General features: G+C 42.2%; 44 protein-coding genes, 10 tRNA genes, 2 rRNA genes and 1 other annotated feature (2 of these 57 running past the window's edge). Of the genes, 45 read left to right on the top strand and 11 right to left on the bottom strand.

Annotation, left to right across the window (positions count from 1 at the left end):
* The 12 genes from ACN6MY_RS02890 to ACN6MY_RS02945 form a co-directional block, all read left to right on the top strand.
* A 23S ribosomal RNA gene (locus ACN6MY_RS02890) occupies positions 1–1,623 on the top strand; it begins 1,309 nt to the left of the window's first position.
* 114 nt (positions 1,624–1,737) lie between these two features.
* Positions 1,738–1,854 (top strand): 5S ribosomal RNA (gene rrf, locus ACN6MY_RS02895).
* Between the two features lie 48 nt (positions 1,855–1,902).
* Positions 1,903–1,977: transfer RNA gene (locus ACN6MY_RS02900), tRNA-Asn, on the top strand.
* Position 1,978: 1 nt separating this feature from the next.
* A tRNA-Thr gene (locus ACN6MY_RS02905) sits at positions 1,979–2,051 on the top strand.
* 21 nt (positions 2,052–2,072) lie between these two features.
* A tRNA-Glu gene (locus ACN6MY_RS02910) sits at positions 2,073–2,147 on the top strand.
* A 7-nt stretch (positions 2,148–2,154) separates the two neighbouring features.
* Positions 2,155–2,230 (top strand) — tRNA-Val (locus ACN6MY_RS02915).
* A 39-nt stretch (positions 2,231–2,269) separates the two neighbouring features.
* Positions 2,270–2,345, top strand: a tRNA-Thr gene (locus tag ACN6MY_RS02920).
* 6 nt (positions 2,346–2,351) lie between these two features.
* Positions 2,352–2,435: transfer RNA gene (locus tag ACN6MY_RS02925), tRNA-Tyr, on the top strand.
* Positions 2,436–2,524: 89 nt separating this feature from the next.
* Positions 2,525–2,599: transfer RNA gene (locus ACN6MY_RS02930), tRNA-Gln, on the top strand.
* Positions 2,600–2,604: 5 nt separating this feature from the next.
* A tRNA-Lys gene (locus tag ACN6MY_RS02935) sits at positions 2,605–2,677 on the top strand.
* Positions 2,678–2,684: 7 nt separating this feature from the next.
* Positions 2,685–2,759, top strand: a tRNA-Gly gene (locus tag ACN6MY_RS02940).
* A gap of 27 nt (positions 2,760–2,786) precedes the next feature.
* A tRNA-Ala gene (locus tag ACN6MY_RS02945) sits at positions 2,787–2,862 on the top strand.
* 232 nt (positions 2,863–3,094) lie between these two features.
* On the opposite strand, the gene ACN6MY_RS02950 is transcribed toward ACN6MY_RS02945, so the two are convergent.
* Positions 3,095–3,253, bottom strand: a complete 159-nt coding sequence (locus ACN6MY_RS02950) for an aspartyl-phosphate phosphatase Spo0E family protein (RefSeq protein WP_083392198.1) — start codon at positions 3,251–3,253, stop codon at positions 3,095–3,097.
* Positions 3,254–3,424: 171 nt separating this feature from the next.
* On the opposite strand from ACN6MY_RS02950, the gene sigW reads away from it, so the two are divergent.
* The 6 genes from sigW to glmS all read left to right on the top strand — a co-directional run bounded on the left by sigW (position 3,425) and on the right by glmS (position 10,638).
* Positions 3,425–3,988 (top strand): RNA polymerase sigma factor SigW, encoded by a 564-nt coding sequence (gene sigW, locus ACN6MY_RS02955; protein ID WP_419882675.1) that lies wholly within the window; start codon positions 3,425–3,427, stop codon positions 3,986–3,988.
* 13 nt (positions 3,989–4,001) lie between these two features.
* Entirely contained in the window at positions 4,002–4,619 is a 618-nt protein-coding gene (locus ACN6MY_RS02960) for a zf-HC2 domain-containing protein (protein WP_419882676.1), read from the top strand.
* 213 nt (positions 4,620–4,832) lie between these two features.
* Positions 4,833–5,654: a diadenylate cyclase CdaA gene (gene cdaA / locus ACN6MY_RS02965; protein WP_071352232.1), complete on the top strand. Its 822-nt coding sequence runs from the start codon at positions 4,833–4,835 to the stop codon at positions 5,652–5,654.
* On the top strand, positions 5,647–6,984 hold the full coding sequence (locus ACN6MY_RS02970) for a YbbR-like domain-containing protein (protein ID WP_419882677.1): 1,338 nt from the start codon (positions 5,647–5,649) through the stop codon (positions 6,982–6,984). Before cdaA ends, ACN6MY_RS02970 begins: the two co-directional genes overlap by 8 nt.
* Before the next feature lie 49 nt (positions 6,985–7,033).
* Positions 7,034–8,383 (top strand): phosphoglucosamine mutase, encoded by a 1,350-nt coding sequence (gene glmM, locus ACN6MY_RS02975; protein WP_419882678.1) that lies wholly within the window; start codon positions 7,034–7,036, stop codon positions 8,381–8,383.
* A 452-nt stretch (positions 8,384–8,835) separates the two neighbouring features.
* Positions 8,836–10,638, top strand: a complete 1,803-nt coding sequence (gene glmS, locus ACN6MY_RS02980) for a glutamine--fructose-6-phosphate transaminase (isomerizing) (protein WP_419882679.1) — start codon at positions 8,836–8,838, stop codon at positions 10,636–10,638.
* Positions 10,639–10,777: 139 nt separating this feature from the next.
* Here glmS and ACN6MY_RS02985 read toward each other — a convergent pair whose 3' ends face one another.
* Positions 10,778–10,996 carry a TM2 domain-containing protein gene (locus ACN6MY_RS02985; RefSeq protein ID WP_419882680.1) on the bottom strand — a complete coding sequence of 73 codons (219 nt, stop codon included), beginning with the start codon at positions 10,994–10,996 and terminating at the stop codon, positions 10,778–10,780.
* Positions 10,997–11,240: 244 nt separating this feature from the next.
* On the opposite strand from ACN6MY_RS02985, the gene ACN6MY_RS02990 reads away from it, so the two are divergent.
* The 4 genes from ACN6MY_RS02990 to ACN6MY_RS03005 all read left to right on the top strand — a co-directional run bounded on the left by ACN6MY_RS02990 (position 11,241) and on the right by ACN6MY_RS03005 (position 15,782).
* Positions 11,241–11,537 (top strand): HesB/IscA family protein, encoded by a 297-nt coding sequence (locus ACN6MY_RS02990; RefSeq protein ID WP_419882681.1) that lies wholly within the window; start codon positions 11,241–11,243, stop codon positions 11,535–11,537.
* A 423-nt stretch (positions 11,538–11,960) separates the two neighbouring features.
* Positions 11,961–13,478: a spore germination protein gene (locus ACN6MY_RS02995; protein WP_419882682.1), complete on the top strand. Its 1,518-nt coding sequence runs from the start codon at positions 11,961–11,963 to the stop codon at positions 13,476–13,478.
* Positions 13,475–14,653, top strand: coding sequence for a Ger(x)C family spore germination protein (locus ACN6MY_RS03000; RefSeq protein WP_419882683.1), 1,179 nt, complete (start codon positions 13,475–13,477; stop codon positions 14,651–14,653). The genes ACN6MY_RS02995 and ACN6MY_RS03000 overlap by 4 nt, the downstream gene beginning before the upstream one ends.
* 19 nt (positions 14,654–14,672) lie before the next feature.
* Positions 14,673–15,782, top strand: coding sequence for a GerAB/ArcD/ProY family transporter (locus tag ACN6MY_RS03005; RefSeq protein ID WP_419882684.1), 1,110 nt, complete (start codon positions 14,673–14,675; stop codon positions 15,780–15,782).
* Positions 15,783–15,784: 2 nt separating this feature from the next.
* Here the strand turns inward: ACN6MY_RS03005 and ACN6MY_RS03010 are convergent, their stop codons facing one another.
* On the bottom strand, positions 15,785–16,003 hold the full coding sequence (locus ACN6MY_RS03010; protein WP_419882685.1) for a hypothetical protein: 219 nt from the start codon (positions 16,001–16,003) through the stop codon (positions 15,785–15,787).
* A gap of 202 nt (positions 16,004–16,205) precedes the next feature.
* The gene (gene yhfH, locus ACN6MY_RS03015) at positions 16,206–16,343 is read right to left on the bottom strand and encodes a protein YhfH (protein ID WP_419882686.1); all 138 of its coding nucleotides are present in this window, start codon (positions 16,341–16,343) and stop codon (positions 16,206–16,208) included.
* 235 nt (positions 16,344–16,578) lie between these two features.
* Here yhfH and ACN6MY_RS03020 point away from each other — a divergent pair, with 235 nt between their 5' ends.
* The 3 genes from ACN6MY_RS03020 to ACN6MY_RS03030 all read left to right on the top strand — a co-directional run bounded on the left by ACN6MY_RS03020 (position 16,579) and on the right by ACN6MY_RS03030 (position 19,631).
* Positions 16,579–17,493: a diacylglycerol/lipid kinase family protein gene (locus ACN6MY_RS03020; protein ID WP_419882687.1), complete on the top strand. Its 915-nt coding sequence runs from the start codon at positions 16,579–16,581 to the stop codon at positions 17,491–17,493.
* 261 nt (positions 17,494–17,754) lie between these two features.
* Positions 17,755–18,714 carry a rhodanese-related sulfurtransferase gene (locus ACN6MY_RS03025; protein ID WP_419882688.1) on the top strand — a complete coding sequence of 320 codons (960 nt, stop codon included), beginning with the start codon at positions 17,755–17,757 and terminating at the stop codon, positions 18,712–18,714.
* A 149-nt stretch (positions 18,715–18,863) separates the two neighbouring features.
* Entirely contained in the window at positions 18,864–19,631 is a 768-nt protein-coding gene (locus ACN6MY_RS03030; RefSeq protein WP_419884054.1) for a DODA-type extradiol aromatic ring-opening family dioxygenase, read from the top strand.
* Between the two features lie 358 nt (positions 19,632–19,989).
* On the opposite strand, the gene ACN6MY_RS03035 is transcribed toward ACN6MY_RS03030, so the two are convergent.
* Entirely contained in the window at positions 19,990–21,015 is a 1,026-nt protein-coding gene (locus tag ACN6MY_RS03035) for an STAS domain-containing protein (RefSeq protein ID WP_419882689.1), read from the bottom strand.
* A 226-nt stretch (positions 21,016–21,241) separates the two neighbouring features.
* Here ACN6MY_RS03035 and ACN6MY_RS03040 point away from each other — a divergent pair, with 226 nt between their 5' ends.
* Together ACN6MY_RS03040 and ACN6MY_RS03045 are read left to right on the top strand one after the other, a co-directional pair.
* Positions 21,242–23,266, top strand: a complete 2,025-nt coding sequence (locus ACN6MY_RS03040) for a Na+/H+ antiporter (RefSeq protein WP_419882690.1) — start codon at positions 21,242–21,244, stop codon at positions 23,264–23,266.
* Between the two features lie 186 nt (positions 23,267–23,452).
* A complete protein-coding gene (locus tag ACN6MY_RS03045) occupies positions 23,453–24,862 on the top strand; it encodes an NAD(P)H-hydrate dehydratase (protein WP_419882691.1) in 1,410 nt (469 codons plus the stop codon).
* 173 nt (positions 24,863–25,035) lie between these two features.
* On the opposite strand, the gene brnQ is transcribed toward ACN6MY_RS03045, so the two are convergent.
* A complete protein-coding gene (brnQ, locus tag ACN6MY_RS03050; RefSeq protein WP_419882692.1) occupies positions 25,036–26,385 on the bottom strand; it encodes a branched-chain amino acid transport system II carrier protein in 1,350 nt (449 codons plus the stop codon).
* A 43-nt stretch (positions 26,386–26,428) separates the two neighbouring features.
* Positions 26,429–26,671: a binding site (T-box leader), on the bottom strand.
* A 575-nt stretch (positions 26,672–27,246) separates the two neighbouring features.
* Here brnQ and dacB point away from each other — a divergent pair.
* The 7 genes from dacB to ACN6MY_RS03085 all read left to right on the top strand — a co-directional run bounded on the left by dacB (position 27,247) and on the right by ACN6MY_RS03085 (position 34,354).
* Positions 27,247–28,731 carry a D-alanyl-D-alanine carboxypeptidase/D-alanyl-D-alanine-endopeptidase gene (dacB, locus tag ACN6MY_RS03055; protein ID WP_419884055.1) on the top strand — a complete coding sequence of 495 codons (1,485 nt, stop codon included), beginning with the start codon at positions 27,247–27,249 and terminating at the stop codon, positions 28,729–28,731.
* A 215-nt stretch (positions 28,732–28,946) separates the two neighbouring features.
* A complete protein-coding gene (locus tag ACN6MY_RS03060; RefSeq protein ID WP_419884056.1) occupies positions 28,947–29,762 on the top strand; it encodes a CPBP family intramembrane glutamic endopeptidase in 816 nt (271 codons plus the stop codon).
* 238 nt (positions 29,763–30,000) lie between these two features.
* A complete protein-coding gene (locus ACN6MY_RS03065; protein WP_419882693.1) occupies positions 30,001–30,543 on the top strand; it encodes a helix-turn-helix domain-containing protein in 543 nt (180 codons plus the stop codon).
* 33 nt (positions 30,544–30,576) lie between these two features.
* The gene (locus tag ACN6MY_RS03070) at positions 30,577–31,686 is read left to right on the top strand and encodes an ABC transporter ATP-binding protein (protein ID WP_419882694.1); all 1,110 of its coding nucleotides are present in this window, start codon (positions 30,577–30,579) and stop codon (positions 31,684–31,686) included.
* The gene (locus tag ACN6MY_RS03075; protein WP_419882695.1) at positions 31,676–32,479 is read left to right on the top strand and encodes an ABC transporter permease; all 804 of its coding nucleotides are present in this window, start codon (positions 31,676–31,678) and stop codon (positions 32,477–32,479) included. The genes ACN6MY_RS03070 and ACN6MY_RS03075 overlap by 11 nt, the downstream gene beginning before the upstream one ends.
* Before the next feature lies 1 nt (position 32,480).
* Positions 32,481–33,284: an ABC transporter permease gene (locus ACN6MY_RS03080; RefSeq protein ID WP_419882696.1), complete on the top strand. Its 804-nt coding sequence runs from the start codon at positions 32,481–32,483 to the stop codon at positions 33,282–33,284.
* Entirely contained in the window at positions 33,281–34,354 is a 1,074-nt protein-coding gene (locus ACN6MY_RS03085; protein ID WP_419882697.1) for an ABC transporter substrate-binding protein, read from the top strand. The genes ACN6MY_RS03080 and ACN6MY_RS03085 overlap by 4 nt, the downstream gene beginning before the upstream one ends.
* A 107-nt stretch (positions 34,355–34,461) precedes the next feature.
* On the opposite strand, the gene ACN6MY_RS03090 is transcribed toward ACN6MY_RS03085, so the two are convergent.
* On the bottom strand, positions 34,462–34,950 hold the full coding sequence (locus ACN6MY_RS03090) for a YtxH domain-containing protein (protein WP_419882698.1): 489 nt from the start codon (positions 34,948–34,950) through the stop codon (positions 34,462–34,464).
* Between the two features lie 286 nt (positions 34,951–35,236).
* Between ACN6MY_RS03090 and ACN6MY_RS03095 the strand changes: the two genes are divergently transcribed.
* Complete coding sequence (locus tag ACN6MY_RS03095; protein ID WP_419882699.1) at positions 35,237–35,704, top strand: MarR family winged helix-turn-helix transcriptional regulator; 468 nt, start codon at positions 35,237–35,239, stop codon at positions 35,702–35,704.
* The gene (locus ACN6MY_RS03100; RefSeq protein ID WP_419882700.1) at positions 35,701–38,808 is read left to right on the top strand and encodes an MMPL family transporter; all 3,108 of its coding nucleotides are present in this window, start codon (positions 35,701–35,703) and stop codon (positions 38,806–38,808) included. The genes ACN6MY_RS03095 and ACN6MY_RS03100 overlap by 4 nt, the downstream gene beginning before the upstream one ends.
* 112 nt (positions 38,809–38,920) lie before the next feature.
* Here the strand turns inward: ACN6MY_RS03100 and ACN6MY_RS03105 are convergent, their stop codons facing one another.
* Positions 38,921–40,651: an AAA family ATPase gene (locus ACN6MY_RS03105; RefSeq protein ID WP_419882701.1), complete on the bottom strand. Its 1,731-nt coding sequence runs from the start codon at positions 40,649–40,651 to the stop codon at positions 38,921–38,923.
* A gap of 284 nt (positions 40,652–40,935) precedes the next feature.
* Here ACN6MY_RS03105 and def point away from each other — a divergent pair, with 284 nt between their 5' ends.
* A complete protein-coding gene (gene def, locus ACN6MY_RS03110) occupies positions 40,936–41,514 on the top strand; it encodes a peptide deformylase (RefSeq protein WP_419884057.1) in 579 nt (192 codons plus the stop codon).
* A gap of 59 nt (positions 41,515–41,573) precedes the next feature.
* Here the strand turns inward: def and ACN6MY_RS03115 are convergent, their stop codons facing one another.
* Positions 41,574–42,266: an SGNH/GDSL hydrolase family protein gene (locus ACN6MY_RS03115; RefSeq protein WP_419882702.1), complete on the bottom strand. Its 693-nt coding sequence runs from the start codon at positions 42,264–42,266 to the stop codon at positions 41,574–41,576.
* Positions 42,267–42,377: 111 nt separating this feature from the next.
* On the bottom strand, positions 42,378–43,910 hold the full coding sequence (locus ACN6MY_RS03120; RefSeq protein WP_419882703.1) for an MDR family MFS transporter: 1,533 nt from the start codon (positions 43,908–43,910) through the stop codon (positions 42,378–42,380).
* A 134-nt stretch (positions 43,911–44,044) separates the two neighbouring features.
* Between ACN6MY_RS03120 and ACN6MY_RS03125 the strand changes: the two genes are divergently transcribed.
* From ACN6MY_RS03125 to ACN6MY_RS03140, 4 genes are all read left to right on the top strand, one after another.
* Positions 44,045–44,533 carry a MarR family transcriptional regulator gene (locus tag ACN6MY_RS03125; RefSeq protein WP_419882704.1) on the top strand — a complete coding sequence of 163 codons (489 nt, stop codon included), beginning with the start codon at positions 44,045–44,047 and terminating at the stop codon, positions 44,531–44,533.
* Positions 44,534–44,682: 149 nt separating this feature from the next.
* Positions 44,683–45,537, top strand: coding sequence for an iron uptake system protein EfeO (gene efeO, locus ACN6MY_RS03130; protein WP_419882705.1), 855 nt, complete (start codon positions 44,683–44,685; stop codon positions 45,535–45,537).
* Positions 45,538–46,839, top strand: a complete 1,302-nt coding sequence (gene efeB / locus ACN6MY_RS03135; protein ID WP_419882706.1) for an iron uptake transporter deferrochelatase/peroxidase subunit — start codon at positions 45,538–45,540, stop codon at positions 46,837–46,839.
* A gap of 32 nt (positions 46,840–46,871) precedes the next feature.
* The gene (locus tag ACN6MY_RS03140; protein WP_419882707.1) at positions 46,872–48,614 is read left to right on the top strand and encodes an FTR1 family iron permease; all 1,743 of its coding nucleotides are present in this window, start codon (positions 46,872–46,874) and stop codon (positions 48,612–48,614) included.
* A gap of 78 nt (positions 48,615–48,692) precedes the next feature.
* Here ACN6MY_RS03140 and ACN6MY_RS03145 read toward each other — a convergent pair whose 3' ends face one another.
* Positions 48,693–49,124 carry a DUF4395 domain-containing protein gene (locus ACN6MY_RS03145; RefSeq protein ID WP_419882708.1) on the bottom strand — a complete coding sequence of 144 codons (432 nt, stop codon included), beginning with the start codon at positions 49,122–49,124 and terminating at the stop codon, positions 48,693–48,695.
* 195 nt (positions 49,125–49,319) lie between these two features.
* Between ACN6MY_RS03145 and ACN6MY_RS03150 the strand changes: the two genes are divergently transcribed.
* The 4 genes from ACN6MY_RS03150 to ACN6MY_RS03165 form a co-directional block, all read left to right on the top strand.
* Positions 49,320–50,819, top strand: a complete 1,500-nt coding sequence (locus ACN6MY_RS03150) for a UDP-N-acetylmuramoyl-L-alanyl-D-glutamate--2,6-diaminopimelate ligase (RefSeq protein ID WP_419884058.1) — start codon at positions 49,320–49,322, stop codon at positions 50,817–50,819.
* Between the two features lie 630 nt (positions 50,820–51,449).
* Positions 51,450–52,745: a hemolysin family protein gene (locus ACN6MY_RS03155; protein WP_419882709.1), complete on the top strand. Its 1,296-nt coding sequence runs from the start codon at positions 51,450–51,452 to the stop codon at positions 52,743–52,745.
* 325 nt (positions 52,746–53,070) lie between these two features.
* Complete coding sequence (gene mprF, locus ACN6MY_RS03160) at positions 53,071–55,599, top strand: bifunctional lysylphosphatidylglycerol flippase/synthetase MprF (RefSeq protein ID WP_419882710.1); 2,529 nt, start codon at positions 53,071–53,073, stop codon at positions 55,597–55,599.
* Positions 55,600–55,805: 206 nt separating this feature from the next.
* On the top strand, positions 55,806–57,671 hold the 5' portion of the coding sequence (locus tag ACN6MY_RS03165) for a response regulator (protein ID WP_419882711.1). The gene runs 939 nt beyond the window's last position; 1,866 of the gene's 2,805 nt are visible here — the first part of the coding sequence; the start codon lies at positions 55,806–55,808; the stop codon falls past the right edge of the window.

Raw genomic sequence — 57,671 nt, forward strand, 5'->3', positions numbered from 1 at the left:
TAGCGAAAGAAGGGTGAGAATCCCTTCCACCGAATGCCTAAGGTTTCCTGAGGAAGGCTCGTCCGCTCAGGGTTAGTCAGGACCTAAGCTGAGGCCGAAAGGCGTAGGCGATGGACAACAGGTTGATATTCCTGTACCACCTATTCATCGTTTGAACGATGGGGGGACGCAGGAGGATAGGGTAAGCGCGCTGTTGGATATGCGCGTCCAAGCAGTTAGGCCGGAAACGAGGCAAATCCCGTTTCCATGAAGGCGGAGCTGTGATGGCGAGGGAAATATAGTACCGAAGTTCCTGATTCCACACTGCCAAGAAAAGCCTCTAGTGAGATGAAGGGTGCCTGTACCGCAAACCGACACAGGTAGGCGAGGAGAGAATCCTAAGGTGTTCGAGAGAACTCTCGTTAAGGAACTCGGCAAAATGACCCCGTAACTTCGGGAGAAGGGGTGCTTTTTAGGGTGAATAGCCCGGAAAAGCCGCAGTGAATAGGCCCAGGCGACTGTTTAGCAAAAACACAGGTCTCTGCGAAGCCGCAAGGCGAAGTATAGGGGCTGACACCTGCCCGGTGCTGGAAGGTTAAGGGGAGAGGTTAGCGCAAGCGAAGCTTTGAACCGAAGCCCCAGTAAACGGCGGCCGTAACTATAACGGTCCTAAGGTAGCGAAATTCCTTGTCGGGTAAGTTCCGACCCGCACGAAAGGTGTAACGATCTGGGCACTGTCTCAACGAGAGACTCGGTGAAATTATAGTACCTGTGAAGATGCAGGTTACCCGCGACAGGACGGAAAGACCCCGTGGAGCTTTACTGCAGCCTGATATTGAATTTTGGTACAGCTTGTACAGGATAGGTAGGAGCCTGAGAAGCCGGAGCGCCAGCTTCGGTGGAGGCGTCGGTGGGATACTACCCTGGCTGTATTGAAATTCTAACCCGCGCCCCTGATCGGGGCGGGAGACAGTGTCAGGTGGGCAGTTTGACTGGGGCGGTCGCCTCCTAAAGAGTAACGGAGGCGCCCAAAGGTTCCCTCAGAATGGTTGGAAATCATTCGCAGAGTGTAAAGGCACAAGGGAGCTTGACTGCGAGACCTACAAGTCGAGCAGGGACGAAAGTCGGGCTTAGTGATCCGGTGGTTCCGCATGGAAGGGCCATCGCTCAACGGATAAAAGCTACCCCGGGGATAACAGGCTTATCTCCCCCAAGAGTCCACATCGACGGGGAGGTTTGGCACCTCGATGTCGGCTCATCGCATCCTGGGGCTGTAGTCGGTCCCAAGGGTTGGGCTGTTCGCCCATTAAAGCGGTACGCGAGCTGGGTTCAGAACGTCGTGAGACAGTTCGGTCCCTATCCGTCGTGGGCGCAGGAAATTTGAGAGGAGCTGTCCTTAGTACGAGAGGACCGGGATGGACGCACCGCTGGTGTACCAGTTGTCTTGCCAAAGGCATAGCTGGGTAGCTACGTGCGGACGGGATAAGTGCTGAAAGCATCTAAGCATGAAGCCCCCCTCAAGATGAGATTTCCCATAGCGCAAGCTAGTAAGATCCCTGAAAGATGATCAGGTTGATAGGTCTGAGGTGGAAGCGTGGTGACACGTGCAGCTGACAGATACTAATCGTTCGAGGACTTAACCAAAATGACGCCTGATATGTGCTTCTTCTATTATCTAGTTTTGAAAGAACAAAAAAGTTCTTGTAATTTGCTTAAAAAGATATTATAATAGATAATGTCCTTACAAGTGAATTGATGTCTGGCAATGATGGCGAAGAGGTCACACCCGTTCCCATTCCGAACACGGAAGTTAAGCTCTTCAGCGCCGATGGTAGTTGGGGGTTCTCCTCCTGTGAGAGTAGGACGTTGCCAGGCTAAATCTTCTAAGATGTACATCAGGGGTTTCAGGAAACATTATACTATTCCGCAGTAGCTCAGTGGTAGAGCATTCGGCTGTTAACCGAACGGTCGTAGGTTCGAGTCCTACCTGCGGAGCCATGCTTCCATAGCTCAGCAGGTAGAGCACTTCCATGGTAAGGAAGAGGTCAGCGGTTCGAGCCCGCTTGGGAGCTTCCTAGTACACATCATGCATCGGCCCGTTGGTCAAGCGGTTAAGACACCGCCCTTTCACGGCGGTAACACGGGTTCGAATCCCGTACGGGTCACCATTATATCGGAGGATTAGCTCAGCTGGGAGAGCATCTGCCTTACAAGCAGAGGGTCGGCGGTTCGATCCCGTCATCCTCCACCATTTTTTAAAAACTTAATAGATTTATACCATCTTAAAAATGCCGGTGTAGCTCAATTGGTAGAGCAACTGACTTGTAATCAGTAGGTTGGGGGTTCAAGTCCTCTTGCCGGCACCACTTTACGGAGGGGTAGCGAAGTGGCTAAACGCGGCGGACTGTAAATCCGCTCCTTTGGGTTCGGCAGTTCGAATCTGCCCCCCTCCACCATTCTAATAAAAAACATTGTGGATGAGTTATATTTTCCTTCGAGTCGGGGATTATATGATTACCACCTATTTTTTTGTAAAATACTTTATTGGGCTATAGCCAAGCGGTAAGGCAACGGACTTTGACTCCGTCATGCGTTGGTTCGAATCCAGCTAGCCCAGCCATTCATGAGCCATTAGCTCAGTCGGTAGAGCATCTGACTTTTAATCAGAGGGTCGAAGGTTCGAATCCTTCATGGCTCACTCTTTTGCGGAAGTAGTTCAGTGGTAGAATACAACCTTGCCAAGGTTGGGGTCGCGGGTTCGAATCCCGTCTTCCGCTCCAGAGAACTGCATGCATACATAAAAATATGGGGCCTTAGCTCAGCTGGGAGAGCGCCTGCCTTGCACGCAGGAGGTCAGCGGTTCGATCCCGCTAGGCTCCACCATCTAACTACATACATAATTATTCGTCTTTGATTGTATAATCAAAGGCTTTTTTTATGTTCTTTTCCTATGACTTTACAAGCCGGTTTTATATCGCTTCAATCGGAATGAACCTTGTAAATAGGGGTTAGTTTTTAAGGGGATTAGCGGACTTTGGGTGTGAGGTGTCATTGCAGGAGATTTTATACTCGGTTAATGGAGACCTTCTATATAAAATGAAACAGTAACCGGGGGTTACTGTTTTTTAGTTATGCGATAATATTGATTTATGAGCTGATCTAGTTCTGTGCTTGCCTTAACCACTTGGGTGTCGATTCTGGAGGAAGATAAAGCCAAATGAATCATACGCTGTCTGCATTCTTCTATATGGTGTAAAAGCTGTTTTGCAGTCATTTCAGCTGTTCCCCGCTTTCACATTCAATTTTTCTCTATATATCCCTTTTTGGCAGAATTTAAACAGGTTTCTTCTATTTTTGTTAAAATTATTTATATCCTTTTTTGAAACCTATATATGGCTGAATTCGTAAGTATCTTATAGCCGCATGAGCGGGGGTAAAAAACCAAATGGAAGCAATCATAAAAAAAAGAATTAAACAGGTTCTAAAAGGTGATCAAAATGCATTCAGTGAAATCGTAGAGCTGTATAAAGACCGCGTCTATCAGCTTTGCTACAGAATGCTTGGCAATAGCCATGAAGCGGAAGATATGGCACAAGAGGCATTTTTGAGAGCCTATATCAATATTCGGAGCTTTCATATTCAAATGAAATTTTCGACCTGGCTATACAGGATTGCTACCAATCTGTGCATCGACCGGATTCGCAAAAAAAAGCCGGATTATTTTTTGGACGCGGAAGTTGCAGGCACAGAAGGGCTGGATTTATACTCGCAGATTGCTTCAGAAAGCAGCAATCCTGAAGAAGAACTCGAATCTATGGAATTGCGGAAAACGATTCAGGAAGAGATTTTAAAACTTCCGGAGAAATATCGGTCTGCCATTGTTCTGAAGTATATTGAAGAATTATCACTTAAGGAAATCAGCGAGATTCTGGATCTGCCGGTTGGAACTGTAAAAACCAGGATTCACCGGGGCCGTGAAGCTTTGAGAAAACAGCTGGGCCATTTATAAAAAGAAGGTGAAAATGATGAGTTGCCACAATGAGTTCTTAGAATACATGCATGAATATCTTGATGAGGAAATCTCTGATGAAAGAGAGGGGCAGCTAAGGGAGCATTTGCAAACCTGTTCTGAATGCCGTTTGCATTTTCATGAATTAAAAAAGGCTGAAGCTTTGGTTCAGGGGCTGCCAAGCAGGAGGGCTCCGGCTCATTTTACTGATAGGGTTATGGCAAACCTTCCTAAAGAGAAGAAAAATGCAGGTGCAAGGCGCTGGCTGAAAAATCATCCTTTTATCACAGCGGCTTCCCTCTTTATTCTATTAATGGCTGGATCTGTTATCTCCATCTGGAATCAGGATCCACATTTTTCGGTATCCAAAAAGTCTAATATAGTAGTGGAGAGAAACACGGTAATTGTTCCTAAAGGGAAAACGGTGAATGGAGATATCGTGGTGCAGAATGGCGATATTCGGATCGAAGGGAAAGTAAAAGGGAATGTGACAGTAATCAATGGCCATGAATACCTGGCTTCGGCAGGAAGCGTCACAGGAGAAATTGAGATGGTCAATAAGATATTCGATTGGCTATGGTTTAAAATGAAAAACGCTGGAAAAGCGGTTTTCCAGGTAGGTGGGCCGTAAATGGTATCATTCAGGTCTCCAGGTCAGGTAGGACAGACAGGCTATGCCATAAGGCGGCCTGCCCGGTTTTGTCCCTTTCTGACGGGAGGCTTTTTTGAATTAATCAAAAAAGAGGTCTACAATATTTAGAAGTGCGGACAGAAAAATGGTATACTGTTTAGGTTATATTAAAAATCTATGGCTATGGAGTATTTACCGACTGGAGGAAGTAACATGTCATTATCCAACTTTTCCTTCTTGGATTATGTAGTGAATTTAATTGATATTCTCCTTGTTTGGTTTGTGATATATAAACTGCTTGTCGTTATTCGGGGAACAAAGGCTGTTCAGCTCTTAAAAGGGATATTCGTCATCGTAATTGTCCGTGCCTTGAGCAGCCTGATCGGCCTGAATACACTAGGGTGGTTAATGGAACAAGTTATGACTTGGGGAGTCCTTGCTATTATCATCATTTTTCAGCCTGAGCTGCGGAGGGCGCTTGAGCAGCTTGGAAGAGGAAAGCTGTTTGTAAGAAGCACCGGCCAGGAAGAAGATGAGCAAGACCGGCTAGTGGAAGCAATCGTTAAGGCAACTGCCTATATGGCAAAACGGAGAATCGGTGCATTGATTTCCATCGAGAAGGAAACTGGACTGAGTGATTACATAGAAACCGGAATCCCGCTTGGATCACAAATTTCTTCTGAACTCTTAATCAATATATTCATTCCCAATACACCGCTTCATGATGGTGCCGTTATCCTGCAGAATAACCAGGTGGCTGCAGCAGCCTGTTATCTGCCTTTATCCGAAAGCCCGTTCATATCAAAGGAGCTTGGGACGAGGCATCGTGCGGCAATGGGCATCAGTGAGGTGACCGATTGTATCACGGTTGTTGTATCAGAAGAAACGGGCGGCGTTTCTTTAACGAAAAATGGCGAACTGTATCGCGAATTAGACCAGAATACCTTCAGGAACATGCTGCAAAAAGAATTGGTCCTGGATAATAAATTGGCTTCCTCAACGTTATGGAACTGGAGGGGGAAGAAAAATGGATAAATTCATGAACAGCAGCTGGTTCACAAAAATTGTGGCGCTCGCTTTAACTGTCCTGTTATTTACTTCCGTTAACTTTACACCTGGAACCGGAAAAAAATCCCTCGGTTTTAACACACCGGGAGAGACTGGCACGGAAACAATTAAAAATGTGCCCGTGGAAGTGTATTACGATCGCGATAACCTTGTCGTGACGGGTGCACCGAAGTCAGTGGGTGTTACCTTAAAAGGGGTAAAAAGCTTATTAATTTCGGCGAAAAACCAAAGGGAATTCAAGGTATACATCGATTTGTCGGATCCTGAGATCGCTATGGGCGAAAAAAAGGTGCCATTAAAAATCAGGGATATAAATGAAAAGCTGACAGCATCAGTAAATCCTGAATATACTACGGTGAAAATTCAAGAAAAGGTGACAAAAGAGTTTTCAGTCGATCCGGAGTATAATAGGTCGCTTATTGAGGATGGATATACAGCAGATAAGCCAGCTGTCAGTCCGCAAACCGTTAAAATAACCGGCGCAAAAGATATTATCGACCAAATTGCCTATGTGAAAGCCACAATGGCACTTTCGGGCAGGGTCAATGAGACGGTTCACCGCCAGGCTATGGTGCGGGCGCTTGACAGGGATTTGAACAAGCTCAATGTATCGATAGAGCCATCCGTTGTGGATGTTTCCCTGAACGTGAATATCCCTTCTAAAACAGTAAAGCTCGTACCTGTTCAAACCGGCACACCTAAAGACACTGTCAGCATTAAAAGCATGGCCGTTTTCCCTAAGAATGTTACTTTGTACGGAAAGCAATCGGTTTTAGATTCCATACATGGAGTAAGCGTTCCGGTAGATGTGTCCAACATAGATAACAGTAAAGAGGTGGAATTGCCTATTACTGTTCCAGATGGTGTGAAAAAAATGTCACTGGGTACAGCGACGGTGAAAATCCAGACAGAGAAGGTACAGCCGGCTGACAAAAAAACAGCTGAAACGGAGAAAAAACCGCCTGAAAAGCAAGATGAACAAACAAAAAGTCCAGATACTTCGGCGCAGACAAAAGTTTTCAAAAATCTCGACATTGCTTCATCTGGACTTGCTGATGATGAGGACTTGACTTTCAAATCTCCGAAAGGCGGCAAGATTGATCTGACTTTATCAGGAACCGCCGATGATCTGCAAAAGGTAGAGCCTGATGATATTCAAATCACGGTAGATGCCACAGGCCTTGAAGAAGGAGAGCATGACACAGTCATTCAGGTCAAGGTTCCTGCGAATATTAAATGGGAGCTTCCGGTTAAAACGGCTACGGTCTCCATTACAAAAAAAGATAAAGAAACATAATAATTGCAGCGTAATATATAGGATTATTAGAAAGAAGGAGCGATATTCTATGGGTAAATATTTTGGGACAGACGGAGTAAGAGGGGTTGCAAACAGTGAATTAACCCCAGAGCTTGCCTTTAAGCTTGGCAGATTCGGAGGGTATGTTTTAACGAGAGATATGGAACGCCCTAAGGTCTTGATTGGCCGTGATACCAGGATTTCCGGGTATATGCTTGAGGGAGCTCTTGTAGCAGGACTGCTGTCCATCGGAGCAGAGGTAATGCGTCTTGGTGTTATTTCGACGCCAGGTGTCGCCTATTTGACAAAAGCTTTGAGTGCAGAAGCAGGTGTCATGATTTCTGCTTCTCATAATCCCGTGGCTGACAATGGAATAAAATTCTTCGGACCTGATGGTTTTAAGCTTTCAGATGAACAGGAAAACGAGATCGAACGATTAATGGATATGGAAAAGGATGAACTTCCTCGCCCCGTCGGCGGAGACCTTGGCCATATGAATGATTATTTCGAAGGAGGCCAAAAGTACCTTCAGTATCTTAAGCAGACGGTTGATGAAGATTTCACCGGCATTCATATAGCTTTAGACTGTGCGCATGGTGCGACTTCTTCACTGGCGACACATTTGTTTGCCGACCTTGATGCAGATATTTCTACAATGGGAGCATCACCAAATGGGTTGAATATAAATGAAGGCGTTGGTTCAACTCATCCTGAAGCTTTGGCTGCCTTCTTAAAAGAAAAAGGAGCAAGCGTAGGCCTTGCTTTTGACGGTGACGGAGACCGCATGATTGCCATCGATGAAAATGGAGACATTGTGGATGGCGACCAGATCATGTACATTTGCGCCCGTTACATGAAAGAAAATAACCGCCTGAAACAAGGAACTGTCGTTTCAACAGTCATGAGCAACCTGGGATTCTATAAAGGGCTCGACCAGCATGGGATCCAAAGTGTGCAAACAGCTGTAGGAGACAGATATGTTGTGGAAGAGATGAAAAAAGGCGGCTATAACTTGGGCGGAGAACAGTCCGGGCACATTATTTTCCTTGATTATAATACAACGGGTGATGGCCTCCTGTCCGGCCTGCAGCTGGTGAATATTATGAATCAAACAAAAAAGCCGCTGTCAGAATTGGCGGCTGAGATGAAGAAATATCCTCAGACACTTGTAAACATCAGAGTGACAGACAAACATGCTGTCACACAAAATGAAAAGGTCCATCAGGTCATCACAGAGGTAGAAGCTGAAATGAACGGAAACGGAAGAATTCTGGTCCGCCCTTCAGGTACAGAACCTCTAGTGCGTGTTATGGCAGAAGCGCCTGACGCCGGGCAATGCCGCCACTATGTGGACAGAATAGCAGCAGTCGTAAAAGAAGAAATGGGTTTAAACGAATAAACTGATAGGTATGCATAAGGGGAACGCTTTTTCTTCTTATGCATATTTTTATATCAGGAGTCTTTATCCTTATCCTAAAGCCTGGTCCGTTTAGATTTAATCATAGTTGACGAAGCGGCCTGTTATAGGGTATGATTATTCTGTTTTTCGGATCTTCCGATAAACAGCAGACATTAAAATGAAGGGCGGGCAGTGATGGCAGTGTAATACTAAAAGCGCCAGGACTAAGCCGGAACGGAAGCGGTTTAGTTGACGAGGTGGAGGTTTATCGAAAGTTCGGCGGATGCCTCCCGGCTGAACGTGCACAGCCGCAGGAATTTTTATCTTAAAACAGCGGGGCAACCTGCTGCACAAAGGATAAGAAATGCACATCTAAAAAAATATGAGATAAGGGGGCAAGGCTGCCCCTGGGCATTCTTGTTCCCCGATCATCGGCTGGAGGAGCAATTACTATGTGCGGTATCGTTGGATATATTGGTAATAATGACGCGAAGGAAATTTTATTAAAAGGTCTTGAAAAGCTTGAATACAGAGGCTATGATTCTGCAGGAATCGCCGTTATAGATAATACAGGAGTACAGGTTTATAAAGAAAAAGGACGGATTGCGGACCTTCGTGCGGTAGTTAATGAAAATGTTACGACACATACAGGCATTGGCCATACTCGCTGGGCAACTCACGGTGTGCCAAGCGTTTCAAATGCACACCCGCACCAAAGCACTTCTGGACGCTTAACACTTGTTCATAATGGTGTAATCGAAAACTACAATCAGCTGAAGCGTGAGTATCTTGGAGATGTCACTTTTAAAAGCGAAACAGATACAGAAGTTGTGGTTCAGCTGATCGAAAAGTTTGTAAATGACGGTTTGGATGTGGAAGAAGCATTCCGCAAAACGCTAAAGCTTGTTAAAGGATCCTATGCATTGGCTTTATTGGATAACCAAAACAATGAAACCATTTTTGTAGCTAAAAATAAAAGCCCGCTGCTTGTAGGTGTCGGTGAAGACTTTAATGTCGTAGCATCTGATGCAATGGCTATGATACACGTAACTAATCAATTCCTGGAGCTAATGGATAAGGAAATGGTTATCGTAACAAAAGAACATGTATCCATACAGACACTGGATGGCCAGGCAGTTATCCGTGAGCCGTATACAGCTGAACTGGATGCAAGTGATATTGAAAAAGGCACGTACCCTCACTATATGCTCAAGGAAATCGATGAGCAGCCATTAGTGACTCGAAAAATCATTCAGGCGTACCAAAATGAACAGGGCAAGCTTGCAATCGATTATAACATTGCTGAAGCAGTGAGCGAAGCAGACCGGATTTATATCGTGGCATGCGGAACAAGCTACCATGCAGGGCTGATCGGCAAACAGTTGTTTGAAAACATGGCTAAAATTCCGGTTGAAGTACATGTTGCTTCGGAATTCACATACAATATGCCGCTGCTTTCAGAAAAACCGCTGTTCATTTTTATTTCACAAAGCGGAGAAACAGCAGACAGCCGCGCCGTGCTTGTAGCTGTTAAGGAGCTTGGCCACAAGGCGCTGACAATCACCAATGTACCTGGGTCAACATTGTCCCGTGAAGCTGATTTCACTTTGCTTTTGCATGCAGGTCCAGAAATTGCAGTTGCCTCTACAAAGGCTTATACAGCTCAAATTGCAGTTCTAGCCATCCTGGCTGATGTAACGGCTCAGTTCCGCGGCATGACTGTAGATTTTGATTTGGTTAAAGAACTTGGTATTGCAGCTACTGTCATGGAAGCTCTTTGTGATTCAAAAGAAGAAATGGAACAAATCGCACGCGAATATCTGTCTGTAACTCGCAATTGCTTCTTTATCGGTCGTTCTGTTGACCATTATGTGGGCCTTGAAGGTGCTCTTAAGCTTAAGGAAATCTCATATATCCAGGCAGAAGGATTTGCAGGAGGAGAACTGAAACATGGTACGATCGCTTTAATTGAGGATGGTACACCAGTTATTGCTCTTGCTACACAAGAAGCTGTCAATCTAAGCATCCGCGGCAATGTGAAAGAAGTCGCAGCCCGCGGTGCTAATACGTGCATTATTTCCATGAAGGGCCTTGAAGAAGAAGATGACCGCTTTGTCATCCCTCAAATACATGCCCTGTTAACACCTCTTATCTCTGTAGTGCCAATGCAGCTGATTGCTTACTATGCAGCTCTTCACCGCGGATGTGACGTGGATAAACCGCGTAATCTTGCGAAAAGTGTTACTGTGGAGTAAGAATTCATAAATGAAAAAAAGGGGGCTTCCAATGTGGAAGCTCCCTTTTTTTCTGGTAATTGGCTATTTATAAGTCGTGTTATTGTCCTATGTAAACTGGCCGGCAGCCAAATATCTATTCATGGACAAATTACATATATTAAAGAGAAAGCTGTTTTTGATTATATTTTGCGTTAAATTCTTCATCTGATTTGCATAGATAAATAATGCCTTCGATGAGTCCTATGATTCCGGGAATTCCTGTCCAGCAGAACACTAAATATAAAATCCCCATCCCGATTTTTCCTAAGTAAAATTTGTGTACCCCGAAATTACCCAGTAAAATTCCTAATACGCCTGCAGCTACTTTGCTTTTCATTGTCATCCTCCATTAAATTAAGAAATTAAAATTGCTATATACCCTATCTACCACTATAATGAATTTTTTCAAACATTTGTATATATTTATAATTTGTTTATTTTCCTGTTAATATAGTCTTCCGCTTATGAAATTGTTTCATGTGAAACATCCAAGATGCTTAACTGTATATTAAGAGCGCTGTAAGGTACAATTTTAAATTATTAGTATGTTCATCTGCTGCAATAAAAGAAAGGATGAGAATATGATTGTTATCTCTAGTATCGCTCAGGATAAAATCAGAGAAATGAAAGAAGAAATGGATGAAGATATTATCTTAAAGTATGGGGTGAAGTCTGCATGCTGCAATGAATTAAATTATGCTTTAAGTTTATCCAAAAAAAATAAGGATGATAGGATTTTCGAATTTCCGGGATTTAAAGTGGCGGTTCACCCTGCGGATATTCGCTATATAACGGATACGAAAATAGAATACAGCGAAGAGGGTGATGGAGGTTTTTATATAAGCAGCCGCCATCCTCTGGTATCTCAATTGATTTAAATGTGGGTTTAATCCGAATGCCGCAGTCCGAGAAATATGCGGCAGGGCAATTTCAATCTCTATATGAAATATAATAAAGAAGCAGGTCCCATGTGATTATGCTAAGAGTGCCAGTAATTCATTTACTGGTCTTTTTTTGTTCAAGCCTTATTCTCTTTGTTGCAGCAGCTTTGGCAATAATTATCCCTGCAGAGTATCTTTTGATGTTCCATTTTTACCCTGAAAAATTCTTAAGGGTTTTGGTTTTTGTGATGATTACTGTAAAGGCGAATTCTAACTATTAAAAGAGACACCTGCTGTCTCTTTTTTTTGGATTCTATACCCGAAAATCGGGGCAGCATACATCCTTTTTTTTCTACATAACTTTTCCTCAGGCTGTAAACAATAATGTAATGTATAAATACTGCGGGGAGGAAGCTGAACATGGTGAGAAAAGTAGCAAAGAGGTCCAATAACAGCATCCCCGTCCAGAAAAGAGATAGTTCAAGTCTTTCGATAAAGCTTGGGACTGATATAGAAAAAAATATTGAATTGATAAAAGCTGAACTGGGACACAGTTCGGATTTGGCTGTCAGAATCATGAAAAACAGGGATACAGCATTGACTCATTTTGCTGTTTTTCATATTGAGGGGATTTCAAGCGCAAAGAATATCTCTGAACAGATTATGGAACCCTTAATAAAATTATCGCAAACACATGAATTGCCTTCTTTACTTGATGTGGCTGACATGCTAAGCGTACCGAATCTCACAGAAACGGAAGATATCAAGGATTTGATTCCCTCTCTGGTGAGCGGCAATACGGTCATTTTTTTAAAAGATTCTTCTTCAGCCTTAGTTGCATCGACAGCAGAGGTGAAAAAACGGGCAATAGAAGAATCTACTACACAAACCGTGATCCGAGGGCCAAAGGATAGTTTTACAGAAGACAACAGGGTCAATACTTCCCTTGTGCGCATGCGGGTCAAAAACCCAAGTTTGCGGCTGAAAGCCTTGGTAATTGGCACGCTGACTCAAACGAAGGTGGAGTACATGTACCTAGATGGAATTATTGAGCCTTCTATTATAAAAGAACTTGAAAAAAGGCTGAAACAAATCCAGGCAGATCAGATTTTGGATTCCAGCTACATCGAAAAATTTTTGCAGGATCATCCAGAGTCAATTTTTCCAACATTGTTAAGCACAGAGAGGCCGGATTCTGTCGCTGCCAACCTTTTAGAAGGAAAATTTGCCATATTCGTTGAAGGCTCGCCGTTTATTCTGATTGGGCCGGTTACATTTTTTCAATATTTCCAGTCACCTGAGGATTATTACTTAAGTAAATATATCAGTTCCTTTATAAGGATTTTAAGATTTATTTCATTTTTTCTTACCTTGTATACACCTGCCCTTTATATTGCACTTGTTTCCCACCATTTGGGGCTTATTCCGACAGTTCTTGTTATCAGTCTGGCAGCTCAAAGGGAGGGTGTCCCATTTCCGCTCATTATTGAAGCTATCATCATGGAATTTGCCTTTGAAATCATGCGTGAGGCAGGTGTACGGATGCCCCGTGCTGTAGGAAATACTATTTCCATTGTGGGGGCAATTATTATTGGCCAGGCAGCCGTGGAGGCGGGATTTGTGTCTGCTGCAACGGTTATTATTGTATCAATTACGGCTATCGCCAGTTTCACGCTGCCTTATTACAATATATCCAATACGGGCCGGATTTTAAGATTTTCGCTGCTCTTAGCAGGAGCTTATATTGGTTTGTACGGACTATTGCTCGTAACCCTTGCAATTGCCGCTCACCTTTGCAGTTTAAGAAGCTTTGGTATGCCATATTTTTCCCCTTTTGCACCAGTAAGGCTCAATAAACAAAAAGATACGCTTATTAATCTTACGGTCACTCAGTCTCCAATCCGAAAAGAGGAAAATACAGGGGGGGATTCCCAGTGAGAAGGACAATTATTATTGTGTCCATGTTTGCCCTCCTGCTCGGCGGCTGCTCCAGCTACAGTGAGCTTAATAAAACAGCGGTCATTGTAGGCTTGGGAATCGATTATGATTCTAAAGAAAAGCTGTATGATGTAACATTCCAGGCAATCAATCCTACTGAAAAATCAACCTCGGCCTCTGCGGGAAGAGCATTGCCGGTAGTTGTTTTCAGTTCAAAGGGTAAAACAATCAGCGAAGCGGCTAGGAACTCCACTGAGCGATTTTCAAGGAAAAATGATTATTCCCATATTGCGATCATTATGATAGGGGAAGAACTGGCCCGAAAAGCAGGCATAAATTATCTATTCGATGTTTTTGAACGTGACGGCAGGATTAGAGTGAATGTCCCGCTAATGATTGCAAAAAAGGAAAAAGCAAAAAAAGTGATGAATATTCTTCCAAGCATTGAAGACCCGGCGGCATCATTAGAAAGTAAGCTGAAAAACAGCGCACAGCTTCTGGGTGAAACCTCATATACCAAAATTTATCAGGTTATCGAAGCGCTAGGTTCAAATGGAGAGGATCCGGTAATCTCGGGGATCGGCATATCAGGAAATGTGGAGCAGGGATTAACCAAGAAAAACTATGAAAAGCTGTTTTATACCCATACCCAATTAAATGGATTAGGAATGTTTAAAAAAGGAAAATTAATTGGATGGATAGAAGGAAATAAAGCAAAATCCGTCCAAATCATCAAAAATACGATAAAAGGCAGCAATTTAAGCTTGCATTGCAGTAAAAATCAATATACCTCTCTTCAGCTGAAAAACTCAAAAAGCAAGGCAAAAGTGGTCATGAGAAATAATAAACCGGTTATCACTGTTGATGTAAGGGCAAGCGGAATCATAGACGAAAGCCTCTGCAACAGGAACATATCCAGTCTGTCAGGGATACAAAGTTTTGAAAAAGAAGCCAGCTCAGATTACGGGAAGCTGATCCGAGACGGAATTGCCTATGCCCAGGATTATCAGTGTGATGTATTTGGCTTTGGAGAAATGCTGAGAAAATCAAATTTAAAAGAGTGGCAGAAAGTCCAGGGTAATTGGGAAAAGATATTTCCAAAAGCAGAGGTTCAGGTAACCGTAAACTTTAAAATCGAGGGAACCAGCATGAGAGTGCAGCCATACCCATTTTAATGAGAGGAAGGTAAGCATTGTGGGAAAAATAAAAATAAGCTACTTTCAGCTATTTTGTTTAATGTTTCTGTTTGAAATGGGAAGTTCCGTGCTTTTCAGCATCGCTGGAGCAGCAAAACAGGATGCGTGGCTTGTTGTTCTCATATCAATGGTTCCGGGGTGTGTGCTGATTGGTTTATACCTGAAAATGCATCAGATGTTTCCTGGTCTTTCTCTAACAGGATATGTGCAAAAAATATTTGGCACCAGCATTGGCCGCATCATTGGTTTTTTATATGTCATTTACTTTATTTATATAGCTTCGAGACTGCTGCGAGATTTTAGTGAATTACTAGTGATTTCAGCATATCAGGAAACCACATTGATAGTTATTGGAACAACCATGCTGCTGTGTCTGATTTATACATTGTTTAAAGGGCTGGAGGTGTTTTCGAGATTAACTGAACTATGCTTATATGTTATAATACCTACCTTTTTATTCATTGTTTTGCTTCAGGCTGCCAGCGGGCTGATTGTATGGAAGAACCTCACACCGATATTGGAATATGGCTGGAAACCCGTATTGAAAGAGGCATTTCCGAAAACTATTACCGTTCCTTTTGGAGAGCTAATAGTTTTTACAATGGTGTTTCCTCTTCTTGAGAATGTAAAGAAAACCATAAAAACTGCTTTTATTTCAGTTATATTCAGCGGCCTGTTTTTGTCCCTGATAACGGCATTAACGATTGCTGTTATCGGTCCGAGTGTGCGGTATCGATCTGCCTTTCCCATTTTGACTGCGGTCAGCTATATTGATATTGGAGGCTTTATTCAGCGTCTTGATGCGCTGGTTATTGTCAGCATTATCATTGTCGGCTTTATAAAAATATTTCTATTTTTTTATTGCGCGGTGAAAGGAAGCATGGAAATTTTTCAGGTGAAAGAGCCTCGAACCCTGATATTTCCAATCAGCTTTATTATTTTGATGGGCTCGATATTTATAGCTCCCAATTATATCGAGCATATAAAAGAGGGTCTCACATATGTGCCGTTTTATCTTCATATTCCGTTTCAGATTGTTCTTCCGGCTTTTATTTTACTCATAGCATGGCTAAAACAATTATTTGCAAAAAAGCCGCAAAAGACATAAGTCTACTGCGGCTTTTTTGTTTTTTTGGCCATCGTTCTCGAGGAATGGAACCAAAGAAGAAGGAAGATGATTAGTAAAACTATTTCTTCTTTGGAAAATTTTATTGACATAACGTGAACATAATCAAGCATGTAGCCCAGATTGCCCTGCAGAATATCAAGCAGGAAAATCAGGGAAAAAGTAAAGGTGAATAACAGAATAAAAATGATGAGGCTTTTCATTTACATGCTCCTTATTAATGTCCTTGGATTTATTTTACGCAAAGGAAGGTAATATTAACAAAAAAACAGACCCGCATTAACGGCCTGTTTTTTTATTAATATTCTTTTCTTTTAGATAAACAGCGATGTCACTCCAAGATGTATGATCGAGTCTGCGCCGCTATTTACTCCCCTCATTCGGAGCATTATTCTTCATTTAAACTCATTTATCATGATTGGCAAGGCAGCTGTCACACTCGACCCGGTAAGATTCGGCTTGTTCGGTCATGTGCTCTCCACATTCCGGACAGGTTTTCGGCGGCAGGTTCCTGAAAAATTCCATTGGATTTTTAGTTTGCATTTTAACTCCTCCTTTTTATAGTACAGATTATTGAATTTGTTTTATTGTTATAATACAGTATATACCCCAACAAACAAAAAGTATAGCCATTTGTCTAAAAATTTAAAAAATAATAATCAGGGTCTGTCCCCATGAATAAATGCGGCTTTCTATCGCATTATTGTTTGAATAACAATTCATTAAGGGTATTGGCTAAGTATGAGCAATGTGAAGTTAAAAAAATGGAGGTTTCCCTGTGACAAAAGCGATGATTATCATAAATCCTTCATCAGGAAAAGAAAAAGCAAAATCACTTCTTCCGCAGGCAGAAGACCTGCTTGGGAGTTTATATGATGAAATAGTTGTTAGTGAAACAAAAGGCGAGGGTGATGCCACCCGTTTTGCGGAGGATGCATGCAGGAATCATTTTGATGCCGTGGTTTCAATGGGCGGAGACGGAACGGTAAATGAAACGGTAAATGGACTTGCAGAAAAGGAGCACCAGCCGGATTTTGGCATTATCCCACTCGGGACGGTAAATGATTTTGCAAGGGCCATCGGTATACCTTTGGATCCTGAAGAGGCCCTGCAGCTGATTTCTCTCAAAAAAACCGTGCCGGCGGATATAGGTAAGGTGAATGAGCGCCACTTTATGAATGTCCTTGCAGTAGGGGCGATAGCTGAAGCCACAAGCAATGTAAGTGCGGTCCAAAAAACAAAAATGGGTTCACTGGCTTATTTTGTTGAAGGTGTGAAGACACTGATTAATAAAACGCCTTTTACGCTTACTATCGAGCATGACCATGGAAGCTGGACAGGGAAAACCTATTTGATGCTCGCTGCCATGACAAATTCCGTTGGCGGATTTGAAAAGCTGGCACCCCATGCAGAAGTGGATGATGGAAAAATGCATATCTTCATTATAAAAGATATATCACTGCCGAGTATCCTGAAAATCCTGCCTAAGCTAATGCGCGGCGAACTGAAGGAGCATAAGCAAGTGGAATATATCCGTTCTTCATCTATTGCTGTAACGGCATCAGAGGAGCTTATTGTCAATGTTGATGGAGATGAGGGAGAGCCCTTGCCGTTTCAAGCCAAGGTTTTGAGGAAGCATCTGAATTTTTTTGTACCGGATTTTAAGGAGATTTCCTCCAAAGGAGAAAAGTAAAGAGGCAGCGTGGTTCTGCCAGGCAGCGAAAAAGGGACATGAAAATGTGTCTCTTTTTTTGCGTGTGATATCCATAAAATGCAATAAAATGGATCCATCTGTAAAATTCCGCAAGAAAAATATGATTTGGCAGAAGTTCTTTATCCATTTTTTTAAAATAATTTGTTATAATATTTGTTTGTAAGACAATCATGTATGTATATAACAAAAGCCTTGTACGTTATATCTTGCAAATATAAATGAATAGGTGGTAACAAAAAAATGGAAAAGTATAAAGTATTGCTATATTACTATTATACGCCAATTGAAGATCCTGAGGTATTTGCAGCAGAGCATCTTGCTTACTGTAAAGAATTAGGCTTGAAAGGACGTATCCTAGTAGCTGCTGAAGGAATTAATGGAACTGTATCTGGAACAATTGAACAAACAGAACAGTACATGGAAATGATGAAAAACAAACCTGGTTTTTCAGATATCATATTTAAAATAGATGAAGCAGATATGCACGCATTTAAAAAAATGCATGTGCGCCCAAGAAAAGAGCTGGTAACACTTCGACTGGAAGATGACATCAATCCGAATGAAGTGACAGGAAAATATCTAAGCCCAAAAGAATTTTTCGACAGCATGCAGGATGAAGATACCATTGTCCTAGATGCCAGAAATGATTATGAATATGACCTGGGCCATTTCAGGGGTGCTGTTAAACCCGATATTAAAACATTCCGGGAGCTTCCGCAGTGGGTCCGTGAAAATAAAGAAATGCTTGAAGGTAAAAAGATTTTAACGTACTGCACAGGAGGCATCCGCTGTGAAAAATTCTCCGGATGGCTCGTAAAAGAAGGCTTCGAGGATGTAGGACAGCTGCATGGCGGAATTGTGACATACGGAAAAGATCCGGAAGTCCAAGGAGAGCTTTGGGATGGACAATGCTACGTATTTGATGAAAGAATTTCCGTTCCTGTTAATCAAAAGGAGCATGTAGTGGTCGGCCGTGACTATTTCACAGGCGAGCCTTCTGAGCGCTATGTTAATTGTGCAAACCCTTCATGCAATAGACAAATTATTTGTACTGAAGAAAATGAGCATAAGCACCTGCGTGGATGCTCTCATGAATGCCGCACAACACCACGCAACCTATATGTTAAAGAGCATAATTTAACAGAAGAAGAAGTAGAAGAAAGACTTCGCAAGTTAGGCGAGGAAACTGTTTCTGCATAATAAAAAAACACTTTTAGATTCTGGAAGAGAGTCTAAAAGTGTTTTTTTATGGAGATTTAATAATAGTAATAACAAAAAAATCATTACTTGACGTAATTAACATATAATTATATACTTAGTTACAAAAAGTAAGTTACTTGGAGGTATTTATATTGAATTCTTTATTTTTAGCTCATGGTTCACCAATGCTGGCGCTAGAGGATAATGAATATACAAAAACCCTTAATGCGATTGGAAAAAGACTGAATCCTAAGGCTGTAGTCATTTTTACCGCACATTGGGAAAGCGAGATTCCGGAAATCACATTTACGGATGGTGAATATGAAACCATTTATGATTTTTATGGATTTCCTGAAGAATTGTATGCTGTTTCTTATCCCGCAAAAGGATCTAAGGAAATTGCTTTAAAGGTAAGGGATAGCCTCAGCTCTAACGGCATAGCCTCCAAGCTGGATAGTACGAGGGGATTGGACCATGGATCATGGACACTTCTTTCGCACCTATTTCCTCAGGCAGATGTGCCTGTTGTCCAGATCTCTATTAACCCCGCACTTGATGCTAAAGGCCAGTTTAAGATCGGTGAAGCCCTCAGAATGTTAGGTGAGGAGGAAATATTAGTAATCGGAAGCGGAGTAACCGTCCATAACCTGAGGATTGTGAAATGGGGGCAAAAACATCCGGAAGAATGGGCAGTGGAATTTGATAATTGGCTGATTGAAAAAATACATGATAAAGATTATTCCGCTCTATTCAATTGGGAAACTCAGGCTCCCCATGCAAGGCTGGCGGTGCCTAGAGAAGAACACTTTGTTCCGCTATTTATTGCAATGGGCAGCGGAAGTGAAAAGAAAACAGGAAAAGTGGTTTATCGGGATTACGAATTTGGGAATTTAAGCTATCTATGCCTGGAATTTTAAAAAGAAGGATATGGCCCAAGTGAATGGAAGCGAGTGCCTATATTTATTACAGTATTCGCAATCTTATTCCATGAGATTATTATATTATATGTCAACGAGGGTTTCTAACAGTGCAGGATAGTTTAACCGCATTGGACTGGCATGTTTCTTGGCTTGTTTGCAGTTTTCTCTTTGTAAAACTATCAGCTTACTTTAGAGGGAACGGCCATATGGCTGGATGGTAAATGGATCTGGCGCTGCTGGGTATGAGTCTATCGCATTGTATTAAAACCAATGACTAAGAAAAGAAGCTGAACAGCAGCATAGATTAAAATGTGCCATCAGCTTCTAATTTAAGATATGGTATTACTAATGCGTCTTAAATAATCTGTTTTCCTGTCTGCGAAAGCGCAAAGTATATGCCGTGCTGCAAAGTCTGGAAGCAATTGAATTGAGCCAGGTTATAATCTGTCTGGGCTATGGTCATTCCTAGCTCAGCTGAGATGCCGACAAGAATGGTTTCCGTACCTATTAAAGCTGCCGCGGAAGCCAGTTTGTTAATAAAGCCGACAGTGTATCCATCAATGTGCTTGTCCAGTCCGGTTAAATCAAGAACAAGATAATTAGCTTTGTAAGCAGGAAGATTGTACAGCGTCTTCACAGTCAATTCCTCAGAACGAAATTCGTCGTATTTTCCAAGAAGCGGAACAACTACAATGCCGTCAAGCACCGGAATGATTGGAGATGATATCTCCTTGACTAGTTCTGACAGCTCTCTGGTTCTTTCATTCACCGTTTGTTCCAAGCTTCTGATACGCTCTGCTTCTGCTTTTCTTGCCAAATCATGTATGTTTTGCTGTACGGTTCTTTCAGATGGAAAGAATTCATAAATGAACTGTTTATTATTATTTTCAAAGGAGGTCCTTACCTCCTTGTACCATATGCCTGTTTCTAATAAGCCGGTCAATAGGCCTGAAAAATGTCCTGGAATAAACGTTCCATGCTGGGCTTTGCCCTGTGCTTTATTAATTTTGGACTCCCAGCTGTTTTCAATCGTAATCGTTGCCGTTTTCTTCTCCTGATTCATTTCAATGATATTAATTTTTCCCCAGCCTGCCGAAGCATAGGTATTGGGTACCATTGAAGCCACTTCCTCTATAGTTAATTTTTGGCTTTTGTAATATTCGCCTACTGTGATTCCCTGACGGTAGCCTGTAGTTTCTAAAACCACGCTTGCGGCATCATTTCCGGAAATTTCTTCAATGGTATCAAAAAATGATTTCATGGCAGATGAAATCCAGAACAAAACAGCATCATCATTTTCATATTGAAAGACGCCCTTTTCCAAATCCCACCCGAATTTCAGACCGCCAACGTTCACATTCAGATTGCTTTCAGTGCTCATAATAATCTCCTTTACCACCAAGTGAAAATGTTCTTTTTCTCTTTTATTAACAAAGCAAAAGTGAAAAGGCAATGATCTTAAATTTTATATAATGCTGACTATTTCTTTATCTTATACTTAAAAGGGTATAATAAACTAAGGATATCACATTTGTTTTTAAATACGGACAATCCTGCTTTCTATATAGAAAAAGGGCTCCCGATTAAAAGAAAGGAGGCAGCTGCCCTTGGAAACCTTTTTAGCAGTACTTATTCTTCTTGCTCTTATAGGGTTATCGAACTTTATCAACCACTTTATTCCCATAATTCCTGTCCCTCTCATCCAAATAGCGCTGGGAGGCATGCTGGCAGTTTTGCCTGCAGGCATCCACCTGCCGCTTAATCCCGAATTGTTTTTTGTTTTGTTTATTGCTCCTTTGCTCTTTTATGATGGGAAAAATGTTCCGAGAGCTGACTTATGGAAGCTTCGGTCGCCCATTTTGCTTCTAGCTTTAGGGCTGGTTTTTCTAACAGTTATTGTTATGGGCTATATCATCTACTGGCTGATTCCGTCCATCCCGCTGCCGGCAGCTTTTGCTCTTGCCGCCATTCTTTCCCCGACAGATGCAGTTGCCGTGAGTGCAATTTCCGAAAGAGTCAAGATGCCAAAAATCATCATGAGGATATTAGAGGGCGAGGCTTTAATGAACGATGCTTCCGGTCTTGTGGCGTTTAAATTTGCAGTGGCAGCGACCGTCACTGGTGTCTTTTCCATTGCAGAAGCCACCTTTAGCTTCTTTATTATTGCAATAGGCGGACTCGTTATTGGTGCCGTTCTTGCTTTTTTAATTTTAAGGCTCCGGACATTCATAAGACGGTTAGGCATGGAGGATGTTACCATACACATGCTGATCCATATCCTGACTCCTTTTATAATTTATCTGGTTACAGAGGAAATTGGAGTTTCCGGAATTCTTGGTGTGGTTGCAGCTGGCATCGTTCACGCCATTGAGCGTGACCGGGATGAATCTCCCACGGTTAAGCTGCAGGTCGTTTCTGTCAGCACATGGACTGTTTTATCGTTTATATTGAATGGTCTTGTATTTATGCTTCTTGGGGTGCAGGTTCCCCATGTTTTGAAGGTTATTATTTCAGATCCTGCTTTTAATAATATGAAGGTTTTCAGTTATGTCGCTATCATTACCTTGCTTTTGATTGCTTTGCGCTTTATCTGGGTGACTGTGATTATTCTCATATCGCCTAAATTAAACATACACATGCCAGGTATGGGAATGAAATCAGCCTTAACCCTGTCGTTTGCCGGTGTCCGCGGAGCTGTTACGCTTGCAGGTGCTTTTTCCATTCCTTTCGTTCTTGAAAATGGCAGCAAGTTTCCGCAAAGAGAGCTATTCATCTTTATTTCCGCGGGAGTCATTCTCTTAACACTTATTCTTTCTAGCATTGCTCTTCCGATTCTCGGCAAACAGAAGGAAGACCCATCTTCCAGTGATGCAAGTAAAAAAGAAAATCAGGCTAAAGTTAACATTTATAAGGAAGTTATTCAGTTTATTAAGTTTTTCGAAAACGAAGAAAATCGTGTCGCTGTTTCATCTGTAGTTTCAAAATATACAAGAGCCGTAGAGGAAATTAACTATAGCGGCGTACCGAAAAATCCATTCCATTCCCGTGAGATGGAAGCGGACATCCGTCTTTCGGGACTTCATGCAGAAGAGGAGCTAGTGCGCAAACTAGCAAAAACTGAGGAAATTAAAAAAGAATTGGCTTATCAGTTCCTTCAGAATATCCATTATAAGGAATCAGCAGTCACCAGCAGGCTGAAATACAGGCTCCTCATTACGGTGGTCTTGTCGAAGCGTCTGCTCCATAAACTGTTTTCAAGAAATAGATCTTTCACGGATTGGGGACAAGAGTACCTGGGAAATGCAAGAAAGCTGAAGGTCAGAACTTCGAGAGCTGCCATTGGAGCTATAAAAAAAGGAATTACAGAGGAAAATAAAGAATTTTCTTTATTAGTGATAGCCGAATACAGAACGCTGATTGCAAGACTGAACCATGCTTATTTAAATCAAAAGACAAATGAAGACCTATCGAATATAGAAAGAGAGCTTCATTATAAAGCGATTCAGGCAGAAAGAGATCAGGTTCAATCTTTATTTGAGCATGGTGAAATCACTCGTGAGCTTTCCCATAAAATCCGGCAGCAAATCAACATCAGGGAAGCAGCTCTGATAGATGAAAATAGCTATGAGTAAAATCAGGGTTTCGCAGGCGCGAAACCCTTTGTTTTTATAAATAGGCAAGATTAACATAGCCTTTAAAAAAGCAAACATTCTCGGCTAATCTGGCATGCTTCATCATAAAACAATAAGTAGGGGCTGGTTAGTTGTAGAGGATTAGGGGAAAAAAGAAACGAATGTAAATAAAAGGCGGGTGATGGTTTGTTCATATATAGTGCAGAAGACATCAGAAAAGCAGATGCTTTTACATTGATGGAAATTGCAGGCCGGGAGATTTATCTGGCACTCTCTAAAAAAATCGCAAAAAATCAGGAAATCGCTGTTCTTGCCGGAAAAGGAAACAATGGCGGAGATGGAATTGTACTTGCTCGTTATCTAAAGGAGAATGGGTATTCATGCCGGCTGATGTTTCCTGCCGGGGAGCCGGTATCAGGATATGCCAAAAAGCATTTGAATTACTTTAGAAACAGAGGGTTTGAGATTTCTGAGTTTGAAGGCCATGCCGACGTAATTGTGGATAGCCTCCTTGGAACAGGGACAAAGCTGCCGTTGAGCGGAGATCTGGAAAAGATCATAAACTGGGCAAATGAAGCAAATGCCTGCCGGGTTGCCGTAGACATTCCTTCTGGTACAGAAGCTGACAATGGCAAGACGGGCACGGCGTTCAGGGCAGACATCACATTTACGCTGCACGGGTACAAGCCATCAGCATTTTTGGAGGGCAGCACCGAATACTACGGGGAAGTAAAGGTTCTTGATATTGGTCTTCCCCACGATTCCAAATGGCAGGTATGGACAAAGGAAAAGGCAGCCCAGACATTCAGACAAAGAATGCCGGGGGCACATAAAGGTTCATCTGGCACTGGGTTCCTGATTGCTGGCTCTGATGAAATGCCGGGAAGCGCCATGCTTGCAAGTCTTGGAGCAATGAGGAGTGGAATTGGGAAGCTTGTAGTAGGAACAACACGCTTTGCTTCAGGAATTATTTCTGCAAGAGTCCCAGAGTGCACCTTTGTTCATGATGGCCTGGAAAAGGCTGCGGCAGGGGAACTGCCAAAAGGCATGAAGGCTGCAGCCATCGGACCGGGACTGGATGACCAAGAGAAAATTGAAGATGCGCTGAAGTATTTGCTTGCTGGCAATTTACCGCTGATCCTTGATGCAGGAGCACTGAGAGAACGCAGGTATCCAAGCAGAGAGGCCGAAGTTATTGTGACGCCCCATCCTGGAGAATTCAGCAAAATGACTGGACTCCCTATTGCGGAAATTGGGGCACAACGGCTGGCCTATGCCAGTGATTATGCGAAGAAACATGAAATCATTGTTGTGTTAAAAGGGAGAAATACGGTTATTGCTTATCCGGACGGCTCCCTGATTGTTAATAGAAGCGGAAACGCTGGACTTGCCAAGGGAGGCACGGGCGATACATTGACTGGCATTATCCTTGCCATGATTTCTTCACAGCCTGAAATCAAGACAGCGATTGCAAATGCCGTATACTTCCATGGAGCAAGTGCTGACTTCTGGAGTGAAAATAAAGCGCCTGAAAGCATGCTCGCAACAGATGTTAGCGAGAATATTGCATGTGTGATCAAAAACATTACTACGTAGCAGAGCTGTTTCTGTTTGGAAGCTTTGAGCTTTAGTCTTTAACAATCTTAGGATTAAATCTCAGAAGCTGAACCTAACAAGCAATGACGCATTACTTTTTACAGCAAAACAGCCATTAGAAAAGAAAAATACCCGGATGACATCCCTATGGGAACAGTTATCCGGGTATTTTTTCAGCTTGATTTTTTCTCAGCCATGGTCGAATCTTTTTCATCCTCCGAGGCATCCTTTTTGTCATATGCGCTTATGAGGATGCCGAACAAAGTTCCTGCAATTGCCGGAATGATCCATTCAAGGCCGTATTTGGAGAGGGGAAGGGATTTCCATGCTTCCTGCAAAGGTCCAAGTGTAAGCCCAAATGCAAAGATACCGTCAATCAGTGCAAAGATTCCAGTGAATAAAATGGCACTTCCGTAGACTTTCCTCTTGTTCCGGAAGTATTTGCTGAAAAAGGTTAATGCCACAAGAACGATGGTTAACGGATAGGCGGTGACAAGAAAAGGTACGGAAACCTTCAAAATTTGATCCAGTCCTAAGTTGGATAAGAAAAATCCAACAAGCGTCACCGCTGAAATAATCTGCTTATAGCTGGCCTTGGGAATAAGCTTAGAGAAATACTGCCCGCAGGCCGTTGTTAAGCCGACGACTGTTGTAAAGCAGGCGAGGGTGAAAATAAAACCAAGAAGAGCTTTGCCGCCTTGTCCCAGTAAGAGAACAGAGGCATCGGAAAGCAGCTCGGTGCCATTGTGATAAGAGTGTCCGGCAGCCATTTTAGCGCCGATTTTACCAAGGCTAATATAAACAAATGAAAGCAGGATGCCTGCAATAATGGCAGCTTTTAAGGTATATCTTGATAATTGTTTTCTGTCATCTATTCCTTTTTGGCTGATGGATGTCAGGATAACAATCCCAAATGCGAGGGAAGCAAGTGCATCCATTGTTGAATAGCCTTGAATAAATCCTTTGAATAGCGCCCCGGATTGATAGGCTTCTGCCGGCTGCTGTATTGGTGCATGCAGCTTGAAGAATCCTGCGGCACACAAAACAACCATGGCGATAAGCAAAACCGGAGTGATCCAGCGCCCCATATACTTTTCCATTTTGGAAGGGTTTAAGCTCACCAGATAAACGAGCAAGAAAAAAACAACTGTGAATATAAATAAAAACAGGGAGGAATGCGATTGTCCAGGGAGATAAGATTTCACTCCCATTTCATAGGCAACATTCGCATTTCTTGGAATGGCAAGAAATGGGCCAATACATAAATAAATGACGACCATGAATATGGTGGAGAAGAGCGGGTGTACCCTGTTTCCAATTGTTTGGACGCCGCCCTTTACAAGTGAAACTGCCAGTAATACTGCAAACGGAAGGCCAACTCCTGTCAAAATGAATCCTGTCATTGCCAGCCAAAATGAAGTACCTGACTGTGCACCAAGAAAAGGAGGGAAAATGAGGTTTCCTGCTCCAAAGAACATGGAAAATAGCATAAAACCAATAAATAAGATGTCTAATTTTTTCAACGTACTCTCTCCTTTTAGTCAAAATAAAAAACTCGCCCCCAATAACAGGGACGAGTTTAGCTCGCGTTACCACCCTAATTCCGGAATTCCGATTAAATCCGGCTCTCAACTAGCGTACAATACATACGCGTTCCGTATAACGGCGGAAGTCCCGTCAATGCCTACTAACATTCGGCATTGCATCTCGGAGATGATTTTCAGAAACATCCTGAACGCCTGCTTTCATCAGATGCCGGCTTTCTGTGGAACAGGAATAAATCGTACTCTTTCTCGTCATCGACTTTCTTGATATTGATAATTTATCAAATGGATAATATTATGTCAATATATTTAGAAATTTTTAATTATTCTGCATTAACCATTTGGAATAGCTACTTCATTATTTTACATAATAGCTTTGTTAAAGCTCAATGTTAATTTTTACATTTTATCAATTGAAGCGGACGGTACGGGACTCCTGGGGAAAAGGCGGGTTATGGGAGACTCCGCAGCCGAAAAACGGAGAGGGGCCTCAAAGAACGCCCGCGGAAGGCGAGCGCCAAAACCGGAAATCAACAAGCTGGATAACAGAGCCTGCTTAATAAAAATTGATATAGCGCTATTCTATTTTTGGAAGCACTCATAATGGGAATACTTTGTGTGAGTGAAGAGGAAAATAAATCTTCTTATATAGATTGAAGACTAAATGTGGTGGAAAGTGCAGTACCCCTGCGGGAAAAGCAGGTTAAGTTAGACCCAGCAGGCACAAAGCGGAGGAGGCTCCCGGCCGCCGCGGAAAGCGAGCGCCTAAGAGCAGGAATCAACAGGCAAGATTAACGGAGCCTAAGAAAGACAAAGGTAATTCGGAGGTGGAAGCTGTTGCTGAAGAAAAAAGTGAAGAGTGTTCCAATTGTCTTGCTGGTGTTTATGCTGACAATTATTCCTTCGGTCAAAGATAAACGTGAACTGGCGCATGCCACCCAGGGTCAAGCAGAGCTGGGGCGGAAAATAACGGCTATCCTTCAAGACCCCCATTTAAACGGAGCGCTGGCAGGAGTCAGCATCCGTTCCGCTTCAACAGGAAAAATACTGTATGACAGGGACGGGAATACACGATTAAGGCCGGCTTCAAACATGAAGCTATTGACTGCAGCGGCAGCCCTTGAAATTCTTGGAGAACAATATGTTTTCCAAACAGAGGTGCTGGCAGAAGGGCCAGTGATGAACCACTTATTACATGGTGATCTTTATTTAAAAGGAAAAGGCGATCCTTCTCTTTTACAGAAGGATTTTGATGAGCTTGCTTTAAAGTTGAAGAAGGGCGGCATAAAAACTGTTTCCGGAAACCTGATTGGAGATGATTCCTGGTTTGACCAAGAAAGGTATTCCTTTGATCTTGCCTGGACCGATGAACAGGAATATTACGGAGCCCAGATTTCGGCTCTAACGGTATCTCCTGATGAAGATTATGATGCGGGTTCGGTCATTTTAAAAGTGAGTCCGGCCAATCGGGCTGGAAAGCCTGCCGCAATAACTGTTTCTCCTCAAACGGATTATGTGGAAATCATCAATCATGTTCAAACATCAGGACCGGATGCAGAAAAAGAATTGAAAATGGTCCGCAAGCATGGAACGAACATAATTACAATGGAGGGGACAATTCCGCTTGGTTCATCCCCTGATAAACAATGGAGCGCTGTATGGGAGCCAACCGGGTATGCATTGGATTTATTTGATCAAGCACTTAAAAGGCAGGGGATCAAGCTTCTTGGAAGGATTAGGACAGGAAAGGTTCCAGAAACTGCAGCAGTTAAAGCTGTTCATTCATCAATGCCGCTATCTGAGCTTATGGTGCCATTTATGAAACTAAGCAATAACAGCCATGCAGAGGTGCTTGTGAAAGAATTAGGCAGAGTGAAAAAAGGAGAAGGAAGCTGGAAGAAGGGCCTTGAAACTGTAAGAGAAACAGCAGAAAGCTGGGGGCTGGATACTCATGCAATGCAGATCAGAGATGGCTCCGGAATTTCCCAGGCTGATTTGTTTCCAGCCAATGAAATTTCTAAACTATTGTATAAAATACAGAAAAAGCCATGGTTTCTAGCATATCTGCATGCATTGCCAACAGCAGGCGCAAGCGGCAGAATGGAAGGAGGGACCCTTAGAAAAAGAATGAAAAACACAGCTGCAGCGGGGAAGGTATTTGCGAAAACAGGAACAATTTCATCATGCAGTACTCTATCCGGTTACGCAACTGCAAAAAATGGGGAAAAATTTATTTTCTCTATTCTAATAAACAATTTCACAGAAGAAGAGGGAATCCAAAAGATACAGGATGATATAGCTGTTGTACTGGCAAGCGAAAAATGACCTCAGGCAACGGAATTTTTATCCTGTATTTTAGGACTAAAACTTGAAATCAAATTTACCCGGAAATAATAGAGGCTGAGATGGTAGAATAAATATATAAAATGCTGAGCCGCCAATAAGTAGTAAAGCAGGCAAGGGGGGGTATTATTAAAAGCTATCTATATAATCCGCCGGGGAAAAATAGCTGGAAAAGGTATACGCTTTCTCTCGTGACAATGGGGGCAATTCTCATTGCAGCATCCTTTTTTTATGGCGTTGCAATGGCCGCATATTTGTGGGCATCAGGGGAAGACCTGTCATTAATCGAATCTTTTGGAGTTCATCATCCCATGCTGGATTTTGCCTTAACCATGCTGGCAGATGTTTTTTGGATCTTGGGACTTTGGTTTTGCATAAGGGTGATCCATAAAAGAAAGCTTAGAACACTGATTACCTCAGGAGAACGGATAAATTGGAGGCGGATCTTCTGGGCGTATGGGATGTTTTTTTTCTTCATGATGGTTTTTCAGCTAATTGATTATGCCATTTTCCCATCTGATATTTCTTTAAATAATGTGAAGTGGAAGGATTTTTTCATTCTGCTTGTCTTGATTTTGGTGCTTGTGCCAATCCAAACTACAGTGGAGGAACTATTCTTCAGAGGGTTTTTATTGCAATGGTTTGGCAAAAAGATCCGTAATCCTTATATCCTCGCCGGCATTATTGCGATTATCTTTGGCTCCATGCATTTTTCAAATCCCGAAATGGAGCGTTCAGCCATTTTTGTAGGACTCGACTATTTATTTGTCGGGTTTATTCTTACATTCATTGCAGTTAAAATGGGGGGGCTTGAGCTGTCCATTGGAGTCCATGCTGCGAATAATATGTTTTTGTTTATCTTTTTTGCAGACGATCAATCTGTAGGCGGCGCTATTCCTTCGTTGTTTAAGGTGAAAAATAATGATCCGGTATACTCCCTGCTGTTTGATCTTTGTCTATTTGGCTTTTTTTATTTTTTAGTCTGGAGAAAATACCGCAGGCAGGAGCAATAAGGTGCAGAGAGTCCGTCGAATTGACGGATTTTTTTTATGCTTTCCCGGAAGGATACAGGTATCAGGCAGTGGCGGAAATCGGCATCACCGGATAATTGTTAAATCCATGGGAAATATATTGCGGTTTACGAAATGTCATGTATAATGGATAAGGTTAAAAGTAAACTTGAGGTTTAGTATATGAAAACAATTGTGCCTTAATGTTTACTATTACTAAACAATAAATCGAGGCTATATTATGCAAATCGGCAAAAAAATAAAAAATCTGCGCTTGAAAAAAGGATTAACGCAAGAAGAGCTTGGAGAAAGAACAGATTTAAGCAAAGGTTATATTTCACAGCTTGAGCGTGATTTGAGCTCCCCATCTATAGAAACCTTTTTTACTATTTTAGAGGTGCTTGGCTGCAGCCCTAGTCAATTTTTTGATGAAGAAGAACGCAAGCAAAAGGTCGTGTACACCCAGGAAGATCAGACTTTTTATGATGACCAGGAGAGAGGCTATCAAATTCAATGGCTTGTACCGGAATCCAATGAAAAAGAAATGGAACCGATTCGGCTGACTTTTAAGGAAAACGGTGAATTTAAGACATTCGAGCCCTCTCTTTCAGAGACATTTGGCTATGTACTCAAAGGTCAGGTACAGGTCAGGCTGGGCAGGCATACATATATTGCAAAAACTGGTGAATCAATATATTTTCATGCTTCAGAAGAACATAAAATCATTAACGACCATAAAGGGATGTCCGAGCTGCTGCTGGTGGCTACAGATTCCTATCTGTAAGAAAAATATGTATCCGAGAAGGAGGAGGCTGCAATGGCAGACCAGACAATTATCCGCTTTGAGCAGGTAACAAAGCAGTATGACCAAGACCCTGCAATACTGGATAACGTAAGTTTTGAGATTGAGAGAGGAAAGTTTTATACGCTGCTTGGCCCTTCAGGCTGCGGAAAAACCACTATTCTCCGCCTGATTGCCGGTTTTACGGACGCAACGAAAGGCAGCATATATTTTAACGGGAAATTAATTAATGATGTACCGGCTAATAAACGCCAGGTTAATACCGTGTTTCAGGATTACGCATTATTTCCCCATCTAAACGTGTTTGAAAACGTAGCATTTGGCCTTCGGATTAAAAAAATGAAAAATGCTGATGTTGAAGCAAAGGTGCTTGAGGCCCTATCCTTTGTTAACCTGGATGGATATGAGACAAGGGAAATCAGTGAGATGTCCGGCGGCCAGCGCCAGCGTGTGGCGATTGCACGGGCAATTGTGAATGAACCGGAAGTCATCCTCCTTGATGAGCCATTATCTGCCCTCGATCTTAAGCTTCGGACGGAAATGCAGTATGAATTGCGCGAGCTTCAAAGGCGCCTTGGAATTACCTTCATTTTCGTTACACATGACCAGGAAGAGGCTTTGGCCATGTCGGATGAAATATTCGTGCTGAATAAAGGAATTATCCAGCAAAGCGGAACTCCTACGGATATTTACGACGAGCCGATTAACCGGTTTGTTGCCGATTTCATCGGGGAGTCGAACATTGTTAAAGGAATGATGATCCAAGACAATCTGGCTGCATTTGGCGGGAAGCAATTTGATTGCGTGGATCAGGGCTTCAATCCGAATGAGCCTGTTGAAATCATCATCCGCCCTGAAGATCTGGAGATAACCACAGTAGATAGGGGCAAGCTGCAGGTGCGTGTAGATTCGCAGCTCTTCCGCGGTGTTCATTACGAAATCAGCAGCTATGATAAAGAGGGTAACGAGTGGCTTGTCCATTCAACGAAAAAGGCTACGGTAGGCGATGAAATTGGTCTTTATTTCGATCCGGAAGCCATTCATGTCATGCGTTTCGGGGAAACGGAAGAAGAATTCGATAAGCGTCTGGAAGCTTATAATGGCGGGGCGAGCCATGCAGAATAAGGCGTCGCGTAACATATATCTGATTCCATATGCATTATGGATCCTGCTTTTTGTTATTGCTCCTATTCTTCTTGTCCTTTATTATTCTTTCTTTGATATTGAAGGGAATTTTTCAATTTCCAATTATCAAAAGTTTTTTACACCCGTTTATTTGAAAATGACACTGAGTTCTTTTTGGTATTCATTTTTAATAACAGCTTTTTCACTGCTCATCGCCTATCCGGCAGCATATTTGTTAACTAAAACGAAACATAAGCAGCTGTGGCTTCTTTTAATCATTCTGCCGTCCTGGATTAATTTACTGTTAAAGGCCTATGCGTTCCTTGGCATTTTCGGGACATACGGAGCAGCTAACAGCTTCCTAAAAATAATCGGAATCGGAAGCAAACAAATCCTTTTTACAGATTTCAGCTTTATTTTCGTTTCGGTATATATTTTCATACCATTCATGATTTTGCCGATCTTTAATACATTGGATAAATTGAATCCCACCTTGCTTGATGCGGCTAATGATTTGGGGGCATCTTCCTGGACTACTTTCCGCCGGGTCATTTTCCCTCTCACCATTGAAGGTGTTAAGTCGGGATGCCAGGCAGTATTCATTCCATCATTATCACTATTCATGCTGACAAGATTGATTGCAGGAAACCGTGTTATTACGCTTGGCACAGCAATTGAACAGCATTTCCTTGTTACCCAGGACTGGGGCATGGGGTCAACGATTGCAGTCTTCCTGATCATTATTATGTTTGCGATTATGGCCCTAACAGGCAACAGAAAGCGGGGTGTCTAGAATGAGAAGAAAAAATTCAGCATTATCGTCCGTCTATCTTGTTGCGGTGTTTCTGGTGCTATATGCTCCTATTTTCTTTTTAGTGTACTATTCATTTAACAGCGGAGGTGACATGCATCAATTCGATAAGTTTACCCTTCAGTGGTATAAAGAATTGTTTCATGATACCCGCCTGCTGATTATTGTGTTGAATACCCTGGTCATTGCGCTGCTTTCCGCTGCAATTTCAACGATTCTGGGCGTGCTTGGGGCACTTGCTATCCGCAGTGTAAGGAAGAGAAAGACAAAAAATGCACTGCTTTCACTGAATAATGTCCTGATTGTAAGTCCTGATGTCATTATTGGTGCTTCATTCCTTATTCTTTTTACCATGATTGGGCTTAAGCTCGGGTTCTTCTCGGTCCTGCTGTCGCATATTGCCTTTAGTGTGCCGATTGTTGTCATTATGGTTCTGCCTAAACTCCAGGAAATGAGCCCGAGTCTGCTTGATGCAGCCAGGGATTTAGGGGCAAGCCGCTGGGATGTACTGTCAAAGGTAGTCATTCCTTATATTACTCCGGGCATTTTTGCTGGCTTTTTCCTTGCATTAACCTATTCCCTCGACGATTTTGCAGTTACATTTTTCGTGACGGGAAATGGATTTTCAACACTTTCCGTAGAAATTTACTCACTGGCCAGAAGGGGGATTTCCCTTAATATCAACGCGCTATCTACACTGCTATTCTTATTTACCATGGTGCTTGTTGTGGGATATTATTTCATCACCCAGCGCAATGCCAGGAATGGAATGGGGGCAGGAAAATGAAACAGCTGAGCCAAGTTTTCCTTGCGATCGCTATTATTTCAGCGGTGCTCCTGTACGCAGTATCGGGCTTGAACTCCTCTCAGGGATATTCAGGAGCAAAGACTTTAACGGTTTATAACTGGGGAGATTATATCGATTCTTCTCTAATCAAGAAGTTTGAAAAACAAACGGGCATTAAAGTGATTTATGAAACCTTTGATTCCAATGAAGCTATGATGACAAAAATTCAGCAGGGCGGGACTGCCTATGATATTGCGGTTCCTTCAGAATATATGATTGATAAAATGAGGAAGGAAAACCTTCTTCTGCCGCTCGATCACAGCAAGCTTCCGAACCTTAAGAATATTGACAAGCGATTTATGGATCTGCCGTTTGATCCGAAAAACAAGTATTCCATTCCTTATTTTTGGGGAACAGTCGGGATTGTGTATAATCCTAAATTACTCGGCAATAAAAAAATCACCAGCTGGGATGATCTGTGGGATAAAGATTTACGTAATCAGATTCTGCTGGCAGACAGTGCAAGAGAAGTAATCGGAATGGGGCTGAACAGTCTGAATTACTCGCTGAATGATACGAATAAAAAGCATCTTCAGGAGGCAAAGAGGAGACTGGACAGTCTGACACCGAATATTAAAGCGATTGTCGGTGATGAGAGCAGGATGCTGCTTGAAAACCAGGAAGCCTCCATTGGGGTTGTATGGTCTGGGGTTGCCTCAGAAATTATGGCAGAAAATGAAGATCTGCAATACGTGCTCCCAAAAGAAGGAACAAACTTATGGTTTGATAACATGGTTATCCCTAAAACAGCTAAGCATATTTCGGCAGCACATAAGTTTATTAACTTTATGCTGGATGCAAAGGTAGCTGCTAAAAATGCAGAGTATGTTAATTATTCTTCTCCAAATAAAGCGGCATTGAAATACATGCCAAAAGCGACTGTAAATGATAAACGTTTTTATCCATCACCTGAAATGACCGATAAGCTTGAGGTATATAAAAATCTCGGGCAAAAAAATCTTGCCTACTATAACGAACTGTTCTTAGAGTTCAAGATGCACAGAAAGTAAATAAAAGTCGGCGCCAGGCATTGGCGCCGACTTTTATTTTTGGCATACTCAAAAGATTCTTTACAGGAATTAAGTAAGAAAAGCCTGTTTCTGTTTTTATCAGTAATTTAAATATTGCGGTTTTGGTTTATGTCAGCGGATGTACTGGAAGTGTTGCTATTGTGTTTTTTACTGTTTGTTTCCTTAAGCTGTGAACCGGCATCAGCCACTTTGGATCCGATATCCTTCAGTTCACCAGTGGCTTGTTTTGCTGTTGAAAGAGCATCAGTTGAAATGTCCTTCACTTCTCCTACGCGCCCCAGAACCTCTTCATTCACCATTTCATAAAGGCTTTGTGCATCACTGATTGCTTCCTTTAAAGTTGTTGAAGCATCTTTGAAACGGCTAATCATCTGGTCCTTCAACTCGCCTGGGTTTTCCTTTACCTGTGCAATCATGCCCATTGATGAGTCCTTTAGATCGACTGCTGTTTCTTTCACTTTAGTACGAGTGCGTGAATCCAATAAGGTTAAAGCCCCTCCAATGATTCCCCCAATAATTATACCTTTTAACATTTTACTGTTTTTCTCATTATCGCTGGTCATTTGCTGAGTCATATTTACTTCCTCCTTATTTTGTAAGTATCGATGCTTGTTGGTTTTTTCCCGATATATGCAAAAATCAAACAAAAAATTTAAAAAAATTAACAACAAACAATTTTGCTTTCTAAACTTTCCGGCTGTGCACCTTGGTCTTTAGCCGCAAGCCAGGCAGGAACTAAATCTTGAAATCTTCTGGACAAGGGGCAGTCTCTTTTAGTTATTGACAGTAAAAAAAAACCATATTATAGTTAAATACATTAATAGTTAAAGAGTTGAACTAATATAGGGATGTTGATTATTTATGCATAATGACGAGGTTCAAGGGTTAATTGACCGCTATTTAAGAGTTTCCTTTTATGTTTCAAAAATAGGCGAATCACTGATAAAGGAACAAATTTGCAGTGATCTGACAAATGAGCAGTATTATACGCTGCGATTCATCCAGCAGGCGCCGCAGTGCAAGTCCACTGACCTAGCTGAGGCCTTTTATGTTAATAAAAGCGCAATCTCAGCCATTATCACCCGTTTAACCGATAAAGGGCTTATTCAGCGTAAACGGGATGAAAATGACCGCAGGGTGGTATATCTCACCCTGACAAAAGAAGGAGAAGCATTATTCGCCTCAAAAGAACAGAAAATCCATAAGCTCGTAGAATCATTTATCACAAAGTTTAATAATGAGGAAATAGAAGCTTTCATTCATACATACGAAAAGCTTTCGCGAATATTAATCGAAATGACAAAAGAAAAACAGGAGGAACCTTCATGAGCGTAATATTAAAAGGAAAATGGCTGATCCTTGCTGCCTGGATTGCAGCAGCTGCCGTATTAATGGGGCTGGCTCCCAATATGGCTGACCTTGTCAGTGAAAAAGGGCAGCTTTCCATACCTGACACCTATTCTTCTGCCATGGCTAATAAAATTATGAAGGATATCAGCGATGATGATGAATCGCAGGTGGCGCTTGTATTTCACAGCAAGACAAAGCTCTCAGCTGCAGATCTGGCTGATATAGAACAAGGGATAAACAAGCTTGAAACCGATAAAAGTAAACTCGGCATCAATGACATTACGACCCATTTTAAAGAAAAATCCCTAAAAAACCAGCTGGTTTCAAAGGATGGAAAAACTATTTTGGCTTCACTCTCCATGAACATGGGGAACCGCGACCGGAAAGAAACGTCTAAGGCTCTGTACAAAGAGCTTAAAGAAGTAAAGGTCGGGCATTACTATACCAGCAGCTGGATGATCGATGAAGATCTTAATACGAACTCCCAGGAAGGACTGAAAAAAACGGAAGGCATTACCGTTATTTTTATCCTTGGTGTATTGCTCCTCGTATTCCGTTCGGTCATTACGCCCATCATTCCGCTGGTGACGGTGGGGATTTCCTATCTGGTTTCTCAATCTATCGTGTCCTTCCTGGTGAATTCCTTTGACTTTCCTATCTCATCTTATACACAAATATTTATGGTGGCCATCATGTTCGGGATTGGAACGGATTACTGCATCCTGTTATTCAGCAGGTTTAAAGAAGAAATATCAGAGCACGAAACCTTGGCGGAAGCAATTATCACTACCTACAGGACAGCGGGGAAAACTGTATTTTTCAGCGGGCTTGCAGTCCTTGTCGGCTTTGCTGCAATCGGCTTTTCAACCTTTAAGCTTTATCAATCCGCTGCGGCGGTAGCTGTTGGAGTAGCAGTTTTATTATTGGCTCTTGTAACGGTCGTGCCTTTTTTTATGGCTGTTTTAGGAAAGAAAATATTCTGGCCCTCTAAAGGCAAGCTTGAGCATAAAGAAAGCAGGTTATGGGGAGCTGCTGGGAAATTTGCGCTTGCCCGGCCATTTATCGCTTTACTTATTGTAGCGGCAATATGTGTTCCATTTTTGGTTTTTTACGACGGGAAGCTGTCTTACAATTCCTTGAATGAAGCAGGAGATGATATGGCATCTGTTAAGGCATTTGATATTGTTTCATCTGGATTCGGCCCAGGGCAGTCCATGCCTACTCAGGTTGTCATTAAAAATGACGAGAGCATGAATTCAGCAGAGTATGTAGCTTTGGCTGAAAAAATTTCCCAGGAAGTTGCAAAAGTCGATGGAGTGGATACAGTACGTTCCGTGACCCGCCCTGCAGGAAAGCCTATAGAGAACTTGTTTGTATCCAAGCAGGCAGATTCACTGGAAAAGGGTGTCGGCAAAGGAAATGAAGGCATCAAAAAAATCAGTGACGGCCTGAAGAAAGCAGGCGGCGAACTATCCAAGTCAGCACCTCAGCTGAATAAAGCGACAGATGGAATTAACGGCCTGATTAGCGGGACGGATGAGCTGAAAAATGGAATGGGTAAAGTCCAAAACGGATTAACTGCCATTGAAACAGGCATCCGCAGTGGTTCGATGGGTGCCGGGGACATCAAAAAGGGGATGCGTGAGGTACAGAAGAACCTTGTCAAGCTCTCAAATGGAATGACAAAGCTTGCAAACGGCTATAAACAAGCCAGTGCAGGTTTGGGTGACCTCCAAAGCAAGTATAAAGAAATCGGGACGGGGCTCACACAAATTTCCCAAAGCCTCCAAGGACTCGATGCAAACTTTAAAGGAATAGAAAACAAATACCCTGATCTTCAATCTGACAGGGATTATCAAACGATTAAAGGAACTGTCGGTTCTGTTCAAAAGGGCTTAGGGCCTCTATCCTCGGGTCTTACTCAGCTTAACGGGGGACTGTCAAAAGTGAAGGGCGGCATTGATACTGCCAATGCAAGTCTCGCTTCAGCAGCTTCTGGCCAGAGTGAATTGGCCAGCGGAATGACAAAGCTTATTGCCGGGATGAACGAGCTGCAGACAGGATTGACTAAAGCAGCAAACGGGCAGGAGCAAGTGATTGGAAATATCTCGAAATTTCAAGGCGGCCTTACTAGCCTGAATACAGGACAGAAGCAGCTGCTGAACGGATTTTCAAACCTGAACGGACAGATGAATTCATTGACGAATGGGCTGAATGACAGTGCGAATGGCTTGAATCAGGTCCACAAAGGATTGAATTCTGCCCAAGGCTATTTGTCTGGATTAGCCTCTTCGGACAAAAACGTATCAGGACTTTATATTCCGGATGAAGTACTGAATAGCAAAGACTTCAAACAAGCACTTGATGCATATATGTCTCCAGACCGCAAAGTGATGACCATGGATGTGATATTTAAGGATAATCCATATTCCAATGAAGCCATCAGTGAGATTGATCCAATCAAGAAGTCTATAGCCATTGCAGTGAAGGATACGAGCCTTGAAAATGCGAAGGTAGCCATTGGCGGTGTAACAAGCACCTATAATGATATGAGCAAAATATCAGATGCAGATTATTCAAGGACCGTTGTGCTTATGCTCGCTGGAATCGGTATCATACTGTTCCTGCTGCTCCGTTCAATCGTGATGCCGATTTATCTAATTGCTTCGCTGGTTTTGACATACTATACTTCCATGGCCATAACAGAAGTGATATTTGTTAACATCCTTGGCTATGAAGGCATCAGCTGGGCCGTGCCGTTCTTTGCATTCGTCATATTGATAGCGCTCGGAATTGATTACAGCATATTCTTAATGGACCGATTCAACGAATACAAAGATATGCCGATAAAAGAAGCTATGCTTTTATCAATGAGGAAAATGGGAACGGTGATTATCTCTGCTGCCATTATCCTTGGGGGAACCTTTGCTGCCATGATGCCGGCTGGAGTTCTCTCCCTGCTCGAAATTGCCACGTTAATTCTTATAGGCCTTGTGCTGTATGCTCTGGTTATATTGCCTCTATTCATACCGATTATGGCGAAAACCTTCGGCAAAGCAAATTGGTGGCCATTTATTAAATAAGAAGTTTTCATAGAAAAAAGGGGCGGATCACACAATTGTGATCCGCCCCTTTGTTTTTGTAAAAAAGAACTTTGCTTGTAAAGCCAGTCGTGTTTTACAAGGCATTTCGCATTTATGCTAAAACAAGATCCGGCGAGTTTGCACGGACAATTTCATCAACTTCTGATCCTTCCAGTGTTTCTTTCTTAAGAAGTGTTTCCACAAGGTTCTGGAATTGTACACGGTGTACATCAATCAGTTCTTCTGTTTGAAGAATGGCTTCCTGGAATAATTCCTGCATTTTCACTTCTTTTTGCCCTTTGTTGAAGGTCAGGGTGAAGCCGTCCTGCAGCAATCCAGTTTCAACCATTTGTTCGAGCACATGCTTGGCCTGCTTCACGTCGCCTGATACGCCTATACTGTGCTCGCCCAAAAACATGCGTTCCGCTACACCGCCGGCAAGGATCATTTTGACCTGATCCAGCAATTCGCTGCTTGTTGCAAGATGAAGCTCTTTGGAAATAGGGGCAACATAGCCTAATGCTTCTCCCCGTGGAATGATCGTTGCTTTACGCACCGATCCCGGCTTTGTCAGAGAAGCAATTAAAGCATGTCCGCTTTCATGGATTGCGACTCTTTTTTTCGTGTCCCAATCATTCAGAGTGCGGGAGGTGCTTCCTAATATCGTACGGTCGATGGCATAATCCATATCTTCTTTATGGATGGCTTCCTGTCCATTTCTCAAAGCCTTTCTGGAAGCTGTGTCAAATAATAAGCTTAGATCCGCACCTGAAAATCCAGAAGTGCTTTCAGCCAGTTCATCCAGGGATGCTAAAACATCCTCGGCAAGATTTTTTCCTTTGGAATGAATGCTGATAATTTCTTTCCTTCCTTTTGTATCCGGAAGCGGCACCTGAAAGGAGAAATCAATTCTTCCGGGACGCAGAAAGGCTTCGTCCAGCATATCCTTCCGGTTAGTAGCGGCTATGAATAAGATCCCGTCATTTGGATGTCCTCCGTCAAGCTGTACCAGAAGTTCAGTCAGGGTTTTTTCTCCTTCTTCTCCTCCGGTTGCTTTCCTTCTTGCAGCAAGAGCATCCACCTCATCTATAAAGATGACAGCAGGTGTCTGTTTTCTCGCATTCTGGAAGAGGCTGCGCACTCTTGAAGCACCGACTCCGACAAACATTTCATTAAATGCAGAACCGCTTGTTGAAAAGAAGTTTGCATTGAGTTCCTTTGCGATGGCCTGGGCAAGCAGTGTTTTTCCAGTTCCCGGCGGCCCGTATAGTAAAATGCCCTGAGGCGGCTTAATTCCAATTTTTGAAGAACGTTCCGGCTCTTTCAAAATAGTTAGAGTCTGGAGGATTTCCTCTTTGATTTCTGTCTGCAGTCCGCCTACATCCTTGAGTGTGATGGATGGAAGAGGTCTGGCTGCAGAAAGGCTGTTTTTCATTTTATTGCCGACGCCAATTCCGCCTTTGGTTTTTTGCTGTATGAAAATGGCAGCAGCAACTATTAAAGCAACAAAACCGCCAAGCAGCCAGGCGCTTGTCCTGCTGGTAGATGAAAATGAATATTGAACATTATAAGTTTCGACAAGTTTATTGACCATCTGACTGTTTGGAGGCACATGAGAAACAAACTTTCCGCTGTCTGTGCCAATGGTAAGAGTGCCGTTTGGCTTCTCCTGCAGAAATACGGGTTTGCCATGCTGATCTTTGATCGTTTTTTCAACCGATGAAAAAGGGATCTCGGCAGGCCCTGTCCTTGAAAGGGTATACCATGCTATTCCAGCAGTTATCACAATGAAAGCCAAAAATATTGGCAGCAGCTTCGAAACAAATTTTGAATTTGAGTTCAATATTCCATCTCCTTTTTGAATATATATCCAGTATAGAAAAATTATAATTATTATACATAGGTAATTAGTACTAAAACTAGAGGTAAATTATGCTAATTTCAAAAAAGAGGTTTAAAATGCATTTTTCTTGATTTTAATATAAAAAGATGGCTAGGGGGCAGCTGTTAGACAAGCATACATAGGAATGATAAAGTAGAATTGTATGTGGTAAAAAGAAGCCTCTAAGAAGACGCTGACTGGCGATGCTTAAAGATTTTAATGTAAAGGCAGATGATTATTGCAGTATGAATAAGTTTAAACCAGATTATATACTTACTATGAAAGATATTATAAAAGAAGGCGATCCTATCCTGCGCGAAATTACGGATGAGGTAAGCCTGCCGCTTGCTGAAGATGATAAGGATACATTGGCCTGCATGATGCAGTTCCTTAAAAACAGCCAGGATCCGGTAATGTCAAAGAAATATAACCTGCGCGGGGGAATTGGTTTATCGGCAAACCAAATCGGTCTGAATAAACGGATGTTTGTGATGTACTTTACAGATAGTGACGGCAAACTTTATGAAGAGTGCCTGATTAATCCAAAGATTATAAGCACGTCCGCTTCCATGATCTATTTGCCTCAGAGCGAGGGCTGCCTGTCGGTGGACAGGGATGTAAAGGGCTATGTGCCGAGATATGAACGGGTGAAGGCAAAGGCGTTCAATATTAAAGGCGAGGAAGTGACCTTCCGCTTGAAGGGCTTTCCTGCCATTGTGTTTCAGCATGAGCTGGACCACTTGAACGGAAAAATGTTTTATGACCGGATCAATTCCGAAAATCCATTTAAGCTTCCTGAGAATACAGAGATTAAAAGCCTGTGAGAGCAGGGAACATATGGGCAAAGCGTCTGCTTTGCCTTTTTGTCATGTTTTTCAGCTTTTCAGTGCTCCGGAAAGAGCTGGTGTTTCTTTAAGTTCTCAAGGACTGCCTGGCTCATTTTGAAATAGCCTTCCCTTGTTAAATGGATGCCATCATCGCTTATTAGAATATTAAGATCACCGGCTGACTTAATGAAGGACCGGACATCGATGAGTGCAACATTTAGCTCCTTGGCAAGCATTTTCAGCCTGCGGTTATACATGCCGTGCCAGTGTTCAATGCCGCCTACAAAAGAAACAAAATGTCCAATGGATGGACCGTATCTGTCAGCAATCGAACGATAATAACGGGTCGGGTCTAATGGAGGGAGAGTCAATAAATAAGGGGTTATATGCCTTGTTTGGAATTCGCTGACCATGAAAGACAGATTTTCCACGTAACGTTCAAGGGGGACAATGGGCTGATGGTTTCCATCTGGCTCAAGCGCAACTTCTTCCCATTTAAAGTTGCAGTCATTTCCGCCTACATTGATCAATACGGCATCAGGATTTTCTGCAAGCACATCTTTTTCCAGCCGGTTTACAAGGAAGTCGGAGTTATCGTTAAATACGCCTTTATTAAGGATTTCGATACCAGGAATGGATTCGGTCAATTTACCGAGAACGCTCGGATAATTATCCTTTAATATTCTCATTCGCCCTTTGACGAATGTAATGCCTCTTGTTAAGCTATCACCAAAACAAATGATCTTCAATCGTATCCACCTCGTTTAGTGCGTCTGCTTATATTTTAAGTTCTTCCGGCTGATTTTTCAATTTATATACATCATGAAAAAGGCACTGAAAATGGGTTTCAGTGCCTTTTTTTACATGGATTTTTTCGTCTTTTCTTCTAGAGAAGCAGATTTGACGCGGGCTTTGCCCATAAAGAAGACAGCAATTGCGGCTAGTCCAATCGGTATTAGAGCAAGGGTGAATGTAAAGGTAATTGAATCTGACATAGCCTGTAGAATTTTAGCCAGTATAACAGAAGGAATTTTTGCACGTTCGCTTGATTGGAATAATGTTTGGGCATTTTCACCGTTTACAGGCGATTGAAAGCCGGCACCTTTCATTCCCTTGAAGGCATCCTTCAATTTATCAGTAAATGCATTGTTTTGGATGGACCCGAAAATTGTAATGCCCAATGTCATTCCGAGAGAGCGCAGGAATGAATTTGTCGAGTTGGCAGAACCGCGAAATCTTGGTTCGAGATTGTGGATGCTTGCAGTCGGCAGGAGGGAGAAGGAAAAGCCCATCCCAAAGCCTACGATAATCATATAAATAGTTAATAGGAAACGGCTGGTGTCTGGTGTAAGTGTACTTAATAGGAACATGCCTGCAAAATAGGAAACAACAGAAACGAACATTAAATTCCTGAAGGTCGTTTTAGTCTGGAAAATCCCTCCGCCTGCACTGCCGGCGACAGAGCCGAGCATCATTGGCGTCAAAATGAATCCTGCACTTGTCGCAGATCCGCCGTATACACCCTGTACAAATATAGGAATAAACACGGTCAGGATAATGAATGTCGCGCCGTAAAAGAGAGCTAAAACCTGGGAAACTGCAAATAGACGTTTCTTAAACAGCCAAAAAGAAATAATAGGATCTTTGGCACGTCTTTCAAATAAAAAGAAGAGAAGGATAAAGACCAAAAAGCTGCTAAGCAGACCGGTGATCTGGATTGAATCCCACTGATATTTCTTGCCGCCAAGCTCAAGTGCGAACATCAGACTGACAACGGATATGACCAGTGTAATGGCTCCTCCCCAGTCAATTTTTTGTTCTTTATGCTCTTTTGATTCCTTATAATAACGAGCGATAAAGAACAAAGACAATAATCCTATCGGAACATTTACATAAAAAATCCAGTGCCAGGTAATATATTCAGTGATATACGCCCCAAGAAGAGGGCCAAGTACACTTGAAGCGCCAAAAACTGCGCCAAGCAGACCAGTCATTTTCCCTCGTCTTTCGGGAGGGAAAATATCAAACACAATGGTGAAGGCAATCGGCATAAGCGCACCGCCGCCAATCCCCTGAATTGCACGGAAAATACTAAGCTGAATAATGTTATGCGAAATTCCGCATAGTGCTGATCCAATAAGGAAAACAGCCAGTCCGAAGATATAAAACCGCTTGCGGCCATACATATCGGAAAGCTTTCCGAATATGGGCATACCTGCCATCGTGGCTGCCATATAGGCGGAGGTAACCCAAATGAACTTATCATAGCCTCCTAAATCCGAAACGATCGTACCCATGGCTGTCGCGACAATCGTGTTGTCCATGGCGGCCATCAAAATGCCCAATAAAAGGCCGGCTACAATATATTTCTGTTTTTGATCACTAGTAACCATATTCAATCTCCCTTCCAATAAATAAACTCCAGAGTGTTTTACAAAGATGATTGCTTTTCGGTAAAATAAATATAATAAAATGGGATTATCTTGATTATCAAGATAATTTTAAGTGTAGTGAGGGGGGCTTATGTATGTCAAGGGAATTTTACAGTAAAGAAGAACTGACAGAGAGTTTGTCGCAAAGCCTGCGTAAATTCAGCACTAGAACTGTACTTTTTCAGCAGAACGTGGCTTACAAATTGGGTGTTGTACATACGGATTTAAAAACTGCCGATATATTAAATGAAACTGGACCCATCACTGCCGGAGAGCTGGCCAAAATTACAGGATTAAGCTCAGGCTCCGTGACTGCGCTTATTAACCGCCTGGAAACGGCAGGCTATGTAAAAAGAGAGAAAGACCCGGAAGACCTTAGAAGAGTCATCATCGTTCCGGCAAAAGAGCGCCAAAAAGATATCAGGCAGCACTATACCTCGCTTTCGCGTGCCACAAAGGAATACTGTACCCGCTATAATGAAGAAGAACTTTCATTGCTTAATGATTTCATCGGGCACCTTTCGCAAATCATGCATGAAGAAAACCTTAAATTAACAAAGGGCGGACACTGCCGGAGACAGTAAGATACTTAGAGGGCATCCATGTTTCGGGGCTGTTCATCTTTAACAATAAACTTCACAATTCTTTTCTATTTTTAATTGAAAATGATTATCAATATCTGTTAGAATGTAGGTAATATCATTCCATTGTAAAAAGAGGAGAAACCATACATATGAAACATTTAAAAAAGACCGCCGCAGTCTTGGTATCTATCAGTCTTCTGGCTGGCTGTGCTGGGACCAAAGAAACCAAATCACCTGATAAGGAATCAGCAAAGCCTGCTGAGTCTGTTTCAGAAAAGGAACTTAAAGGCGTTTCATCCGAATACAGAGAATATGCACTAGGACAAATTGAGGAATTTGTAAAAGCTACAGAAAACTTTACAAATGCTGTTAAGTCTGGGAATCTGAAAAAAGCGCAGGAATTATACGGACCTGCAAGAATGTATTATGAAAGGTCAGAGCCGATTGCTGAAGCATTCGGAGACCTTGATCCAAAAATAGATGCCAGAGAAGGAGACGTTCCAGAAAAGACCTGGACTGGCTATCACCGTATTGAAAAAGGTTTGTGGGTTGACAAAACGACCAAAGGCAGCGAAATATATGCTGATCAATTGATGAAGGATGTGACACTGCTGCGGGCGAAGGTAGAGGCCGTTGAGGTAACTCCTGAACTGTTGATTACAGGGGCGGTGGACTTATTGAATGAAGTATCCACCTCCAAGGTAACTGGGGAAGAAGACCAGTATTCCCATACCGATCTTTATGATTTCGCAGCGAATGTCCAGGGAGCAGAAAAGATTTATCTGCTGTTAAAACCTGTATTGGAGAAGAAAGATCCAGCTGTATCCGAAAATATTGCAAAGCACTTCCAAGCAGTTTATTCTCTGCTGAATCAGCATAAACAAGGAAACGGCTACAAGCTTTATACAGAACTAAAGGAAGATGAGGTTAAGCAGCTAAGCCAGGCAATTGATGCGCTGGCAGAGCCGCTGTCTCAAATAGGAATTGTAACGGGGGAATCCTGATTGGCAAAGAATCCAGAACAAACATCACAAGAACCTTCCTTATTAAACAAAAAATTCACAAGAAGAGATATGCTGAAAACGGCAGGCGCAGGCGGTGTCGGCGTGCTGATAGGTGCATCCGGGCTCGGCGGCATTCTTTCTTTGGCGAATGCTGAGGCGGACCACCAGGCAGATAAGGGTACGGACATCGTGTCCTTTTATGGAAAGCATCAGTCAGGAATTGCTACAGAAACACAAAATCACCTGTATTTTGTTTCACTTGATGCAACAGCTTCAAACAGGCTGGAACTGATTCAATTATTCAAGGACTGGACAGAGGCTGCTGCGAGGCTGACAAAAGGCAAACCGGTAGGAGACCAGTCCCCGAACGGATTTCTCCCGCCAAAGGATACAGGTGACGCGGCTGGTTTATCGCCATCAAACTTAACGATTACTTTCGGGGTGGGGCCTGCACTTTTTGTGAAAGATGGTAAAGATCGATACGGTTTAAAACATAAACAGGCTAAGGAACTAAAAGATCTCCCTGCGTTTTCACTTGATGCCCTTGAGGATAAATGGTCAGGCGGCGACATCTGCATCCAGGCATGCGCCGATGATCTTCAGGTGGCTTTTCATGCTGTTCGTAATCTTGTGAGAATTGCAAGAGGTAAAGCTGTTATCCGCTGGGCACAAACGGGATTCCAGCGCTCCAAGCAGGCGGATCATGGAAATGAAACACCAAGAAATTTATTCGGATTTAAAGACGGCACCGTCAATCCGGACGTCAAAAAAGCCAGAGATATGAATAGCGAAGTTTTTGTAACCCCCGGCAGCGATAAAGATTGGATGGTTAACGGCAGCTATATGGTCGTCAGGCGCATTCAAATGTTTATTGAAGTCTGGGACAGGACGACGCTGAAGGAACAGGAAAAAACATTTGGCCGACATCGGGACAGCGGGGCGCCGCTGGGTTCACAGCGCGAATTTGATAAAGCAGATTTTGAAAAAAAGGATGAAAACGGACAGACCGTCATACCTGCTGCTTCCCATATGCGTTCTGCCCATGGAGAAGGAAAGCAGCAAATACTGCGTAGAGCCTATTCATATGCTGATGGCATGGATCCTAAAACAGGCAGCTTTGACGCTGGCCTATTGTTCATTTGTTTTCAGAAAAGCCCAAGCAAGCAATTTATCCCCATTCAGGAACGACTTGCTAAAAACGATAAATTAAATGAGTATACCGTTCACCGCGGCAGTGCTATTTTTGCCTGCCTGCCGGGAATCAAACAGGGCGGATATATAGGAGAGACACTATTTTCATAATGGTGTCCTCTTTCTTGAAGGAGAGAAACTCAATGATTTCCCCAAAACGAAGATCGATAGCGATATTCATTTTTTGTTTGTGCATGTTGTTTGGCGCTGCACCTTCAGGACATGCCGAGGAAAGTACAGACGGACTGTTTATGTATATAGGCGACAGCTTAATGAAAGCAAAAGCGGGGGATTTAAAAACCGTTTCCGTAAATATGAGCAAGTTCAGCAAAGAATGGAATTCAAGCAAAAAAGAGGGTAAAAAGGCAAAACAGGTGGATAAACATCTTCTTGCTGTAGAAAGAGCCGTAAAGGAAGGGAAAAAACCTGCAGAAATCAATACCCTCCTTTCTGCTCTTTCAGGTTCTCTTGCTGCCTATGATAAGGAGCAGAAGCCTGATGACAGCAGTGAGGGAAAAGCACGTGTGAAAGCCATGCTTCCTATAGCTGACAGATTGAAGTCCAAGGTGGAAAACAAAGACTTCGATGCTGCAAAATCAGAATACCAAAATCTTATGTCTGCATGGGCCGATGCAGAAAATGACGTGCGCAAGATAAGCGTTGCTTCGTATGGAGAAATTGAGAAATATATGGCCTTCGTCAGGATTGCCATTACCCAGGAGCCTCCAGATCCTGCAAAGGCAAAAGAGAATATAGCAGAATTGAAAGAATCAATCAATGGCTTGCTGACTGGCAACATCAAAAAGTCTATAAAAGGGAATTATTCATTATCTGATGTTTCCGGGCTGTTAGCCCAAAGTAAAGACTACATAGAAGACGGAAAGAATAAACAGGCAATAAGCAGTCTTAATCAAATCCTGAACATATGGCCGATGGTTGAAGGTGATGTTTCGACAAGAGACAGCAAACTTTATAGTGATATGGAAACGAAGGTCCCTTCAAGCATCTCGCTGCTTCAATCAAAAAAACCTCAAACAAAAGTGGCAAAATCCATTATTGAAGATCTGCATGACAGACTGGCACCTTTACTGAAAGATACCAGCTATTCCATGTGGGATGCTGCCCTGATTCTCCTCAGAGAAGGATTAGAAGCTCTCCTGATCGTGGCAACGCTGTTATCCTTCCTGAAGAAGGTAAATCAGGGAGACAAGCAAAAATGGATATGGGCAGGTGTCGCAGCAGGACTTGCTGCCAGCTCCGTGCTAGCTGTCATTATAAACATACTATTTTCCAGAATCACGGCCGCTTCAAGCAGGGAATATATTGAAGGCCTGGTCGGAATTGCGGCTGTCATCATGATGCTGACTGTCGGCGCGTGGCTTCACAGCAAATCTAATGTAAACGGCTGGAACCGGTATATTAATAAGCAGATGGGAGAGGCCATTGCTACAGGAAGCCTGTTCTCTTTCGCTTTTATCAGCTTTCTCTCCATTTTTAGAGAAGGTGCTGAAACCATCATTTTTTATACAGGAATGGCGCCATATATGAGTTTAAAGCAGCTTGTAATTGGAATTGTAATTGCGATTGCCATTCTGGGGGTAATTGGATTTATCATCATCCATTACAGTGTGAAAGTGCCAATTCGCTTATTCTTCATTGCTGCAACATTACTGATTTATGTATTGTCCTTTAAAGTACTTGGAATCAGCATTCATTCTCTCCAGGTTTCACAGCTTATTTCTACACATACGATTCATTCTTTCCCATTCATTGAATGGATTGGACTTTATCCTACTGCAGAAACTCTAGTGCCACAGGGAGTGCTAATCCTGATTATTATACTAGCAGGCTATTGGATTAAAAAAAGAAATCAAACAGCTTTATAAAAGGGGAAGCACCCCAGCCAGCCCCTAAAGCTGGAAAATGAAAAAAGTTCCCCTGAAGAGGGGAACTTTTTTAGTATCTCACGTTCCAGATTTAGATTTGCGGTATCGATATTGCTGCCACTGAAAGCGGATAAAACATCCGATGCAAAAGCCGAGGATGGCAACAAAGGCGGCTAGTGCAACCATAATGGTGAAAACATATTCCGCTATCGTCCACCCTATAAGGAAGCTTGCTAGACCAAGGGCAAGGCATACGACAGCGATGACCTGATTAAATTGCTGCTGGCTATGTTCCTCCGGTATATATGAAGAAGGAGATTTCCTTAGAAACAGTTTTGCAAGTCTCATAACAGGATTATAATTGAAAACCAGACCCAGCAGACCAGCAAGTAAAGGGATGGCCAGTATCCACTCCTGTCCTGAAATCCAAGAAGATATTACGCTTAACACAATGAACCACTGATTTGTCCTGACAAGGGGACGGGGAATGGTCCGCACTGTATTTTGCAAGTTAATCCCCACCTTTCTTATGAATTTTATCTGTTTTTAACATTTTATAAATAATTCCTTCTTTTGTGAAGGATAAAGCTCTCATAAAGCCAGGAAGGAATATAATGGCTGCGGGGAGAATAGTAAGGGAGCAGCCAGGCTGTTTGAAAAATTGGTCATATTTTTCAATAATTATCAGGAGAAAGAAGTGTGTGCATGAAAATTAAAGAGCTTGTTTCTCATCTTTTTTACGCGGATATTTCAGGAGATGAACAAACAGAGATTACCGGACTTAAAATGGATTCTAGAAAAGTGAAACCTGGCGATTTGTTTATGTGTGTTCCGGGAATAAAGGGGTTTTTAGAGGACAGGAGCCAATTTGCCCAGGCTGCAGTTGATGCGGGTGCTGCGGCACTGCTGCTCGAAAAAGATGTTAATGTTAGTGTACCTAAAATATTTGTTAAAGATGTCCGCGCTGCAATGGCAATATTATCGGCAGCTTTTTACGGGTATCCAAGCAAGGGAATGAAAGTGATTGGAGTCACTGGTACGAATGGAAAGACAACTACTTCGCATATTTTAGAATCAATACTGAAAAAAGCCGGGCACGAAACGGGAACAATGGGAAATATCGGTGTAAGAATTGGCGAAGAGATTTTTGAAACAGACATCAATACTCAGGAGCCTCCCGTTCTACAGGAAAATCTCCGGAAAATGAGGAATTCACAAGCAGAGTACTGTGTGATGGAAGTCACTTCACAGGGGCTTGATATGGGCAGAGTGATAGGGACTCATTTTAGAACAGCAATTTTTACAAACCTCTCAATTGACCATCTTGATTACCATGGCACAATGGATGCCTACCGGGAAACCAAGGGCCTTTTATTCAGCCGGCTTGGAAATGGCACTTTTTCATCCGAAGCAGAAAAGCAGTACAGCGTTATTAACCATGATGATCCTTCAGCTCCCTATTTTAAAAGGGTAACTGCATCTGAAGTCATATCTTATGGAATTGAAACGTCATCGGACGTTATGGCAAAAGACATAAACATGACTGCAGCTGGCACAGAATTTACATTGCTTACTTCTGCTGGACATCAGCATATCAAAACCAGGATGATTGGAAGATTCAATATATACAATATTCTCGCTGCAGCCGCCGCTGCTCTTGCTGAAAAAATCTCGCTGGATACGATTGCGGAAAGTGTAAGGGAATGTATGAATGCTGCAGGGAGAATGGAGATCATTGATGAGGGACAAAATTTCCTGGCCATTGCAGATTATGCCCATACTCCAGATGCACTGGAAAATGCGCTTGCGGCACTGAATGAATTTGCACAAGGAAGAATCATAACGGTTTTTGGCTGCGGAGGAAATAGAGATGCTGGCAAAAGACCAGTTATGGGAGCAATTGCGCAAAAATACAGCGATTATGTTATTATCACTTCAGATAATCCAAGGGATGAAAATCCTGATGATATCATAAATGAAATTGCTGCAGGATTTACAGGGAAACATGCTTCCTATTGTAAGGAAGTGGACCGCCGAACTGCCATTGGTAAGGCAATTGAACAGGCGAGACCAGGAGATATTGTATTTGTTGCAGGCAAAGGACATGAAACCTATCAAATCGTGCAGGGAGAACATCAGCATTTTGATGATAGAGAAGAGATACGAAAATGTATAAGGGATGCGAAAAGCAGGAGTGATTTATAATAATTATAAACTGATATTGATTATTAATTAAAATGTTATATAATATATATTAAAGAACTATAGCAAGAAGAGGAGGATGCCAGAATGGCTGCTGTAAAAATATGCGAAAATTGCGGATTTCCTATTAAAAAACTCAAGCACTCCATCCTATGCCAATGCAATCATAAAATTTTAACAGGACATCCTGTTCAAAAAAAGCAATAATCCATAAAAAACTGGACAAGATAAACTTGCAAGCCGATTTATGCTAATACTGATGAATCGGTTTTTTAATGTTCATCAACCTACATGAAAGCATCAACATTCATTTAAGTTTGGAGGCATTAAAGCCTAAAAAGCCAATAAATTAGTGATTGATTAGATTTCCCTTTATAATAAAAATAAATTTTGAAACGAAGTGCTGATTCATCCGTACATATAGGGAGCGATAAAATAGTACGATTCATTCGTATAGAAGCTTTATTATCAGCGGAGTGGACAAGATATCAGGTAACCGGTTTTCTGAGGTATCCTGTCTTCTTCACAGCATAAAGAAGAAATATGGACCATTACGGCAGGAGGTGCCTGGGATTTGATCATTGCCAATTTATAGTAAGTGTATAGTGAAATGGCTTTGGTTTTCCTGACACATTGGATATAACGCTAAAATTATTTCTGGTCGCAATATTAATCGCGATGACGGCTTTTTTTGTATCATCTGAATTTGCCATTGTTAAGATTAGAAGCTCGCGCATTAATCAATTAATTGAAGAAGGCAATAAGCGTGCCATAACAGCTAAAAAGGTAACGGATAACCTCGATGAATACCTCTCTGCCTGCCAGTTTGGCATAACAGTAACGGCATTAGGGCTTGGGTGGCTTGGGGAAAGTACGATGGAAATCTTGCTTAGCCCTTTATTTGGCATGTTGAATCTCGATCCTTCTATTGAAAATATCATGTCATTGGCTGCCGCCTTTGCCATTATTACCTTTTTGCATGTAGTTATTGGAGAACTGGCACCCAAAACAGCTGCCATTCAAAAAGCAGAAGAAATTACCCTTATGTTCTCTAAGCCCCTAATATGGTTTAATCGCATTCTTTTTCCGTTTATTTGGGTGTTGAATAGTTCGGCGCGCGGCATTGCAGGATTGTTAGGGCTAAATCCTGCCTCCGGACAGGAACAGGCCCATTCTGAAGAAGAATTGAGAATTATTTTATCCGAAAGCTATGAAAGCGGAGAAATTAATCAATCTGAATATGGTTATGTGAATAATATTTTTGACTTTGATGAAAGAATATCAAATGAAATTATGGTGCCCCGAACAGAAATGGTGACTATTGAAAAAACAGCAAACCTTTCAGATGTGGTAGAAATAGTACATGAAGAACAATTTACACGTTATCCTGTAACTGACGGGGACAAAGATAACATTATCGGAATGATAAATATCAAAAGCCTATACACGGCTGCCATTACAGAGGAAAACAGAACATCACTTTCCCTGGAAACCTTCATTAGTCCGGTTATCCGCGTGCTTGAAACCACCCCGATACATGATTTGCTTTTAAAGATGCAGAAAGAGCGGACACATATGGCCGTTTTGACGGATGAATACGGAGGAACCGCCGGGCTTGTAACGGTTGAGGATATACTTGAAGAAATTGTCGGGGAAATCAGAGATGAATTTGACCAGGATGAAAGGCCGCTTGTTCAAAAATTGGATGATACACATTATATTCTTGATGCCAAAGTGCTTATTGGCGATGTGAATGACTTGCTCGGTGTAGAATTGCCTCAGCAGGATATCGATACGCTTGGCGGCTGGATGCTGACCGGAAGATACGAAATAGTAACGGGCGACACAATTGAATATGAAGGCTATGCGTTCACGGTCAAGGAAATGGATGGACATCACATCTTATACATCGAGGCGAAAAAGGTGTAAACCAGTCTGCGACAGACATAGCTGCTGGAAAAACAGTGGAATAATGGCCGTCCCGTGCTGAATGTCTGTCGCGTGAACCTGTGACAACAGCTTATGGCTACAGTATCTGCCGGCGAGGAAATGCATGCTTTTGGAATTTCCTCTTCAGCGGTAATCTCTGCCCGCATGAAAAATGGCAGGCATGGACAGACTTGGCCAGAAGTATACACCTTTGTATCCTTCTGGCCTTTTTTCTTGGCGCGACATAAAATAACATGTCTTTTCATAGGGTAATTGTGTAATAATAAAGATAATCATAAGGGAATAAATGGAGATAAAACATACAATGAAAAAACTATTGGCAAAAAACCCCTTGCTCCTTAAGTCTGTTTTTATCACAGTGATCATGCTTTTTATGATATACGAGGCTTTGCATATTAAGTCCAATATTAATTTTGGGCTTCTCTCAAGGCACATTAATGATTTGAGCTTCATTCAGTACTTGATTATTCTGGGTCTCGGGATGATTGCAGTTACTCCAATGGTGCTGTATGACTTTGTCATATCGCGTGCCCTTAAAGTGAAAAGGAAGCGTTCAGAAGTGTTTATCTTTTCCTACTTAACGAATACCACTTCTAATTTAGTGGGATTTGGAGGTATTGCAGGGACGACGCTTCGGACCATCTTTTATTCTAAGGAATATTCAAAAAGGGAAATCGTTCCGCTTGTCGGCACTTTCGGATTGTTTTTCCTTTCCGGTCTATCCATTTACAGTATGTTAATTATCACTGGTGTATTTGATAATGCCTTTATAAAAGAAAAACATTCTTTATATATTGGCATCTTGGGCATGTCGCTGTTTTTTCCTGTCATGCTGGGCATTTCACTGCGGAAGAAAAACCTTTTCGGGAAACATTTGACGCCTAAATCAGCCGTTATCTTGACAGGCATTTCTTCACTAGAATGGTTTTCCGCTTTTTTGCTTGTCTACTATATTACTCGCTTGCTTGGAACGCATGTGCCTTTTTTTACTCTGTTTTCTATTTTTGTCGGGGCTTCGATAGCTGGCATCATCAGCTTGATTCCTGGAGGTTTAGGGTCCTTTGACTTTGTTTTCATTCTTGGATTTTCTTCTTTGGGGCTGCATGAAGAGCATGCACTGCTGATATTGATCATTTATCGTTTAAGCTATTACATCGTTCCGGTTATATTCGGTTTTCTGCTTTATACAAGAGTGCTTTGGGCAAAACTCAATCTGGAATTCAATCACCTTCCTGGACAAATATTGAGCTATATAAGCCATAAAGGGCTGAATATCCTGATTTTTATATCCGGGACCTTGCTTCTTTTATCTGGCGCAGTACCAGGGCTGATTGAAAGGATTAAATTCATCAGCGGAATTTTGCCTGATTGGGTAATCAATTTATCGCATATCATTTCTGTAAGCATTGGCTTTGCTCTGCTGGGAATGACGCGGGCCATTGGATACAAGGTAACCCGTGCCTGGTACATTACCCTTTTTATGCTTATTCTGGGATCGATTGCTGCATTTTCGAAAGCTCTTGATTATGAAGACGCCATCTTTTTCCTCATTGTGGCCGTTTTGCTTTTTGCTGCTAAAAAGCAGTTTTATAAAGAGAACTTTGTTATGACGTGGGGAAGAACGGTGATGGATGGCCTGATTCTTCTTGTCTTCTTTGGAGGCTATTTGTTTGTAGGCTACGTAAATCTTCCTGATACCAAAATAAAGATCCCTTCGGCTTATCAAAAATACGTAATTGGAACCTCGGATGATCTGTTGATGAGTGCATTTCTGGGCTTTTCAATCGCGCTAATATTTATTTATATAACGTTCTTTCTGTACAGGCGCCATAAATTCCCGTTTGCAATTTCTGAAAGTTCACAAGCTGAAATCAAACAATTTTTAACTCAATATGAAGGCTGCGAGCTATTGCACTGGAGCTTGCTGAATGATCGGCATACATATTGGGATAATCATCATAAAGTATTGTTTTACTATAAAAACTACAGTGATAAGCTCATTGTCATAGGCGATCCAATCGGGAAGGATAGCAGCGTGTTTAAGGCAGTGGCAAAATTCCTTGCTGAGGCGGACCGCTTTGGATATACTCCTGTCTTCTATCAAGTTAAAAACAGCCTGCTGACATTTTTGCATGATGAGGGATATGACTTTTTTAAGCTTGGTGAAGAAGGGCTTGTAGATTTGAAGAATTTTGATTCAAAGGCTGTACCGGCACCGATACAAAAGGCCTGGGGCTCATTAGATGAACAGGATTTTGATTTTGATATCCTTAATCAGCCGATCGGGGAAGGAACGGTTAAAGAATTAAAGGCTATTTGCGATGAATGGCTGTCCGAAAGAGATGAGAAAGAGATCGCGCCTTTTTATGTGGATGAAGAATACCTGAGGAATTCGCCAGTTGCCATCGTAAAAGACGGCAAGGGGAAAATTGCCGGCTTTTCCACCCTTGTTCCTGCATTTGATAATGAAAATATCTCTGCAGACTTAGTGCGCTGGCGCAGCAATCCGCCGAAAGGGCTTCTGGATTATATGTTCCTTAACATGATTGACTGGTCCAGAAAGAATCATTATAAATATTTCTCTCTTGGGCTTGCGCCGCTGCCTAGTTCAGGAAGTTCGCGTTTCTCCCTGCTGCGCGAAAAAATCGCTTCCCAGATCTTCAGCTACGGGCATCGCTTTTATCAATATAAGGACTTGAATTCCATCAAGGATAAATTCGTGGATGTTTGGAATCCAAAGTATCTTGCTTACAGAAAAAAAACATCCATTACAGCGACCATGCTTGAGGTTACTTTTTTAATATCCAAAGGGCAGGGAACGAAAAAGATATAAGTATGCCAAAAGGCTCCGCACAGCAGTTTATGCAGTGCGGGGCCTTTTCTTTAACTGGCGGAAATAACAAAAATAACAGGCTGGAATTCCCCTTTTATTTGAACAAAAATGGTATAATGATAGGCGCATGGCTAACATTTATTTATCTAGAAGGCGTATTATGCGTTTTTATATCCAATATATTAAAGCAGAAGGCGGGAGAGAGAATGAGCTATAAAAAGAAACAGCTGTTGGGTTTCGGTTTAATCTTGCTTTTTTTGGTCGTTTTGCTGACTGGCATCGTCATAATGCTGAATAGCATAAAGAGCAATTTAACTGAAATCGTTGAGGACAGATATTACAAGGTTTCAAATATTTCGGAAATCCGCCAGTTATTCTCCAGTTCGGACAGAGAGATCCTTTTTGCTGTAAATGAAGCGAACAAGAGCGAAAGGACAGACAGCCTTGATATTATCCATGATAATCATTCCAGGATTGAGAATGAAATTGCCACTCTATCAAGTGTTGCCAATACTGCAAACGGGAAAAAACTGCTGAAGGAGCTTGAAACCAACTATGGTTCCTATTCAATAACAGAAGCTGATATTATCCAGAAGATCGAATCAGGAAAAGGGCCTGCTAACCTGCAGGCGCTGATGAGTGACCAAAGGGACAAACGGACCAAAGTCATTGAAACGATGAACTCCTTTAAAAAGTACCAGGAATCATTGATGTATGATGCGCTTAAAAGCTCCAAGCAAACGTATAATCAAATCATCCAGTTTATCATTATTGCTGTTTTAATCAGCATTGTGGTGATTGCCATTACAGTGATATGGATGATCAGAAGTACTTCAAGAAATCTTCAGTCCATTACAAAAGTAATCAAAAATATTGACTACAATGACCTAAGCGACATACCAAGGATTCAATTTCGATCCAATGATGAAATCGGCGATATTGCTTATTCCTTTAATGAAATGGCAGGTTCACTGGAAGCTTATAACGAAAAAGAAAAAGAATTCACCGCCAAAATCAGCGAGCAAAACTGGATTCAGACAAGACTTGCTGATATTGCGACAATGTATCAGCGTATTGTAGATCTCGAAGTGCTGGGCCAGCGTTTCATTACAAGGCTGGCGCCTATGGTGGAAGCCTCCCTTGGTGTGATTTATCTGAAAAGAGGAGAAGGAGAAAACGCCAAATTCGTCAAACTTGCATCTTTTGCAGAGGAAGGAAAAGATGCCGGTCGGACAAACTTTACGCTGGGTGAAGGCCTTGTTGGCCAATGTGCCCTTGAGAAGCGTTCACAGATTATCAATAACGTTCCGAATGATTATAATCTCATCAAGACTGGCCTCGGTGAAACGCTTCCTAAAAGCATTTTTATCGCACCTGTTATTTTTGAAGATGAAGTTGTAGCGATGGTCGAGCTTGCCAGCCTTACTCCTTTTACGGAATTTCAGGAAAGCTTCCTTAGAAGAGTGCTGGAGACTCTCGGAATTACCATTAACAGTGTAAGAGGAAGAATGGAAATTGAACGGCTTCTTAAGGAATCACAGGCTCAGACAGAGGAGCTGCAGGTGCAATCAGAGGAACTGCAGTCCCAATCTGAAGAAATGCAGGCTCAGTCAGAAGAACTGCAAACACAGTCTGAAGAGTTAAGAATGATCAATGAACAGCTCGAAGAAAGAAACAGGGATACAGAACAGAAATCCAAAGAACTTCAGCGGGTTAAAATAAATCTGGAAGCCCAGGCCGAAGAATTAAAACAAAGCTCGAAATATAAATCTGAATTCCTTGCGAATATGTCACATGAATTGCGGACACCGCTTAACAGCATATTGATCCTGTCAGAAATGCTTTCAGACCAGGGTGACAGCAGCCTGACAAGCGAGCAGCAGGAATTCGCGCGGGTCATTCATTCTTCTGGACAAGATCTGCTTTCATTAATCAACGACATCCTTGATTTATCGAAAGTGGAAGTCGGCAAATTGGATGTTGTCTTTGATGAAATGAATGTAAGTGAACTTCCGGAATTGCTTAAACGGAATTTTGATCATGTAGCACATAAAAAGAGAATTTCCTTTAAG

The sequence above is a fragment of the Peribacillus sp. B-H-3 genome, assembly GCF_048572925.1.
Classification (GTDB): domain Bacteria; phylum Bacillota; class Bacilli; order Bacillales; family DSM-1321; genus Peribacillus.

Bases quoted from the DNA above. Each gene is read 5' to 3' on its own strand.
- ACN6MY_RS02950 (WP_083392198.1), bottom strand. From the start codon at position 3,253: ATGACTGCAAAACAGCTTTTACACCATATAGAAGAATGCAGACAGCGT.
- sigW (WP_419882675.1), top strand. From the start codon at position 3,425: ATGGAAGCAATCATAAAAAAAAGAATTAAACAGGTTCTAAAAGGTGAT.
- ACN6MY_RS02960 (WP_419882676.1), top strand. From the start codon at position 4,002: ATGATGAGTTGCCACAATGAGTTCTTAGAATACATGCATGAATATCTT.
- cdaA (WP_071352232.1), top strand. From the start codon at position 4,833: ATGTCATTATCCAACTTTTCCTTCTTGGATTATGTAGTGAATTTAATT.
- ACN6MY_RS02970 (WP_419882677.1), top strand. From the start codon at position 5,647: ATGGATAAATTCATGAACAGCAGCTGGTTCACAAAAATTGTGGCGCTC.
- glmM (WP_419882678.1), top strand. From the start codon at position 7,034: ATGGGTAAATATTTTGGGACAGACGGAGTAAGAGGGGTTGCAAACAGT.
- glmS (WP_419882679.1), top strand. From the start codon at position 8,836: ATGTGCGGTATCGTTGGATATATTGGTAATAATGACGCGAAGGAAATT.
- ACN6MY_RS02985 (WP_419882680.1), bottom strand. From the start codon at position 10,996: ATGAAAAGCAAAGTAGCTGCAGGCGTATTAGGAATTTTACTGGGTAAT.
- ACN6MY_RS02990 (WP_419882681.1), top strand. From the start codon at position 11,241: ATGATTGTTATCTCTAGTATCGCTCAGGATAAAATCAGAGAAATGAAA.
- ACN6MY_RS02995 (WP_419882682.1), top strand. From the start codon at position 11,961: ATGGTGAGAAAAGTAGCAAAGAGGTCCAATAACAGCATCCCCGTCCAG.
- ACN6MY_RS03010 (WP_419882685.1), bottom strand. From the start codon at position 16,003: ATGAAAAGCCTCATCATTTTTATTCTGTTATTCACCTTTACTTTTTCC.
- yhfH (WP_419882686.1), bottom strand. From the start codon at position 16,343: ATGCAAACTAAAAATCCAATGGAATTTTTCAGGAACCTGCCGCCGAAA.
- ACN6MY_RS03025 (WP_419882688.1), top strand. From the start codon at position 17,755: ATGGAAAAGTATAAAGTATTGCTATATTACTATTATACGCCAATTGAA.
- ACN6MY_RS03035 (WP_419882689.1), bottom strand. From the start codon at position 21,015: ATGAGCACTGAAAGCAATCTGAATGTGAACGTTGGCGGTCTGAAATTC.
- ACN6MY_RS03060 (WP_419884056.1), top strand. From the start codon at position 28,947: ATGGGGGCAATTCTCATTGCAGCATCCTTTTTTTATGGCGTTGCAATG.
- ACN6MY_RS03065 (WP_419882693.1), top strand. From the start codon at position 30,001: ATGCAAATCGGCAAAAAAATAAAAAATCTGCGCTTGAAAAAAGGATTA.
- ACN6MY_RS03070 (WP_419882694.1), top strand. From the start codon at position 30,577: ATGGCAGACCAGACAATTATCCGCTTTGAGCAGGTAACAAAGCAGTAT.
- ACN6MY_RS03075 (WP_419882695.1), top strand. From the start codon at position 31,676: ATGCAGAATAAGGCGTCGCGTAACATATATCTGATTCCATATGCATTA.
- ACN6MY_RS03080 (WP_419882696.1), top strand. From the start codon at position 32,481: ATGAGAAGAAAAAATTCAGCATTATCGTCCGTCTATCTTGTTGCGGTG.
- ACN6MY_RS03085 (WP_419882697.1), top strand. From the start codon at position 33,281: ATGAAACAGCTGAGCCAAGTTTTCCTTGCGATCGCTATTATTTCAGCG.
- ACN6MY_RS03090 (WP_419882698.1), bottom strand. From the start codon at position 34,950: ATGACTCAGCAAATGACCAGCGATAATGAGAAAAACAGTAAAATGTTA.
- ACN6MY_RS03095 (WP_419882699.1), top strand. From the start codon at position 35,237: ATGCATAATGACGAGGTTCAAGGGTTAATTGACCGCTATTTAAGAGTT.
- ACN6MY_RS03100 (WP_419882700.1), top strand. From the start codon at position 35,701: ATGAGCGTAATATTAAAAGGAAAATGGCTGATCCTTGCTGCCTGGATT.
- def (WP_419884057.1), top strand. From the start codon at position 40,936: ATGAATAAGTTTAAACCAGATTATATACTTACTATGAAAGATATTATA.
- ACN6MY_RS03120 (WP_419882703.1), bottom strand. From the start codon at position 43,910: ATGGTTACTAGTGATCAAAAACAGAAATATATTGTAGCCGGCCTTTTA.
- ACN6MY_RS03125 (WP_419882704.1), top strand. From the start codon at position 44,045: ATGTCAAGGGAATTTTACAGTAAAGAAGAACTGACAGAGAGTTTGTCG.
- efeO (WP_419882705.1), top strand. From the start codon at position 44,683: ATGAAACATTTAAAAAAGACCGCCGCAGTCTTGGTATCTATCAGTCTT.
- ACN6MY_RS03140 (WP_419882707.1), top strand. From the start codon at position 46,872: ATGATTTCCCCAAAACGAAGATCGATAGCGATATTCATTTTTTGTTTG.
- ACN6MY_RS03150 (WP_419884058.1), top strand. From the start codon at position 49,320: ATGAAAATTAAAGAGCTTGTTTCTCATCTTTTTTACGCGGATATTTCA.
- mprF (WP_419882710.1), top strand. From the start codon at position 53,071: ATGAAAAAACTATTGGCAAAAAACCCCTTGCTCCTTAAGTCTGTTTTT.